Source organism: Dysgonomonas sp. UBA7710 (assembly GCF_002482385.1).
GTDB lineage: Bacteria > Bacteroidota > Bacteroidia > Bacteroidales > Dysgonomonadaceae > Dysgonomonas.
Map to the genome: position 1 here is coordinate 57,672 of NZ_DLFW01000041.1, position 45,909 is coordinate 103,580.

28 protein-coding genes (1 of these 28 cut by a window edge) are annotated in these 45,909 nt (G+C 38.4%); 7 read left to right on the forward strand and 21 right to left on the reverse strand.

From position 1 onward, the window contains the following. From B3317_RS12800 to B3317_RS12845, 10 genes are all read right to left on the reverse strand, one after another. Nucleotides 1–207: the 5' portion of an O-antigen ligase family protein gene (locus tag B3317_RS12800; RefSeq protein ID WP_291112178.1), read on the reverse strand. It extends 993 nt beyond the left edge of the window; the window shows 207 of its 1,200 coding nt (coding positions 1–207); it begins with the start codon at nucleotides 205–207; the stop codon falls past the left edge of the window. Further along, nucleotides 204–1,454 carry a glycosyltransferase family 4 protein gene (locus B3317_RS12805; RefSeq protein ID WP_291112180.1) on the reverse strand — a complete coding sequence of 417 codons (1,251 nt, stop codon included), beginning with the start codon at nucleotides 1,452–1,454 and terminating at the stop codon, nucleotides 204–206. Before B3317_RS12805 ends, B3317_RS12800 begins: the two co-directional genes overlap by 4 nt. Nucleotides 1,455–1,465: 11 nt before the next feature. Next, on the reverse strand, nucleotides 1,466–2,458 hold the full coding sequence (locus tag B3317_RS12810; protein WP_291112183.1) for a glycosyltransferase family 2 protein: 993 nt from the start codon (nucleotides 2,456–2,458) through the stop codon (nucleotides 1,466–1,468). Between the two features lie 18 nt (nucleotides 2,459–2,476). Beyond that, entirely contained in the window at nucleotides 2,477–3,370 is an 894-nt protein-coding gene (locus B3317_RS12815) for an alpha-1,2-fucosyltransferase (RefSeq protein ID WP_291112186.1), read from the reverse strand. After that, complete coding sequence (locus B3317_RS12820; protein WP_291112188.1) at nucleotides 3,355–4,887, reverse strand: lipopolysaccharide biosynthesis protein; 1,533 nt, start codon at nucleotides 4,885–4,887, stop codon at nucleotides 3,355–3,357. The genes B3317_RS12815 and B3317_RS12820 overlap by 16 nt, the downstream gene beginning before the upstream one ends. A 77-nt stretch (nucleotides 4,888–4,964) precedes the next feature. Then, the gene (locus B3317_RS12825; protein ID WP_291112191.1) at nucleotides 4,965–7,328 is read right to left on the reverse strand and encodes a GumC family protein; all 2,364 of its coding nucleotides are present in this window, start codon (nucleotides 7,326–7,328) and stop codon (nucleotides 4,965–4,967) included. A 40-nt stretch (nucleotides 7,329–7,368) separates the two neighbouring features. Beyond that, nucleotides 7,369–8,160 (reverse strand): polysaccharide biosynthesis/export family protein, encoded by a 792-nt coding sequence (locus B3317_RS12830; protein ID WP_291112194.1) that lies wholly within the window; start codon nucleotides 8,158–8,160, stop codon nucleotides 7,369–7,371. A gap of 64 nt (nucleotides 8,161–8,224) precedes the next feature. Further along, nucleotides 8,225–9,355, reverse strand: a complete 1,131-nt coding sequence (locus B3317_RS12835; protein ID WP_291112197.1) for an MraY family glycosyltransferase — start codon at nucleotides 9,353–9,355, stop codon at nucleotides 8,225–8,227. A 47-nt stretch (nucleotides 9,356–9,402) separates the two neighbouring features. Continuing rightward, nucleotides 9,403–9,951: a UpxY family transcription antiterminator gene (locus B3317_RS12840; RefSeq protein ID WP_291112201.1), complete on the reverse strand. Its 549-nt coding sequence runs from the start codon at nucleotides 9,949–9,951 to the stop codon at nucleotides 9,403–9,405. A gap of 1,064 nt (nucleotides 9,952–11,015) precedes the next feature. Beyond that, nucleotides 11,016–11,426: a Fur family transcriptional regulator gene (locus B3317_RS12845; RefSeq protein WP_291112204.1), complete on the reverse strand. Its 411-nt coding sequence runs from the start codon at nucleotides 11,424–11,426 to the stop codon at nucleotides 11,016–11,018. A gap of 300 nt (nucleotides 11,427–11,726) precedes the next feature. Between B3317_RS12845 and B3317_RS12850 the strand changes: the two genes are divergently transcribed. From B3317_RS12850 to B3317_RS12880, 7 genes are all read left to right on the forward strand, one after another. Then, nucleotides 11,727–12,596 carry a helix-turn-helix domain-containing protein gene (locus B3317_RS12850; protein WP_291112208.1) on the forward strand — a complete coding sequence of 290 codons (870 nt, stop codon included), beginning with the start codon at nucleotides 11,727–11,729 and terminating at the stop codon, nucleotides 12,594–12,596. A gap of 428 nt (nucleotides 12,597–13,024) precedes the next feature. Continuing rightward, nucleotides 13,025–13,630, forward strand: a complete 606-nt coding sequence (locus B3317_RS12855; protein ID WP_291112211.1) for a DUF3575 domain-containing protein — start codon at nucleotides 13,025–13,027, stop codon at nucleotides 13,628–13,630. A gap of 19 nt (nucleotides 13,631–13,649) precedes the next feature. Beyond that, nucleotides 13,650–15,077, forward strand: a complete 1,428-nt coding sequence (locus B3317_RS12860; protein ID WP_291112214.1) for a DUF3868 domain-containing protein — start codon at nucleotides 13,650–13,652, stop codon at nucleotides 15,075–15,077. Nucleotides 15,078–15,164: 87 nt separating this feature from the next. After that, nucleotides 15,165–16,283, forward strand: coding sequence for a hypothetical protein (locus B3317_RS12865; RefSeq protein ID WP_291112217.1), 1,119 nt, complete (start codon nucleotides 15,165–15,167; stop codon nucleotides 16,281–16,283). Between the two features lie 140 nt (nucleotides 16,284–16,423). After that, nucleotides 16,424–17,362 carry a FimB/Mfa2 family fimbrial subunit gene (locus tag B3317_RS12870; protein ID WP_291112219.1) on the forward strand — a complete coding sequence of 313 codons (939 nt, stop codon included), beginning with the start codon at nucleotides 16,424–16,426 and terminating at the stop codon, nucleotides 17,360–17,362. A 79-nt stretch (nucleotides 17,363–17,441) separates the two neighbouring features. Then, nucleotides 17,442–20,543, forward strand: coding sequence for a fimbrial protein (locus B3317_RS12875; RefSeq protein WP_291112222.1), 3,102 nt, complete (start codon nucleotides 17,442–17,444; stop codon nucleotides 20,541–20,543). Between the two features lie 58 nt (nucleotides 20,544–20,601). Beyond that, nucleotides 20,602–23,487, forward strand: coding sequence for a FimB/Mfa2 family fimbrial subunit (locus tag B3317_RS12880; protein ID WP_291112225.1), 2,886 nt, complete (start codon nucleotides 20,602–20,604; stop codon nucleotides 23,485–23,487). A gap of 390 nt (nucleotides 23,488–23,877) precedes the next feature. Here the strand turns inward: B3317_RS12880 and B3317_RS12885 are convergent, their stop codons facing one another. The 11 genes from B3317_RS12885 to B3317_RS12935 all read right to left on the reverse strand — a co-directional run bounded on the left by B3317_RS12885 (nucleotide 23,878) and on the right by B3317_RS12935 (nucleotide 45,704). After that, entirely contained in the window at nucleotides 23,878–25,476 is a 1,599-nt protein-coding gene (locus tag B3317_RS12885; RefSeq protein WP_291112227.1) for an ATP-binding cassette domain-containing protein, read from the reverse strand. Then, nucleotides 25,469–27,115: an ATP-binding cassette domain-containing protein gene (locus B3317_RS12890; RefSeq protein ID WP_291112230.1), complete on the reverse strand. Its 1,647-nt coding sequence runs from the start codon at nucleotides 27,113–27,115 to the stop codon at nucleotides 25,469–25,471. The genes B3317_RS12885 and B3317_RS12890 overlap by 8 nt, the downstream gene beginning before the upstream one ends. A 345-nt stretch (nucleotides 27,116–27,460) precedes the next feature. Beyond that, a complete protein-coding gene (locus B3317_RS12895) occupies nucleotides 27,461–32,236 on the reverse strand; it encodes an Ig-like domain-containing protein (protein ID WP_291112232.1) in 4,776 nt (1,591 codons plus the stop codon). A 121-nt stretch (nucleotides 32,237–32,357) separates the two neighbouring features. Then, the gene (locus tag B3317_RS12900; protein ID WP_291112235.1) at nucleotides 32,358–33,296 is read right to left on the reverse strand and encodes a fimbrial protein; all 939 of its coding nucleotides are present in this window, start codon (nucleotides 33,294–33,296) and stop codon (nucleotides 32,358–32,360) included. 12 nt (nucleotides 33,297–33,308) lie between these two features. Continuing rightward, nucleotides 33,309–34,610, reverse strand: a complete 1,302-nt coding sequence (locus tag B3317_RS12905; RefSeq protein ID WP_291112238.1) for a fimbrial protein — start codon at nucleotides 34,608–34,610, stop codon at nucleotides 33,309–33,311. Between the two features lie 35 nt (nucleotides 34,611–34,645). Beyond that, nucleotides 34,646–35,626 (reverse strand): FimB/Mfa2 family fimbrial subunit, encoded by a 981-nt coding sequence (locus B3317_RS12910; protein ID WP_291112240.1) that lies wholly within the window; start codon nucleotides 35,624–35,626, stop codon nucleotides 34,646–34,648. Between the two features lie 103 nt (nucleotides 35,627–35,729). Beyond that, complete coding sequence (locus B3317_RS12915) at nucleotides 35,730–37,313, reverse strand: Mfa1 family fimbria major subunit (protein WP_291112243.1); 1,584 nt, start codon at nucleotides 37,311–37,313, stop codon at nucleotides 35,730–35,732. 49 nt (nucleotides 37,314–37,362) lie between these two features. After that, nucleotides 37,363–38,832: a DUF3868 domain-containing protein gene (locus B3317_RS12920; protein ID WP_291112246.1), complete on the reverse strand. Its 1,470-nt coding sequence runs from the start codon at nucleotides 38,830–38,832 to the stop codon at nucleotides 37,363–37,365. 6 nt (nucleotides 38,833–38,838) lie between these two features. Next, a complete protein-coding gene (locus tag B3317_RS12925) occupies nucleotides 38,839–39,426 on the reverse strand; it encodes a DUF3575 domain-containing protein (protein WP_291112249.1) in 588 nt (195 codons plus the stop codon). A 1,482-nt stretch (nucleotides 39,427–40,908) separates the two neighbouring features. Next, nucleotides 40,909–41,928 (reverse strand): hypothetical protein, encoded by a 1,020-nt coding sequence (locus tag B3317_RS12930; protein WP_291112251.1) that lies wholly within the window; start codon nucleotides 41,926–41,928, stop codon nucleotides 40,909–40,911. An 899-nt stretch (nucleotides 41,929–42,827) separates the two neighbouring features. After that, nucleotides 42,828–45,704, reverse strand: a complete 2,877-nt coding sequence (locus B3317_RS12935) for a glycoside hydrolase family 3 C-terminal domain-containing protein (RefSeq protein ID WP_291112253.1) — start codon at nucleotides 45,702–45,704, stop codon at nucleotides 42,828–42,830. Nucleotides 45,705–45,909: the final 205 nt, after the last annotated feature.

Below are 45,909 nucleotides of genomic sequence, written 5' to 3' on the forward strand. Positions count from 1 at the left end.
AGAAAGAAAACAAATGTAAAAGAATAAGATTACCAACCAATTAATTTTATTATTTCGATTCATCAGCACAACTATGCCTAACATGGCAAACGCACCATAATATATTGCTACGGAAAGTGATGGCACAAATTTTATAATTCGCATCATTGGGAGCAATACACAAATCAGTGCAAATACCGATTCCTTATGAAAAAAATTGTTGTTCATTCGTGAAAATCGTCGATTTGTTTGAGGAACCTAGCTATTAAAAAATCTATATCATGGGAAATCTGTAACTTTTGCCGGAATCGCTGGCAGGCAAAAGTGTGTATCATTTCAGCTAATTGATGATAATTATGCTTCTGAAATACCCATTTGTCATATTCCGGTGATGACAGGTATTCTGTCGCACCCTGGCCTTCACAAATCATAAAAGGAACGCCACATGCATAGGCCTCAGTAAATACACATCCAAATCCCTCATAGACAGACGGCAATACGAACAAGTCAAGCGTGTTGTAATAGGTGCATAATTGAGAATGATCGACTTCTGAGTCGAATTGAATATACCTATTCAATCCTGCATCTGTCACATAATTTTTACATTTTTTCAATTCGGGACCACTCCCGATAAAAGATACTTTAATATCTGTAAGCCCATGGTTATTAATCAATTCTTCTGTCGCTTTAATCAAAGTAATCTGATCTTTCAATGTCTGGAAATTTGCAATACACCCTATTTTAAATAATCCCGTAGTTTGATTTTTCTTTAAAGGATAGAACTTATTTTTATCTACTCCATTATAAAGTACTATGGACCGGGCAATACGAGGAGACGACATACGCTTTATCCTTATCAATTTTTTAATATAGGGAACATAATCCTCCAACGGAGAAGCTGACGGAAACAGATGAAGATTATCATTTACAATCTTACTGATTGATATATGAATATCTATATTTTCAAATAACCGTACATTCATCATAGCCCGAAACCATAAGTTAGGGAGCCAGGCAGATAATTTTCCATTGAGTATCGTGAATGGGTCCCTGCTATGATGTTGTAGAAGAACCCTGATATGGGGGTATTGTTTTTTTAATGCTACCCCTAAAGCACCGAATGTAGATGTGTGACAATGCACATACTTAATTTGTTTACCCGGAATACCACATTTGTAAAAGGTTTTTAGAAACTTATGCGCATTGTAGGAGTTCAAAATCCCGTTGAAAAAATAAGACGGCATATTTCGCATGGGAAACAGATGAACTTTAATTCCTCCATATTCATATATCTCCTGTTTTTCATTACTCCGGCAGGGCGCAAACACAACAACTTTGTACTCACTATTCCGGGCGATAGCCTGTACCTGATCATATATATAAGGGCCCCGAAACGATTCTCCCGACGGGAAAAAAGGGGTGATTACAATGTAATATTTACCACTGTCTTGGGGAACGTCTGTAACCTTTTGCATAGAATAAACAACTACCGAATAAGTTTACGGGCTATATCTTTAGCATAATCAATCAAATGGCGGAATGTTAAAGTCCATGAAATACCGGGTTTGTCTGATGCCAGTAGCGACTTTATATCCCGTGTATATCCATCGTTAATAGTTTTAATATATAGTACTTCAGATTTTAATATGTCAAGTTGCCAGCTTTCGACTTTTTTTATTAACCCCGTTAAGTATATACAATACAATATATTACGACAAATATTGTAAGAAAATTCTTCGACACAGTTTTCAGAAATATATTTATTATATTTAATACGAAGTTGAATCATGTTTTCGATATAGTTCTGAATTTTAGCAATGAGAGAAGCTTGTTTTGAATGTGAAATTGAATTTTGTAATATACGATAACGGTAGATTTTTTCCGAACATCTCAAAACAGAACATGATTTCTCGCTAAATAAAGAAGTAAGGAAACAGATATCCTGCCCCAATTTTAAGTTTTCCTCAAACCTTATTGAGCCGATAAGATCCTTCTTGTATAATTTCCCCCATATTGAGCATAATGTATTATAAGTCAGTACATCTCTTAGCATTTGATCGCCGGAAGTTATTTTATCAGGGAAAACAGGCCGTTTATAGTTGTAATCTTTGCCATTCTCATGCATGCCTTGACATTCACCACAAACAAGCTCAGCTTCAGTAATAGCTAATTTGTCAAATAATATTCGTAATGCATCTGGTGTTAGCATATCGTCCGAATCTACAAAAAATATGTATTCTCCATTAGCCTTCTCCAAACCTATATTCCTCGCACGACATGCGCCCCGGTTTTCCGTCCTGACATATATAATACGGTTATCTGTATGGGCATAGCCCTGACATATATCACCGGAAGAGTCAGTGCTGCCGTCATTAACTAGAAATAATTCCCAGTTTGTATATGTTTGTTCCAGTATAGATTCTATACATTCGACAATATATTTTTCTACATTATATACTGGTACTATAATTGAAATCATAGGATTATACTATTCTGTTTAATTATCAAATCTTAACCAGTCACAAGGCACCACTTCGTCGCCCGGGTTTCCTATAAACCATTTTCTTGGAGATATAACTATTTTAGCGGGATTTTGGTTAAGCCATGCACCCCACCAGCTGAAACTACTGTTGGCTATAATATTGTGAGTGCAATGAGCCATCAAAATCAAATCTTTAAATGAATCTTCTCCTTGATTCCAATCCACATATTCACAATCGCATCCAATAAGGAGATTCTCCTTAACCCAAGGAATATCATCGGAAAATATTACAAATACAGGATTATGATATTTTATTTTAAAATAAGAGATTGCACGTTGATAATATTCTGTACCATGGAAAACATTATACAAAGGGAGACCGATGTAATCCCCTCTGCGAATATGCAAACTGATAGTCTCATATTTTTTTATTCGGGCAAGAAGTCCGTCATTATCCGCTCCCAAAGAAGCATATTGCATCAAGTTCTTTTGTAATTCTTCTTTTACCACAGAAGTAAACATGTCATTTTGAAAAAATCCGGCAAATATCATTTTTTGATTATTATCAATAATCTTTGCCATTTTATTGGGGGTAATTATAGCTGAATTATAAAAAGTCTTATACCCTAACAATTTATACCATGCTATTCTGGCTATCCGATGTGCCTTAGACTCTTTTTTATTATAAGACTTCCGATAATATTCAGCGGTATTGATTTTCTCCACAAAATCTGTGGAAAAAATTTTTTGAATCTCAATTCCATTATGAAAGTGATTGTAGCAATATTGACCAAAATCGGGAATAATTTTCACTTCGGGGAAATTTTTCTCTATATAGAGCATTGTTGCATATTGGAATAACTGATTACCCAGACCTCCCCTATATATAAATCTTATAGTTTTTTCCATGCTATTACTTTTTTAAATAACAAATTTTTAACTGCGAGTCTTTCTTTATATGTGAGGCCAATAGCTAATATTATAAATATTAAAACAGCCCATGACGATACGACAGACAATATTAAATTACCTAAAACCGAATAATGAAAATTACTTATTATAAGATAACTAATCCATAAGCTACTTACCAAAACAACCAAGGTCGTAAAACATTCATTTCTGATAAATGACACTACTTCAAAAACGATATTCTTTTTAAGAAAATATAAAGAATAACCTAATATTATAATCTGGGCGATAACCTTTGAAACCAGGATATATTCAAACGGCATTCCGATTTGGAGATATAACCAGGCAACGGGGATAGAAATTATCCATAAAACAGAAGTCACAATCTGATACCGTTGAATTGCACCATGTGCCATTACAGCAGTCGAGAGAGGACCGATTAAAGAATCGAGATAAACCGATACGATAGAGAACATACATAAAGTTCCTGTATTTACAGGAACATCTTTCAGCCATAATTTTAGTATGATATTCATTTCCAGGATAAGAGGAACGGCAAGAAAAAAAAGAAGATAGGAAGAAACTTTAGCACACATCCTGATTAATGATTGATAATCCTCTTTCTCGTTGCATGTTATTGCTTTTGTAATCTGTGGATTGAATGCTGTTTGTACATTTTGCATAAATCCGTATACATTTCCATTGACTTGGTTGGCAATTCCCATGGCAGCACTTGCTACAGTACCTCCATAAATATTTATAAGCATATTATTTCCTTGAGAGACACCCATTACTGCCCCCATTTTCAGAATGTTCCAACCGGTGAAAGATACCATTTCTTTAAATAAATCCCCGTTCCATTGAAAATTATAGCGGCAGGTTGAAAATCGGATACGGCAATAAATTCGGTCAATTACGAATTTAATAATGGCAACAACTGCAAGAAATGCCGCGTAAAAAATCAAACGTTCAGAATCGGTTACAACAAGAAGCCACGCCACACCAAGTTTGAGCATCGCGCTGATTACACTGGACCACGCAAAATACGACATCTTCTCATAAGCGATAATGGAGCCTGTATAGGGTACATTTAATATACCCAAAACGCATGAAAGCAATGCCAGCTGATAAACCCAATTGGCAGCATGCATTTTCGCCGCAGGTATATTAAGTTGGGTATTTAAGAACCATAGCCCTATAGTTTCGGCAAATATCAGAATCACAAATGAAATAATCATATGACAATTCATGCTCATAGAAAATACGTTCTTTGTTTCTATCATGTCATTCTTGCCTATAGAAACAGTCAGAAACCGCTGGGTGGAACCATTAAGAGCATTATTGAAGAAGCTAAACAATACAGCCAGTCCACCAACTACGCTAAATATGCCAAAATCTTCTATTCCAAGATTCTCGAGAATAACCCGGCTGGTATATAGAGAAACTCCCATCATGAGCGTCATCCGCATATACAAGTAAATCGAGTTTTTAGCTATTCTTCTTTTGTCAGATCCCATTGAAATAATTATCAGATACTATATTTACCCTGCAATATCCTTTCGCACTATTTTGAGCAATAGACCATTATGCAGTTTTATTCGTCGCCGTGAGCATACCCGTAGCGGATATATCCGTACCGCCCGTGCATATATTGCGTCCCATTAAGAAGTAAGACCATATTGTTGTATTGATCTTTCTGGTACATTTCTTCTATTTCTGGCAACATTCTTCGATCCAGTAAGCCTGCTCTGACCACGAATACCGTGATATCTGTCACTTTACCGACAATAGAAGCGTCTGTAACCATTTCTATGGGGGTACAGTCAAGGAAAATATAGTCGTATTTTTCTCTCAATTTATCAAGTAATTCCTGTAGTCTGTCATCTAATAAAAGTTCCACGGGATTAGGAGGAACCGTTCCTACCGGAATAATATCCAGGTTAGGATGGATTACACCTTTCCGTATTATTTGATCCGGATCGTCTATCATTTTTCCCAGATAGTTGGATATTCCGGACGAAGGAGTATTTATATAGGAACTTAAAGATGCTTTTCTCATATCGAGATCTATTACAGCAACTTTCTTCCCTTTTATCGCCATACTTATGGCCAGATTTATTGCTGTAAATGTTTTTCCCGAACCGATATTGAAAGATGTGAACATGATAACCTTTTGATGCTTCTCTCCGTTTGTATTCAATATAAAATCAAGATTAGTGCGTATAACCCTGAATACTTCATTCATGTAATCTTTCCTCCCTTCCCGGACAATTATATCATCCCTATCCTTCGATGATTTGTTTTTTAAAAATAGTTTCTTCCGACCGTTCATTATCTGAGGGATTTCACCTATAAAAGGCAAGGATAGCGAGGATAAATCTTTGCGCCCTCTGAGCGTTATACGCATATTTTCCAAAATAATTATAATAATAACCGGCAGTAAAAATCCGGTGGCAGCAGCAACCAGTAATATCGACGTTTTCCGGGGAGTTGTTGGAGACATATTACCGGATGGTGGTGTTATTATTTTTGTATTATAAACTGTAAAAGTCTGTGATAGCTGGTTTTCTTCCTGTTTTTGTAACAAGAAAAGATATAGAGCTTCTTTTACAGTTTGTTGCCTTTCTACCGAAAGAAGATATTTTGCCTGCTCGGGGCTGGAAGCTATACGCTCATTGATTTTTGTCTCAGACTTTTGTATATTTTTTATTTGTGTGTCTAAAGTAACGAGCAGATTATCAACAGACGATATAATGGCTTCACGCATAAAAAGAAGTGATTGTTTCATATCCAGCACCAACGGGTTATTGTCACTACTGTTTGCCTGCAAAGTATTTCGTTTAAGTAACAGTGTGTTATACTCGTTTATCTGTCCTTCGATGTTTGCACCCTCGATCCCCAGATTTGCCGGTAATAACATATCTTTTGTCCGTGAATCCTTCAGGCGGGAAAGAATATACTTAGCGATAGTATGTTGGGTATTAAGAGCCTGTATTTTAGCATCGTTTTCATTTGATCTTACCATATATAAGTTAGATGCCGCCTGGATATCCGGTATCAGGTTTTGACTCTTAAATCTCGATATACTGTCTTCTACCCCACCCAATTCCTTTTCGATGACATTTAAGCGTTCTTCTATGAAAGATGATGTATTGACTGCGATTTGGGTCCTATCCTGAATCCAGTTTTTGTTATATACCGTAATCAGGGTATCCAGAATGTCTTCGGCCCGTTGAGCAGAAACATCGTTTAAGGAAATGTCTATGATGGTAGCATCATCATTGCTCAACCCGACATTCAATGCATTTGTATAATGATTGACAATGCTCCGGAGATCGGATTTCGTAAATAATATCTGTTGATTATGATATTTCCCGGCATAAAAGGTGGTAGGATGTATCGTAATGTTGCCCAAAGGTGTATTCATCGGCTCCGATAAGTTAATTTCCTTGTCCGTAAAATCCAGCTCTTCCCCATTAAGGGTAAGATTGGATAACCTTGCCTTACTTTGAGGAAGCAGTTCGATTTGGAAAGAAAAAGATTCGTTTACATTTGCCGGGTCGGTAGAAACTATTACCGGAGAGTTTTTATATAAAGACCTGTTTCTGAAAAATCCCTTTACACTATAATCTTCATCCAGTTTCATACGCTGAACGACCTCCTGCATCAATAGCGGGGATTTGAATGTCAATATCTCATTATTGATGTTCGTATTGGATTTGAACAATCCCATATCAGAAAAGGTATTTATATTATCGGACAACATCCCTCCTTTGGAAGAATTATCTTTAATTAATACCGCTGCGGAACGTGTGTATACCGGAGGGGTTATTGCAATGTACAGGGATGCGGAAATCAGGCATACCGTTAAAGAAATGACGAACCAATGCCATTTCTCTACTGACATTTTCCATAAATCCTGTATCCGGATAAAATCTTCTTCTGTTTTTTTCTTCATTTTCAAAAAGCTTATTATGACAGGTAATCTACAGTTTATATTATTTAAATATTAAAACGGCTAAAGTGGTTACAAAAGAGGCTATTGACATCCATAAAGAAACAGATTTCACATTATTGTCGTTGATGGTAGACTGTCCTGAGCGGGTACTGTTAGGCTCTATATATATTACATCATTTTGCCGGAGATAATATGCCGGAGATGAAAATGTTTCGGACGAGCGTAAGTCCATTTTATATGTAATACGGTTTCCATCCTTCTCCCTGATAACGAAAACACCATTCCGTTTACCGTAAATAGTCAGATCGCCGGCCATACTTATGGCCTCGAGGAGTGTAATTTGATCTCTGTCTATACTATATTTACCGGGATTTTTTACTTCGCCTAATACGGATATTTTCAGATTCAGGAAATCGACCGTTACAACCGGATCATTTACCAGATTTTCATTTAAGAGTCTTTCCTTTATCATAGATGACAATTGCTTCCTGTTGAATCCCGCAACGTGAATAGTCCCCAATACAGGGAAATCTATGTTACCACCCGAGTCGACGGTATAACCCAGTATCTGAGTGCCCGCATTTTCATTTGAGGTTGTACTTCCTGCCTGATATGAAACTTTTGGCAGATTGAATAGAGTAGCAAGTTCGGGATTCTTGCTTGATACCACTATCGAAATCAAATCTTTGGGCATGACTTCTATATCAGAAGATTTAACAGTTGAAATATTTTGTCCTAAAGGAATATCCTGAAAATATGTAATATTTTTAGACGAATTACATGATGAAAAGAATAAAATACAAATAGATAAAAAAAGCAATAAAGATCTCATAAAATTTTATACTTAATAAATGTTCAACTATTATTTAATGAATATCACTGATATATGATATATTCTAAAAGTCACAGGTTTCGACTGTTTCTGTAAAGTGTTTTTTACGGATTTTCATTGTTATCACCATATGCATGACAGTCCATAATACAATATCAAAAATTAGCAAAAAATTGATATTTACATAAGGAGCTAACAGTATATTACCTGTTCCAAAAAATATAGAGATTAAAAGTATTATTGTCATTGTAGACTTCTGGGATAAGCCTAAATCCAGAAACTTATGATGAATATGGTTCTTATCCGGTTTAAAAGGATTGCGCCGGCAACGGAGCCGATGTATAATCACCCTTATCGCATCGAACATAGGGACGATAAGTAATGAGAATGCTATTACAATAGCATGCGGTATCTGTACTTGTATTATTTCCGGCTCGATGTAGCATAATTTTATCGTAAACACAGAAAGCAACATCGCTATAGTAAGAGAGCCCCCATCTCCCATAAAAATTTTTCGCCCCCTTTTCACGTTCCCAAATACATTATAATAAAAAAACGGGACGAGCATTCCAAATGCGATAAAAGCCTGTATGCAATAGAACCATAAGTGAAGGTACATAAATATGCAACCATAAAAAAGAAATGCAATCATACTCAATCCGGAAGCCAGACCATCAATTCCATCAATGAGATTTATGGCATTGAGAATAAAAATTATGATAAATACAGTAAGAGGTATACCATAATATAATGAAATATCATAAATACCAAGAATACCATATAAATTGTTTATCCATAAACCGGAGGCAATAAAAACAGAAGCGACAAAAACCTGCATGGCAAGCTTTTGCCGATATTGCAAACCGACTAAATCGTCTGCAATGCCGGTAAGGTACAATATTATGGTACAACATAATGTCAATATCCATTCTTTCACAGATTCAATGCCAATAAAAATATCCAGTGTGTCTCTGAAAATAATATAAGCATATAAAAATGAGGCAGATACAAGCATAAACGTTGGAAAGAATGCAACACCGCCCAGCCGGGGAACAATACCTATATGTACCTTCCTTTCATCTATGATATCAAATAGTTTTTTCTTAAGTGCTATAAATCGGATTTGAGGTATAAGAAACCACGATGAAAGCAAACTAATGGTAAAAGGCAAAAAACAATAAATACATAATTCCATATTTTTCTACATTTTTTGAAAGTATCCGGTTAAAATGTACACTTTAATTACTGGCCATCGATCTTTTCTAAAAGAGATGGATGGATATGCGCACTTACAACAGCAATCACGCCATCGATATTAACCATAATCCGCCTGTCACGTTTTATTCTGACGATAGTACCTTCCACCCCTTTAAAAATACCATTTATAACTCTCACCCGGGTACCATTTCTCAATACCGGAGCAATATGTGTTAAATAGAGTGTTTGTTCATTCTGAGTATTAGATATAGCAATAAAATGTTTCATTTGGTCATCAGGAACAATAATTGGCATTTTCCTTGCTTTATCAATTATGTACCGGATTGGAATACTACTCTCTAATTCCCTCTTTAAAATATCGAGAGTAGAACGGTTGGTATGAATGAAAATAAGATTACGGATTGCAGGTAATAGTTCTTTTTTAGTTTTCCCTTTCTTAATGATTTCCGTCAGTTTTAAAGGAACGAAACTTTCTGTTTTTATGGTATCCAAATATGCTTTCAATTTGATTTCTCTACCATAAGTAACTCTAATGGCGAACCATTCGTATGACTCTTTTTTTTTGACTGACATACTTAACAAAATAACATACCTTGGGGACACCCCGATATTGATATTATCGGATCAATTTGATTATGAGTAAATTAAAAATTGAATATATAGCAAATTTGCACTATCCAGTAACAAATTTCCTCTACGTGTATAATAAAAAGATTCCTTTGCTAATTCTTACCCCTTCCCAAAAATAAGGATGTTTAGCCGTTAAAAAATAATCATTTAGTTCATGACTTGAAGCCCTTATACAAATCTAAGAGACATTTTATTATACAAACAATTTTTTGTTAGGTAGATAAGGTTCTTTTATTGAATAGTATCAATAAATACCGCATTTATTTTACAAAAGTAAAAGATTATTCCTTATTTATATACATATTTTATTTAAAAAAAATCATAAAAAGAACATATCCGAATAACGGACTTTTGTCTATTGGGATTCATTATATAATCCGGACAAAAAGATGAGTCAATTTTGTAGATTTTTTGAAGTTTACTATATTACTTCTGTTATCTCTATATCGTTTTTATGAAAATATCCGAGGTACACACCACATATATTCATCAGTCAAATACACCAAGGTTTAAAAGCATTTAATCGATACGTTCGTAATTATGTAGTTATTCTCATATTTATATATATTAATTAAATTGAATCCAAAAATAATACAAGAAAGATTATATACCAACGGTTAATTATCACTGTTTTTTGTCTGGATTGTTTACTATAAGTTTGTAACTGTGCTTTAGGAAGCATTTAAAAGGCTACTATTATGCAAATTAAGATATTATTCCCGGAATTTGTTCTCTTATTTCCGCTCAATTCACGATTACGCAGGACACTTCATTGTTGATCGCAATGTGCTGCTATGGAGTCAGTAAAAAAGTATAATGTTGTAGTTGCTCTAAACAGGATTGTTCCTCCTGAAAATAAGATAAAAGGCTTCCAGTCGATAAATATGTCATTTTTGGGGGTGTAGCCGGCAAATAAACCGAAATCAAAAAGTTATGTCTGCATGGGCAAAATCTATTGAATAAGCGGCATTACAACCATATAAGTATTTTATTACCGGCTACCGGATTTATTTCTTTTGACAATCAGGACAAATACCTTCTAATAGTATTTGAACGGATTCAACTTGATATCCGGAAGGCAAATTTAGACTTCGATCTAATAAAGAAGAATCCAAGCATGTAACTTTGTCACAATAAATGCAATGAAAATGAGGATGTATCTTTGATAAAACCAATTGACTACTCAAAGCATATTTTACCGTAGTGTTATTCAGGACTATGCGATGTATAACTTTCGCCTCCTCTAATGTTTTAAGAGAACGATAGAAAGTTACACGATCAAATAAATCCAAAAATGCATCTTTTATTTCATTCTCTGTTAAAGCTGTATCATCACTCTGCATTAATTTGTCAATAATGCATTTTCGGCATACGGTTTTTTTGAGCTTATGTTCTTTTAATATTTCTTCGGCTGTCATGTTTTTTTTGACTTTCTACAAAAATAATAAAAAGCTTAAGATTATTATCCTCTATAAGTGGATAAATCAATTTGATTTAGAGCAGGATATTCCTATTCCATTATTTAATTATACTGTTTTCATGATAAGCTAACCATATAACAGGAAAATATAAAATATCGATATAAAATTATTCCTTACAAGTGAACATAAAAAAATGCTTATTGGTTGAAAGTTTATTAATAATTATTATTCATATGCCTGAGCTATTTTATTCAATATATCAGGCAAAATCTTAATCAATTTAATATCCTTATACCAATGAAAACTAAAATGCCGGATCTTTCAACTGAAACATACGTCAAAGGTGTTGATGAAGTTTCAGTATCTCTTGATGTATGGAATTTAAAAGAAGATCAGGATTTTGAATTTATAGCCAAAGAGAATAAAATTCTACTTGTAATAAATGGCAGTCTGAAATGCTCTCTACCCGGATATACTGACGAACATCTCTGTTCCGGTCAGATGATATTCATATCTATAGGTACGCGTTGCCTGATAAATACCACAGAAGGTGCATCTGTCATATGCCTGAAACCGGGTTTAATCCTAAGGCATTGCAACCTTTCAGTCCTCAACCAACCTGAATTACCAGAGAATAAGCTGACAATTCTGAAGTTTACCCCGATTATCTCAGCTTATGTCGAATCATTAAAATGGTTCCTTAATATGAACTTCAAGGATCATACTTTATATATCTGTATAAAGACCCGGGAACTTTTTTACCTGATGTCTATCTGCTATACTCATGGAGAAAGGAGTCTCTTCTTTAGGAATTTAGCTTCAAGGGACAAGGATTTTTCCGATTTCATATATCAGAATTACAGAAAGGTAAAATCTGTCAATGAGCTGGCCAGTCTGTCCTGCTATAGCCGTTCTGGTTTTGAAAAACGGTTCCGGAAAACATTTGGAGTGCCGGCATCTCACTGGATCACATTACGCAAGGCTGCAGATATCTACCATGAAATACGCCGGAGCCGGAAAAGTATTAAACAAATCTGTTTCGATCATGGCTTTTCGTCCCTGTCTCATTTTCATAAATTCTGTAAATCAAAATTCGGTTTACCTCCCGGATATATACGCAAACAGACACAAATAGATCAGGATGTGATAAAAAAGGTGAAAAAGTAACTAAAAAAGGAAAAAATGTATGATATTTCTTTATTATCTAAAACCTATTTTTGTAACGCGGAAATCACGAAGACAATATTTTAAGCTTGCTTATACATAGTAATAGAGTAATTCATCTTCATTCATACTAAGACAAAAAAATATTAAAAAAATCATTAATCAGGCAAATTTAGCAGAAAAGAATAAAAATTAGAAAAACATATTCTGCCACGTATAAAAACACATAGCTTGTTAGTAATCAATATACCCCTGAGAGAAGTATAAAGCTTGTGTTAACTCATCCTTTAAGAAAGTGTATATCCGGGAAACCGGAGATATACAAATAATGACTTTAGAATAACATAAGAAGACAATAGTACAGGTAACAAATACTGAAAGTCAAATTGATTTTTTATAAAATCAATAAAATAACTACTCAATAATATCCGATGACCAAAAGAATAATATTTCTCACACTACTTATCTGTGGGACTTTTTTGCAGGGCAATAGCCAAATTGTATCTCAAAAAAACGGATTACCCTCAGGTATGGAAGCAATACCCTTGCTGGGTATCAAATCCAATCTGGTTTATGACCTGACGACAACCATAAATGTGGGGGTTGAATATCGCTTATCGGAATATCTGAGCCTGGATTTATCATTCAACTACAATCCCTGGACATTTTCGAACAACAGAAAGTTCAAGCATATCCTTATACAGCCGGAATTACGCTACTGGATTTACGAACCGTTTAACTCCCATTTTATAGGCACCCACCTCCTTTACAGTCACTACAATGCAGGAAATCTGCCTTTCGGTTCTTTAAAGGACTACCGTTATCAGGGCGATGCTTACGGATTTGGCATATCTTATGGCTATCAGTGGATACTTTCTCCACGCTGGAATTTAGAAGCAACCCTTGGCATAGGCTATGCTTATTTCGATTATACACGCTATGAATGTGAGAAATGCGGACGGGAACTGGGAACGGGAAATAAAAGTTATTTCGGCCCTACCAAAGCTGGTATCTCGCTTATTTACATCCTTAAATAATACTATATCAAACAATATTATGAACCGGACAAAATATTATTCCATTCTGTTTGTAATCTTTTTACAATTTACGCCATTATATAATATCGGTCAAAACATCCATTTGGAAGGCCTTAAAATCAGAGCGATAAACGATAGTTTACAGTTGAGTTACCGGATAGAACCAGACAGGAGTTCCGTTGCCAGCGGACAGGCCATATATCTTAGACCCATATTAATGATGGAAGACAACCGCTATCCTTTACAGTCGGTAATCATTGCAGGAAAAAATAAACAACAGGTACTTCGGCGATGGGCAAACAACTATAAAAGGGAGTTGCCTTCCTATATTATTAATCCTGAATTGCAAAATGATTCTGCACTGTATTTCAATGTACGAATACCCTATCTGCAAAAAGTTGATTCCGCCCGCATGCTTGTAGAGCTGGAGTCTCTACACTACAGGGGTAAACATACACTTACATCTGATGTTACCGTAAGCCCTGTTATTCCAGCAAATCAGGAGACATATACTGTTTCACCCCGGGTTAGCTTTATTACTCCTGAAAAAGAAAATAAACTTCATTGTGTGCAGAAAAATAATTCTGTGTTGTTTAAAATAGGACATTCGGGCATACTTCCCGCATACAGGAACAACCATACAGGGATATCCGAAATGGAAGGGATATTGCGGGATATAATTAACAATAAAAATATTTCTCTGGAATCAATATACATACATGGCTATGCTTCTCCCGAAGGAAGATACGGTGTGAATGAAACTTTAGCCCTGAAAAGAGCATCAACTCTGAAAAATTATATCAAATCTATGTTTAACATTCCGGATAGTATATTGAAAACAGATACAACTCCGGAAGACTGGCCCGGACTGGCTACTCTTATTGAAGCTAAAGACCTGATTAGCAAGAATGAAATCCAGAATATCATATCTATAAAAAGGGATGATGAGCGTGAAGCTGCATTGAAACAACTAGATAAGGGAAAACCATACCGCATAATACAAAAAGAGTTATTTCCCCAACTAAGACGTGTAGAATATAAAATCTGTTATTCCATCAAAGATTATAGTCAGGATAAAATCAGGATACTGGAGAAAAGCAATCCGGAAAATCTATCCCAATCGGAGCTTTACAATCTGGCCGTCAGCTATGGGGAGAACAGTCCCGAATATAAGCGATTGCTGACAGAAACTATTCCTTTTTACTTTCCTGATGACATAGCTGCAATCAACAATGCTGCCGCGGTCATGATTAAAAACGGAGATTTGGATGCCGCACGACACCTTTTAAAAGAAGCTGCCGCAAGTAATCTGCTGTACAATAATATGGGTATAATCTATATGCTGGAAGGTAATCAGGAAGAAGCGATCCGTTGTTTCGACAAAGCCATTTCCTCCGGCAACGAAGAGGCTGTATATAATAAAAGAGAGTTACAGCGTAAAAAATAAATAAGCTTTACGGACATATTTAAAAGCAAATAATTCATTAATAAGTCAAGTCAATCACATTGAATTAATTTAAAAAACCAACAGTGTATGAAAAAAAAATTCAGCTATTTAACATTATCAGTTATAGTCCTCTTATTGGGCTTTAGCAGTTGCTCTAACGGTGAAGATTCAGAATCTGTAGATAACGCGAAACCCAAAAGTGTATTTCTGAAACTCGGCAAGAGCACCGCCACTACTCACTCGGTAAGTAGTCCTGTGGCTAATGGAGCCGACGTAGTCCTTCAGTCGGGAGATTTATATTTCGTAAATGCATCGGGTGCCATATTAAAACATTACACGATAACCTCTTCCACGACAAGCGCAACAAATATTAATATGACTGAAGCCCATAACGGAGCATCAATAACCAACCTGCCCGGAAATACAGAGATGGTCTATGTCATAGGTAATACTTCCGGTCTTCCTACTTCCGGTAATATTTCTGCAGTACAGGAAGTTGTATTGCAAGTGGAATCGCAGGATGATATTGAAGACGTAAACCTATATGGAAGCGGTCTACTTGTAGACCCTGTATCTCCTGCTACAGCCTACACCTGCGAGGTTGATCTTAAACCTACCGTGGCACGTATCGAACTGACCGACATTACTGCTGCCGGTGTTATTACAGACTTTAAAGTAGAGGGTATTTTCGTGGATAATTACTTTTCACAAGCTTTAGTTAATGGAAGTGTGACAAGTACCGATTTCGTTGAAAACGGAGCCGTAGCCGCAGCTTTTGATGATGAAACCAGTGAATATCCGGCCGGGCTGAAACCTGCTATCTATGATTTCTATGATCCGGCACTCTCTGCCTCTACAAATGTTGCTAAACCTGCAGGTACCGGAACGGTATGGGCATATAATTTATTTGCCTCTTCTACCGGTAGCACAGTCCCTCGTATAATCATCCGTCTGAGCGATATTGCAACAAATGATGGATCTACATACGCTGATCCGCAGTTTATCACGGTCAAAGGGTTCAAAGCCGTTTCCGGCGGAGCTTCTTTGACTAGTATTGAATCGGGGAAGATATACAAGATTGCAGCAGGAGCATTGACTTTCAATGAAACCGACCTGTCTCCGATACCAAATTTAAACCTGATCGATATAGAAGTAACAGTTAATCTGGCTACCTGGACAGTAGTAGGTGTAACACCTGAACTATAATTGATACAGCATTCTTCGGGGAAAGCCAGCCATACCTTCCCCGAAGGATCACTTTGCAAATCCGCCAGCACAGTGAGCGGCTGTAAAAACAGTCATATCACAAAGTAATGCGGTTTAGTAAAAATCTAAAGTTTTGATATATGAGATTGTTCCATTTGTTTTTCGCATTGTTTGTCGTCGTGATATTCAGCAAGTGTATCGATGATAGTTCCGGTGAATGTCCGATCGATATCGAAAATAATTTTATACTGAAGTTCCGTTATGTAAGCGATGGCCCCGAAGAACTTTTTATTGAAAAGATAAAAAGAGTGGATGTATTTGTCTTTAAGGAAGACGGACAGTATGTAATGACCCGGAGTGCAGACCTCGCAGCATTAACCTCTTTTGCCGGAATCACCCTGGATCTTGATCCGGGTAGTTACCGGATTGTCTGCTGGGGAAACGCTTCCGAAAAGACATTTATCAGTCCACTAAGTACAAATAGCATGATGAAAGATGCTTTTGTATCTTATACTGCCCTCAGGAACGGAACTGTTGCAACAAATGGCGACACATTATATTATGCTTTGGACCATACTGTATTATCCCCGTCGTTAAAAGCCACAACCGTATCCGAGACTGTGATAGAGCGGATACTGGATTTTCATAATGCATTCGTAAAAGTACAGGTTTATATAAAGGGACTTGTAGATAAAGACCCTCTGGGGAACCTACTTGCACCTGTAATAGAAATGACCGGAGTTACCAGTGGATATAATTTCGAGATGCAGACTTTCGGCAATGCAGTCCGCTATCTTAATACATCCGCATTTGAAAACATATCAGGAGAAAAAATCGCTGCTATAACATTTTACACTCTCCGTTTCAAAGATGACAATCCAATAGAGATCCGGATAAAGAAAAGTTCCGACGGCAGCACTCTTACAACGATTAATCTCAAAGATTTTATGAAAGAGAATAATATAACAGTAGAAGGTATAGAGGAGGCTTTAGTACCTATACTGGTTGAATATAAAGAAGCATCTGTCGAAATAAGTATCCCCGAATGGGGACAAATACCAGTAGACCCGGAATTATAAAAATATCAGGCTGGTGAATTACCCGGTTCCTTTCCGGTCTGTATACATCACAGCGCAAAACACAGAAACAAAATAGAGTATGAAAATCATAAATATGCATACCGGACAAAAAATCATCATTACTTTATGCATTTTATCGGGGGTACTATTAAATTCCTGTCAGGATAATGACGAGGTGCCATCTCCCGGTTCAGAGACAAAAGAAGTGACCTTTTCCGTAAAAGTTCCGGGAGCATCGGCACCTAAAACCAAAACTCTGACAGAAAGTAACGAAAATGAAGTCAGAAGTATCGAAGTCCTGTTATTCGATAACAATGGGGAATATACTTATCAACCGGTGTACAGCAATGTTATCAACACTGATCCTGATGACAGTAATATCAAGACCTTCACTATAAAGGTACCCGAAGGTACATATAATATGGTGATACTCGCTAATACGCGGCAAGCAGTATCAGGAATTGTGAACAGTATCCATGAGGGAGATTCCAAAGCATCGGTACTCGACAAACTGGTTATCACCAACAGTAATAAATGGAATACCGATCCGGCATCCACAGGATATATCCCGATCCCGATGTTTGGCGAGATACCTTCTATTTCCGTAAATGCAGCATTACCTTCCAATACTTCTGTAAACTTGGTTCGTATGGTATCTAAAATCGATGTTGCACTAACTAATACAGATGCCACTAATAATTTCACCTTGGAAAGTATACGGTTGTACAATTATAATAATAAAGGATACATAGCACCTCTTTCGGGTAATTGGGATCAGGCACAAAATGTTGTCACCGGAGCCAGTGTTCCTACCGGATCTATTCTCACACAAGGCCCTTTATTATACGACGGCACGGCTATTACGACAGCGCATACGGCATCATCGGGAGAAATATATACATTTGAGGCAGTCGGGGCTAATCCGTCATTGATGGGAAATGCCACATGTCTGGTGATAGGTGGCACATATACAGGTGACAGTCAACCAACATATTACCGTGTCGATTTTGCCCGCACTTCATCATCGGTTACCACTTACCTACCCCTCCTCAGAAACCACTATTACAAAGTAAACATAACAAAAGTTAGCGGCCGTGGATTACCTACACCTGCCGATGCATTCAGCTCCCGCCCGGTAAATATAGAAGCAAATGTAATTATGTGGGATAATGCAAAAATAGGTGATATCGTCTTCGACGGACAATATATGCTGGGAGTATCACAAAGAGAAATTACCTTCACCCGCGATGCCCGTACTATCGCCAGTACAGATAATACGTTTTGTGTAACAACCGATTATCCTCCGGGATGGAAGATTGAGAAAATAACCGATGCCGCAGGAAATACTATAAGCTGGCTCAATGTGGTATCTACCACAGGAAGTAATGTATCGGCAGGTATTTCCGGCAGTATAACCGATCTCAAACTCAATATGCCCGAAAACACTAGCGGATCAGACCGTACAGCTTTCATTCACCTCAGCGCCGGACGCCTTACCCATACAGTACAGGTACTTCAGAAGACTGAACTGAATTTGAGTTTAATGGTTACCGACCTATCCGGAAAAGCGATTTCCGAGCTGGTATTTGCATCATCTGCTGATGTTCAACCCGCAGCGCAACAGTTCAAACTTAAATGGAATCCTGTTGTGTTCAGTATTACAGCCAGCCGCAGCGATATTTATGACATGGGTTTTTCGTTCGACGGATCATCAGATCAGCCCGGATCGGGAATATTGGCATTAATCAATGATCCTTCAGGTGAAAAAACCTTTACTGTACGTCCTACAGCTATTACTGCGGCTGAGATTGCAGCAAACCCTTTCAAGGAGAAAGTCTCTGTCGTCGATTTCAGAATAGGCGACCCGTACACTTTTTTAACCACAAGTATATTCCTCAGGCAAGTCAGATATAATATCTCGACGGAAAAAGACGTATACTACTTAATGGACGGTACTCAGAAATATTTCACTGTCAAATCCAATACAAACTTCACGGTTGAAGTAAAAAGCAACCCGGATAATGTGGTCCAATCCTTAGTGACCACTTCCGGAGGAGCCAATACAAGCGGAACCAGAGTATATTTCAATATAATCAATGATACATCCAATCCTGCACTTTATTACAGAGACATTGTATTTACGATCAAAAGTCCGCAAGGCCGTTTTGCCGATACAGATATTACATTGCCATGCTATGCCGGCATTATCCAGTCTAAATCGAACTCCTATATTGTGAATCCGGGTGGCACAGGAATACTTATCCCTGTCAGCCGTGCAAACGATTCTGGGATAGGTACTCAACTGGGCGTATCCGAGAGTTTCACAGCCAGACTCCTCTGGACAGACAATTCCAACAGGATAGCGTCCAATTCAAATATAAGCCAGATTCATATTATTGGAACTGGATCATCAGCTTATCTTCTTGTTAAACAGGGAAGTGCGTCAGGAAATGCGGTTGTAGAGATCAAGAACGCATCTAATACAACTCTCTGGTCTTGGCATATATGGGTGACCGATTATACACCAGTAGCTTTAGGTACAGGTAAATTTATGGACCGTAACCTCGGAGCCATAGGCAACACACCGGGTGTGGCTGCAACAAAAGGCTTGTTGTACCAATGGGGACGCAAAGACCCGTTTCCGGGTTCGTCTACGTTGACAGGAACCGATGAACCGACATTATACACTGCCTCAGGGACAATATCTGTTACCAAGACACAAGTAGCTGTCGCAAATAACCTTAGCAATAGCATAGCTAATCCATTTACATTCTATTATTTAGCTACAGACCCTCGCGACTGGTACAGCAATAGTGGAATCAGGAGCGATGCCCTTTGGGGACCTGCATCCAAAACAGTTTACGACCCATGCCCTATAGGCTGGCGTGTACCTCAGCAGGGAATATGGCTCCTCACTAATTTTACAATGGGACAAAATGGCGCCGTATGGGGCAGCAATGGAATGACCTGGACAGGTTATGGAGGATGGTACCCGGCAGCAGGTTATCGCGTAGATTCGAACGGAAATCTGACAAATATTGGCAGTACCGGAATATATTGGACGGCAACAAATTCAGGCACGAGTGCAAATTATCTCAGCTTTACCAATAGCACTGTGGCCGTGCAATACCCAACCTATCGCGCCGGAGGTTTCTCTGTACGATGTGTTGCCGAGCAGTAGCAGTAATCTGAAAAATTGAAATGAAAAGAATTATACAATGCATTATAAGCGATAAAATATGAGAGTAACTATCAAATCAATTATATACCGGACTATGCCCGTTTGGGTTATATTTCTGATCTTCTTTTCTTCCGCTTGCCGCGATACGGAAGATGTACCGGTTGGAAATATCAATGATATGGAAATGCTATTCTCTGTCATAGTTCCTGGTTCATCCGGACTTAAGTCTTCCATGGACGAAGAAGATGAAGACGATGTGCAAAGTATAGAAATTTTATTGTTCGATACAGATGGGAAATATACCTATCAACCTTTGTATAGCAATGTTATAAATACAAACCCGACAGACAGTAAGATCAAGACCTTCACGGTAAAGATTCCGGAAGGAACCTACAATATAGTGATTCTGGCCAATGCCCGTCAAAACCTGGCTAATGCTTTAAGTAGTATCAGTGAAGGGGAAGCGAAATCTTCGGTCTTGGAAAAGTTGTTGCTGGCGAACTCAGGAAAATGGAACACCGACCCTGCATCCACAGGATACGTTCCCATACCGATGTGGGGAGAAATAACATCGCTCACGGTCAATAGCAGCACTCCTGCAAATAATCCGGTCAATCTGGTTCGTATGGTCTCCAAGATAGATGTAGCACTTACTCATACTGATGCCACAAGCAAATTTACACTGGAAAGTATACGTCTTTATAACTATAATGACAAAGGCAGAATTGCTCCTGCTGCATCAAACTGGAATGCATTGCAAAGCAAGGTAACAGCAGCGTCAATCCCGGCTTCAGCACAAAAACCGGCTAATCCGTCACAAAATCCGCTGCTATATGACGGAGTTGCCATCACAACACCGGGAGTTTCGAGTATAGGAGAGATTTATACCTTCGAGGCATCAGCCGGAAGTTCGTCTTCTCTACAAGACAATACCTGTCTGGTTATTGGTGGAACTTACACAGGCGATAGTCAACCGACATATTACAGGATCGATTTTGCCCAGACGTCTTCAGGCACTACCACCTACTTAGCGTTACTACGAAATCACCACTATAAAGTAAATATTTCCGAAATAAGCGGTTCCGGACTGGCTACGCCGACAGATGCCTTCAATTCCCGTCCGGTAAATATAAAAGCGGAAGTTATTGAATGGAACGATGCCCAACTCTCCGATGTTGTCTTTGACGGACAGTATATGCTAGGGGTATCCCAGGGCGAATTTACTTTACCTCGCGATATCCATATAGCTTCCAGCGAAGGCAACAGTCTTGCTGTTACAACAGACAATCCTTCCGGCTGGAATGTTGATAAAATAGTAGATACCGAAGGGAATAACATTAGCTGGCTGGGATTGTTATCCACATCCGGAAGTGTGATTTCATCAGGTGGCTCAGGCGTTACTACGAATGTAAAACTTAGCCTGACTGAAAATATAAGCGGTACAGCCCGTATTGGTTTTATACATCTGAAGGCCGGACGCCTTACTTATATAGTCAAAGTGACACAAAATATCAACGCGGCACTTGCTTTGAGCATAAAGAATGTGGCCGGGACCAACAGTATTAACGAATTGATATTTATTGCACCAATAAATGCACTGCCTACAACCCAGCAATTCAAAATGAAATGGAGTCCGGCAACCTCTTCCGTTACCGCAACTAACTATGTCATAGGCAATGCTGGTCTCTCATTAGACGGGTCTTCAGGATTACCTTCCTCCGGCTTACAATCGGGTATAAGTGATCCTTCCGGCGAAAAAGTCTTCACTGTCCAGCCCACCGCTATTACAGATGCCGAGCTTTTAACAGACCCGTTTCTGGTAAAAGTATCAAAAATAGACTTTACGGTGTCCAATGGGATCAATAATATGACCGAAAGTATCTTCTTGCGGCAATCAGTATACAATCTTGTATTCAGCAACATCAACTCTTCGTACTGGACTAACGGAAATACTTACACCTTTAATGTGAGAAGCAATGCCGACTGGCGGATCAAATCCATCACAGAGAATATAACAACAGGAAGCGGCTCACTTTTGAATCTGCAAACGTCAGATAATTTAAGAGTAGGAACAGTTGGTAGTATCAATACGGGAACAGGCACTCCGGTTAGCTTCAGCGTTGTGAGCAATATCGTAAGTATGGCCGGACAAATAAGTGTTGTTTTTGAAAGCCCCGATTCTCCGAAAAAATTCAATGATGTAACCCTTGTATTGAATATAATCAATGAATATTATCCTAAAGCTCATCAGGGATGGGCCGGAAGCAATATTTATTACGATTCTGCTTCAGGACATTTGACCTTTGATGATGTAGGGGTTACTACTCACAAAACTTATCAGGGAGTGTATTTTCAGGCAGGAAGCTTGTATGGAATTTCACCTGTCGGTGTCTTTTCTTTAGCAACAGTTCTATTTCCTCCTGCAGGCGGGACAACATTAAATATTGCATGGTCTGCGATCCCTTACGCAACCGCCAGTGTAAGTAGCAGCCCTCCTTCTGGAAAAACAAATCTCGACCGCGCATATTTATACGAAATAACGAATGAGGCGACCGGTGTCGGTGACATTTGCCGGTATCTGACGCAAAAAGGCTGGGCACCTCAGGGTAAAAAATGGCGTATGCCTACTTCCAACGAATTTAATGATGTATCCAGTTATACAATTGTTGGACCGTTTGTAAGCTACACCTCTGCAGAACCTTTTGGTATTCAGATTTTTGACCGGGGATATAATAAGTCAGGTATAGGGTCACCATTTTTACCGGCTTCCGGATACCGGGACCCGACTCTGGTGCAAATCGGTACAAATGGGATGTACTGGTCTTCGTCCGCGGATGGGACAGATAGCTATGGTATGACCTTTGCCAATAACAATTTTATAACACCAAATTATAAACTCCTACGCCAACTCGGCTTTTCTGTACGCTGTGTCGTAGATGAGTAACAAACAGGCATGCAATCATATATAAGTTAGGTCGTCGAGATCTATTGCGTAGTTTTGTAGAATTCGTGCTTATGGAATCACGCGGGTTGGGATAATCCGCGGATTCCATTTTTTAGTCAACTCAGATACACGATTAATATAAAAAAACGATCTACATCAACAAAGAATATTGTTCTGAAGGTAAATAATCAATATGCATCTACAAGAGAGACAATTTTTAATTGTTTCTTAATAACTGCCAATTTTCGTGCGGTTGGCCTAATGAAGAAGTATTAAATCATTATTGACGTATTGCCAACTGAAAAATGCGCCATTAATTTCTATTGATTACTTATGTATATTACCCTTTAATAAAAACAGCAGAACTTATTACAGGCAGAAAATATCCTATCAAATCCTTACGACTTTATCTGCCACGCACTCAAAATCCAGCAGATGAGTAGCCATCAGAATAGTAATACCGGGATATTGATCCCTGATATTTCGAAAGATGGCAATTGCGTTTTCAGAGCTTATACCAGCCGTGGGTTCATCCACAACCAACAGTTGAGGTTTTTTAAGCAGTGCTTGTGCCAGCAAGAGCTTTTTCCGTTGTCCGCCACTTAAAGTTTCACCATTTTCACCTAACCAGCTTGCCAAACCATCAGGAAGCGACAAACGCCAACTTGCCAAATCCACCGTATTCAGCACTTGCTCAATAGCTTCGTCTGAATATCCTTCAAAGTTTTCACGCAAGGTTCCGGTTAATAAATAAGCTTTCTGGGTAACGTAAATACATTCCGGTACAGGTAAATGAGATAATTCTGCATCACCATTCCATCTCAACAAGCCACTGCGGCGGTATTCAGGATAGAAAAGGCTGTTCAACAAAGTGGTTTTTCCTTTTCCGGTTTCTCCGAAAAGTGCAATCCACTCCCCCCTTTTTATCTCTAGCGACACTTCTGTTGTATATACCGATGTTTCCGGTATTTTTGCACTCACCTTCTCTAAACTTAAATTTTCGAGTATGGAATTGACTTCCACTGTTGCAACAGGCTGTTCCCCTTGCCTGATAATCGAGTCAATATCTCTTATCTGGTGTGCAACTGAACTTTTTTCCGATTTTCCGGAGAAAAGCATTTCAGCCAATTCGGCCTGTGCCATGATACCGAAGAAAATCCCGATCGCCATTGGGACATCGATACCATAATCGCGTGAACTCCAAAGCAAAAATGCTGCAATATAGCTAAACCCAAGACCGGCAATCAACTGTAGCCAAAATGAATTGGTCTGCAACTGATCTTCCAATTGTTCGAGCCGCAGTAATCTTTGTTCATATTGCCCAATAGCTTTCTCTTCCATGTTATATTTCGAAATTTCAATCCGGCCTCTGAAACTTTGAATAAGGGCCTGATTATTCTCCTCCCGATGCACTTTCAATTCTCCGTAAAGTTTTCTGTTTTTTCGAAAAATTAATTGAGGTATAATAAACAGAAGGATGGCAGATGAAATCAAAAATTCTATAGCTATCACCTGTGAGAATACAATAAGGAAGAAGAAGTAAATGCTCAGTGAAAGAATCAGCGCAGAGAATGGTAATATCCATAAAAGAATATGATTCAATATCTGGTCGATGCCGTGCGTGCTGTTTTCGAGTAAAGTCGAGTTATTATTGAACTGCTTCTTGAAATAGGGAAATTTAGCAACAGACCGGAATATTTTCAGCTGCAGGCTTTGTTGAGCATCTAATGTGGTTTTGTGATTTTCCAACCGTTCGAAATACCTCAGGACTGTGCGTACGAGAGCCATTAAACGGATAATGGCAGACGGGACCAGATAAGAGAATGTAGTACTTGCTGTAACAAACACAACGCTACATATTGCCAAAAACCATCCTGAAATAGCAGGAAGAGCAATAAATGCCACCGTCCAGAGTGATAGCAGGAAAATACCTCTCAACCATCTGCCCGTTAAAGGCTGCAATATGTATTGTATGATAAATTTATTCATAGTTCATCTGTTCCCCCCAATTTAAGTTTATAATTACATCTGCAACAGTGTCAAACATTCTTTCGTGCGATGCGACTATAACCAGTCTATTTTTTGCCAATTCCATTATCTGCGGAAGAATGATTTCGACAGTACCAGTATCCAGGTTAGCCGTAGGTTCATCCAGAATAGCTATCGGCTTCGGATGCAACATCATCCGGGCAAGCGTAACTAATTGTTTTTCACCACCCGAAAGTTGTTTTCCATTATGGCTCAACCCAGTTTGCCAACCCTCTTCTTTTTTAGTCAGGATTTTATCTAAAAACTCTGGGTATTGGCTATATTTATCAGCCTCTTTCTCGAGAAAAACATTGTATCGAAGTGTTCCGTCGAAGATAAAAGGAAATTGGTTCATATACGACGAATTTGCTTTTAACCATTGCTGCGACCACTTATTCTCTCTCCCGTTTACTGAAACCAAGCCATCCAGAGAAGAAAGGCTTCCGGCACAAATCTTCAGGAGGGTAGATTTTCCTGATCCTGAAATACCTTTTACCAATACCAGTCCTTTTGCTGGTAATTTCAAACTGATGTTATGAAGAACTTTTACCGGCGAATCGGGATAAGCAAAGCTAAGACCATTGATTTCAAAAGTATTAAGTGCTTCACCCGTTTCGGTCAAAGGTATATCAATATCCTCATTCAAGATAGGCAACAGTAGCTTTGCCGACGCCAAGGCTTTGTTCCGGTCGTGATAGGCACTCACAAATTTCCTCAAATAAAAGAAAAAATAAGGCGAAAGAGTAAGCAGGAACAATGCAGTACGAAAATCATAACCTTTCCCGTAATTGGGGCCTGTCATAATTCCAAGTAAACTCATTCCCAAATAAATAGCAATAATAGCAATACAGATCGTAACAAAAAGCTCCAGCACTGCCGACGAGAGAATGGCAACACGCATCACGTTGGTAGTTGCTTTGTTTAATTCCTTGCTTTTTTTCGATAGAAACAGGTATTGCGGCTTGAAGTTATCTAAATTAACGATTTCTGCGATAGTCTGAAGGCGATTGTAAAAGACAGCTGAATATTTAAGGAAAAGATTGATGTGTTTTTTATGAAGAGCTTCTGCACCCACACCTATAATAATCATCTGCATAGGAATGACTACCAACGAAACCAAGAGCGCAGTACCAACCCACTTTTCCATCCAAAAGCAAATAACCAAAAGCATGCCGCTGACTATGAGCGAAGCCATCAGATATGGAATAAAAAAAGCATAAAAGGGTTTCAGATCATCGCTTATTCTCGTAACAAACAGAGTGCTCGAGATAGAATCCAGCTTATTGTTGTTTAACAATATCGGGTATAGCCTTTTTTTGATTTTGGAAACAATTATATTTCCTGCTTTATAATTGAATAGCGATGCGTAATGGGCAAAAATATACCTACCCATGAGAAACACTGAGGCATACAGCAGGGCATTGGGTAAAAACTGTCCGTCATTGAGCCACGACGCTGCAAATCCTGACAAGTACCAGCAAAAAATAATAAAACATCCCGCGCTTAAAACAGTAAGTATCGAAGCTGAAATATATGCACTTTTTGCTTCAACAATCTTCTTACCCAGCCACCGGGAAGCATTTTCCTGATTTGAACTCATTGATTGTCTCCGATTTTGATTTCCATCACATGGAAATGAGTGGATATTAAATGAACTAAGTGGTTTTACTCTATTACGAACAAAGATAGTTATTTATTCCAACTATATAATTAATTGGTATTCTATTTACTTATATATTGCCTCGATTTTTCAGCCACGGTAACTTTTTTATATCCAAATATTCGAACACAGTGTAAGCCAGTTCCGATATGTAGCATGCATATAAGATAAAGACTAAAACCCACGAATCCTCCCGACTCATGGGTTTTATAAAAATCTTTACAAAACTATACCACAACCAGCTTTGAGTGGCCGTGTTTTATTTACGTCGCGAACCTGAAGAATTTATTTTAACAAAACCCTTTCAGATTTGCTGATAGATTTATCATCACTTATTATTTTTACGATATATACACCCTTGTTGATTAGTTGATTTCCTGTAAAATATTCGCTGGAATTCTTGATAACTCTTTTCTCGTCAAGTAACCGGCCTAAAATATCGTAAACCGTAGCTACACAACCACTATCAGACTGATTATCAACTACAATACGATTATCTCTGATATAAATATTCACAAGAGAAGATTCTTGTCCGGTTCCGGTTAACGGAGAAGGGCTTTCTGTAATTTTAAATCTACCCTTAGCTATGTTATTTGCTCCTTGAATAATGTATTCTACGTTATTTTCAATCGGATAGCTGCGGCCCGTATATATGTCGTATAAATATAACTTACGTGTTTCTACATCAGAGGTTACGGAAAGCACTATCGAAAAGTTCTCATCTTTCACGGTATTCACTCCAAAAGTAGTTCCTGTAAATTCAGGGACTGTAGCTATCTGATACTTAGACTCTGCATTATCTGATACATATATCTGAGTCAGTCCTTCTTCCTGTAGTTTATATGCATCCCATCCATTATCAAAACCTGCAGTAGTACCTGAATTTTCAAATAACCATACACGATCGGCTGATGTATTACTGATAACATCCATAACAATATAAGGGTATTGTGGCATACTGTTTTCAGTATAGGCCGATTTCCACGGGTTTGTAGTCGATGTATTCAACTCATTCTTTATCAGTTCGCCATACTTCAATGTTATATTACCGGGAGTTTTTACATCCAACATGAATGTATGCATAGACAATATCCTGTCCGGTATCCCAGCTTGCCCTGCCAGATTAAACGGTACGGCCTGATATTGCCCGCCGGCAACTCCATTAACTGTTCCACCATTCATTTTTCGCCATTGGTCTCGTGTTCCCGTATTGAACAGGTAAACTGTGTTTTCGGTTAATTCGACACTTCCAAGTTCAAGAGCTGCGGATGTAATTGGTATAGCTGCAGTAAATGAATTGCCTACAAGGTTCATTCCCGAATAGTTGACATTAGATGTTCTGGTAAGCGGGACAATAGCATTACCGACATTTAGAGTTCCAGAGAAGCTATAAATATGGGTAGGCAAAGTATTACTACTGTTAGTCATTTCGTAACCTTTGAATGCTTTTAAACCTGTATCGGGCGCATATGGCGCCGGTTGCCATTTATTACCATTAAATGTTTCTACCCATTGGTTTACTGTTTCTACCCTAGGTGTAAGGTATGGAAAATCGGATGCCTGAACCGGAATGCCAAAATATTGCCATTGTTTTTTATAAAATCCGCAGGTTGAGCATTCATATGCTTTGTTATAGAATTCTACCGAAGCATTTACATTCCGGTTATCATCAGGATTGGCAAAGAGCAATGTTCCTGTCGGTTTATCAGTTGATGTCTTCACAACAATAGTCCCTTTGTCCGGGTTATCATCTCTTACCACACCGTTGATTGTAAGCTGGTTTTCAGTGGTTACCAGTAAATCTACATCCGAATTATTAATCAGGTCCCCGATTACACGATCGGTATCAAGATACAAGTCTCTCACAGCCGGGCTTCCGTTATTGTTGGCATTAGTGGCAAATTCAATATTCTCTCCGGGCTGAGGTACATGATCTGCAGTCCAGTTACCAGTTTTAGCCCAATCGTTATCAATCGTACCATGCCAGTAGTTCTTTGAGGATTTCGTTATTATGATATATACAGTTGCTTTGTCACAAAAAGATTCAGGAATACCGTCATCACACACTTCATAGATAAAGCTATCAGTACCTGTAAATCCATTATTCGGAGTATAAGTAAAAGTACCATCTGCATTCAAGACTACCGAGCCATAAACCGGATCTCTCATAGGAACTGTATTTACGATCTGCTCGTCCCCTTCCGGATCAAAATCATTATCCAATACATTTCCGCTAACGGGTTCGTTTTCTTTCGTGTAATACACATCGTCATTTGCATATGTAATGTTTATATTGCTTTTAGGTAATACAGTGATTGTCACTATTGCCCTGTCACAGGTAACGGGCTGGCCATCATCGCATACTTCATATTCAAATGTATCTGTCCCGTTAAATCCGGGATCAGGCGTGTAGGTATAAGTACCATCTGGCAGGATTGTAACCGATCCATGTGACGGAGGCGTTACAGGGGTGGTGTTTAAAATAAGATTATCTCCATCCGGATCAAAGTCATTGCTTAAAATATTACCCGATACCGGTTTATCCTGCTCTGTAATACCCGTATCATCGTTTGCAACAACATTGTTGTTTACTGAAGGATTCCGCTCCGGAACAACAGTGATAGTGACTGTCGCTGTAGCACAAGCTTTAAGCGGTGCAGGAACATCATCACAGACCGTGTAAGAAAAACGGTCTGTACCTGTAAAATTCTCTTTGGGTGTATAGACATATGTACCGTCAGTGTTGATCTGTACATTTCCTCCTTCGGCAGTCGTTATCGAACCTGCTGAAGTTACGGTCTGGATATGGCCTTCCAAATCATAGTCGTTGGTTAATACATTGCCGTTGACAGGGGTATTCTCAAATGTTATATTGATATCATTTACCGCATTGGTGCTATTGGTAGGATTTACGACAACAGTTGACGAATTATTGCCATGATTCGAGTCCGAAGACCTTACTTCCGGATACCCTTCGGCCGTATTGTTGTATATTCCGGATTTAAGCACTTTGGCCGTAATAGTCAATACCCTTTTATTTTTGCTTAAATCATCTGTATCATAAGGGACGTCATGCACCGTCCATATTCCTGTAAGGGGATCGTATGTTGTTTGCGTATTTTCCCATGTTTCCGGATCATTACTGCCTATAGGCGCAGGAGTAACAGTTGATCCCATAGGAGCTGTATGACTCACATACTCATATCCGGAAGGCAACAGATCGTCTACTGTTATATCCTGAGCATACATCAGGCCTTTGTTCGTTGCCGTAATTGTAAATGTAACTTCACTGCCTATGGCCGGAGTGGGATTACTAACTGTTTTGAGAATTTCCACATCCGATTTATCCCAGTTAAAAGTGAAGTTCAACTCTAGGGTTTCCATCCATGAACCGGCATAAACATTGAACGTATTATTATTTCCTATGCCGTTATCTCCGCTTGCCCACCATATATTGCCGGGGCTGTCCGCTCCCGTAGTGTTGATAGCAGGTGATTGTACGTTATAATCAGCATAAGTTGTTGAATTGTCATTTCTTGGTACCGTACCCCATTGATTAGCTCCCAGAGGGTTATTATTGGTAACCCTCGTACCCGGTACTCCGGTATAAATTTTGCTGTGGTCCCAGAATAATTTCACCGTTGCACTCTCCATATCTACCGGCCTTATATTTTTCATTGTTATTCCAAGGCTTTGTTCCATATCGTAGACAGGAAAATGTACAGGGAAAAAGTTTGCAGATGTAAGCAATTTTATTTGAGTACCTGCCGGAACAACGTTACCGTTCCCATCTTTACCATCCCAGTATACATCATATGCTCCCGGAACATCAAAATACCTGAATATCTGGACATCTCCGGTTGAGTAATCACCGGAATTGTCCAGGTCTACCAGGATATCCAAAGATCCGGGAGTATCCACTTCTACCATGAAATACGCTTCTCCGCCGGTAGCATCAGCTTTTCTTCTGAACCTCACGTCTGTACTGGCAATAGGAGCAATTGAAGTCTTCCAGATCGATTCGTCGGGTTCCTCTACAAATAACGGATACTGATAACGATTGGATGTACCTTTAACAGACTTGCGGTTTTCTTCAATGTCGGGATCCCCATTCGGTAAAAAATTGTTTAACGGACCGGAATCGTTCGCAAAAAATACCGCATAGCCTGCGTTAGATCTTCCAAAATTGACATACTTGATATAATAATCATCTGTCTGATCGGTATAAGTATTGTCTACCGGAACATAGAATCCGAAATTATCGTGGTAAGCTGAAGTATTCGGTTGCCCGTTTGTTCCGGAAGGCAGACCGTTATATATGCTCCAATATTTACAATACACCCGGCCCGGGCGCTTAGTAGTACCTGAAGCAACGGTTACATCCCATTCCGATATTTCAAAACCATTATTACCCGGAGAAGCTATTTCGACCCAAAAAGCCCGGTCTTGACCGGTATTATTCGTAAACTGGCCTCCCGGATTAGAACTGGAACTACTTGCTGTCCCACTGGTAGTATAACCTCCCGATGTTAAAGCAGACGGTCCGGCAACAGCTTGTGCTTGAATCAAATTTGTATTAATACTTGTCCTGCCCTGTAAGTTACTGTTTGCTGTTGTAACTTCTGTCCTTCCGGAGCCTGATATCCCCGAAGGAAAAAATGTATTGTATCCGGCTGTTGTATTATCACAATACCAGGTAAGGTTACTGCTGGTACTGCTCCTGAAGCTAAAGTAAACTGTTTCGCCCGCTTTGACATAGACGTAAAAGCGATGATTAGGATCATAATTGGAAGCGGCACTCGGTCTCATCATGCTCCCACGGGTATTATAACCTGAATTTCCCGTATTATTCCCCGGAACCCACAATGAACTTTGGCGACCTGTCTGAGTACCTTTCCATTTACCCGAACCTTCAGCCTGGATATTTGCCCATGGTACTGCAATAAGCAACAGACTCAGAAGTAGCAAATAGAGGCTTGTTTTTTTACGACAAGTGAAAAGGTATTTCTCTGCCTTTAAACCCAGATCCGGGAAAACCGGAGTATGATATTTTTTCTTCATATATCAAATCATTAAAAGATTTACTGATCCGCCTATCTGAAAATTTCAATTCAGCGATCTATCAATATATCATTAATATTTTCTTTCAATTTGGATTGTAGAGTTTAGCCCAACTTTAATATTATATCTCCATATCATATATGTACCAATGATTACGCTCTATCTTAGCCGGCAATAGCAACTTATAGGTTTCATTACCGAATTCAGGCGGAGGCAATGGTCCTGCTCCCTGATAAGGAATACTTATTTCTATCGCACTTCCGGCATTATCACGCTCATTAATATAAGTGCTAACGATCAACTCCGTAACTTTCCCGTTCTCCAGATTATATGCTGATACAGTTCCGCTAGCCTGCCATGCGACCCAATCTGAAGAACTTGCTAAATTATCGGTTTTGGATATTTGTTTTAACACATATGTATTCTTATCGAAATCAATGAATCGATAGTTATACTGGGCAATACTGTTCACCACGGGAGTACTCTGATGTTCTGCCGAGAGTTTTACATTAAGCTGTACTTTTGCAACAGTACGTGTTAACGGGACATTATTCAGTTGAAAATTAGAATTAAAATCATGGGTTTTATTACCCGACATTAATACAGGTGTAGTTATATTATCCGACCAGGGTTGGGACGTTTCCTTTAGTACCGATTGTAGCCCTGTTAATGAGGCCACAGCATCAAGATCTGATTTGATAGAAGAACAGTTGGCTATGATATAAACCTGTCTGTTACCGGCTTCTGCCTGAGTCAGGTTTAACGATATCTTGCCATTGCTACTGTTCCATGAGCCTCCTGTAAAAGTTGAAGTATTGACATAATACTTTTTCAAGGTTTGTGAACCTGTCGTAGGAAACAGGAACAAGTATAAATCGTCTATACGTTGTTCTTCCACTGTTCCGGCATCAACTGCCTTAGTCTGTTTTGTGACGTAATTATCTATGCTGAAGAATAACTCAATCCTGTTATTCTCCAAGAGAGCATCTGTTGTTTCCCCATTCGAGCAGGCCACAAAGAACAAGCTTAAAAACAATGATATATATACTATTCTTTTCATACTTCTTTTCTCTTATTTCATAAAGGTTTTAACAAGGTTATCATTGTACCATACCTCGAGGTATGATTGGCCTGCGGTAGGCACAGTCCCCAACTGATAGTCTTGTGACGCTACAGTGTCCAAACTATCAAAGTCCTTTTCATCCGTACCGTCAGAAAACTTAAAAGGAGTTATGGTTTTTAATTTGACAGCATGAGGCGTACATGCTTCTACCGTATTACTGATGGTAACCTTCCCATTCTCGTCCACAGTAACATTATATCCGTATCCCATATAGGCAGAACTTTGCTTAACCTGCCACGGATCGAGGCTATAGATAATTTCTATGGCACGCAGTTTGTTTATAATATAGGAATAATGGCGGTTACGATAAATATTATAATCCGGCTTATCTGCCTGCTGGCCTGTGGCAAAAGATAAATAATCAGTATCGGTTATAGTACGGTTATCCGTTATGATTGGTATTTCATAGAAAGTACCATCGAGAGTTTCAATCAGAAAGTAATTAATCGGTTTGTGATCTGCCAAAACCGACCAATCGGGAGCCGTCATCAAAGCTTCAGGCATATAATAGATATATGTATTTCCTACTTTTTTCAAAAGTTTATCTTCATAATAAACCGGAGTAACAGGAGTAGCCGGTGATATAAGGCTAAATTTCCTGTTTGCATTTTTGTAATATATATTTTTCACGCCGGAACCGATTTCAGAGCCTTCGATCTGTACTTCCAGCTTTGCAACTACACGAATAAGTTTTACCCTTTCTTCCCCATCCGGATAAAAAGGTTTCGGGGAATAAATATTGCCTCCCTCAGTAATAGCCTGATTCATATACACCCTCGACATAGGAAACCCTTTCGACTCTTCCGCGTTCAGGTATAAACCGGCATCAAGGTCGCTAAATGTATTCATATAAGCGTCCATTGCTGATTTTGTAGTAATACTTTTCAGGTCATCCATTGGCATATTGGCAACAAAGTAAAAATCACGCTGCCCCGTTGTCATCTGAACCGTGAAAGTTTTTTCTTTATCAGCAAACGGTATCCCTTCATCAAAGAATTCACAGACTTTTACGCCGGTTGATGAGTCGAAAACCAACATGGCCAGATCATGTACCCGGTCCTCATAGTCCACATCATCGGCATTAAATGATTCTACCCCTGCTGCCTGCGCTTTGGTTATCGACAGGTAAACCTGAGGTTCTTTATCTGTTCCATCATCTATACCCTGATGATTATCGTAGATCTGTGATTCGCAAGCTGAAAAAGAAACCAGCATACCAATAAGTGCTACATATAATAAATTCAATCTCATAATCATATTGATTATTTAAGCCCGACAGCTTAGATTTACAATTCTGTACTATAGCTGTGTACAAGCCAGTTATTTACATAAATAGCACAGCTAAAATGTGTCCAGCATTCTGAACAATAGTCCTTTATCACGAATTTGACATTAAAATCGTTTTCACAGTTTAAGTTGATTCCACCCTCTACAGTTCTCAACAAAATACTGGCAATCAGGTCTCCGTCAAAAACAAGTTCTTCTTTATCGTTACCTGTATAAGTTATCTTTAGTTTATTATTGTATCCGGTTACAAGATCAAGCATCGAATAATTCCATGTACCTGAGTTTCCGACAAATTTAGTTTCCAGTGCCGGATATGTTAATGCCTCTGTATTAAGTGGCATGGTACCATCTACACGTACTGTTCCATTAGCAGAAGAAACAGCTACCTGTAGCTTTTGCGGATCGTAACCCTTCATTGTAGCCTCATCGAACTCCACAACAATATTTACCCTGTTGGTCAGCTCACGCAGATTAATAGCAGTGTGCTTATATAATGAACCATATTCTTCGGGCTCAGGAAGAAAAACAATTGGGCTTTCCCCGTGCCAGATACGTTCGGTGACAGCTAAACGGGTTGCTATACTATTTGTGGAATTGATAGCTAACATCACATCCTTCTTGGTTGTTACATTTGGAGTGAAGGTGCCCCTTCTGAATTTTTCATTGACACCGGCCCATGCTATAAATGAATAGTTACCATTGGAAACCGGCATAAGAACTTCAAAATCACGGTTGAGTTTGACATTTTGCTGACTCACCGAAGTTACCAGTTTTCCTTCTTCATCGAATGCAAACACTGTAAGCGATGACACATCACCAATGAAAGCAGAGTCTGTCGCACATGGAGTCATGGAATAGAATTTTACATAAACACCCTGGGGACAATCCGCCAGATCATTGTAGATAAGGGAATCGCAACTCCACAAAACTGTTCCCAGCGTGAACAATGTCATCATAATCCTGATTCGCAAATTCTTCATCCGTTGCATTTTTAAATAATTGAAATTGATGTTTGTTTTAATAACCGGAGGAAGCATAACTACCTCCCCCGGTAGTATTTTACATATCTGAAAACTCTATTTCTTAAATTCCCAGATCTACTTTATAAGAATGTAGTTTCCAAGGAAGAACAGTAACATCTACGCTCATCCATGTTTCAGGAGAAGTCAGCGGATCAGTCGGATCAATCGGATTTTCCGGTTCGGTTACGCCTGGTACATTTGGTTTTGGATCAGGATTTGTAGGAGTAGGACTGTTAGGATCTTCCGGATAAAGTGGGTTCCAGTTCGTTCCTAAATTTTTAAAGCCTGTAATATGAACATGATAAACATTGTTTCTTACAACCGGTGAATTATACCAATTTGGTATATTATCCGGATTCACCCATGCATAGTATAGTATTTTACCACCAACATATTTAGCTACTGTTTGTCCGACAACCCCGCCTTTAGCCGGATCTACAGCATTATCCGAAGATATGTAGAATCTTCCGTTTGCACCTACATAGAAGTCGTCTCCAGCAGTATAAGAACCGCCATCAATAAACACACTAGGTGTAAATTTAGCTCTTACAAGGACATAAGCTGTATTTCCTTTCTTGTATTTTGATTCGTCTGCACCACCAATCGTATGTGTATTCGGTAATATGAACTTACCTGAAAGCTGAGCATCCAGATCAGCAGTTACAGCACCTTTAGGATCGGTATTATAATCAGCCATTGTCGGTACTGCCGTTCCTCCAAACTGGGTTGCCGGATCGTATGCTTCGAACAAGCCTGAGTAATCATATTTACTACCTGCATCACTTATATATGCCGCATCTGTAGCAGGCGACCATCCGAAATTAGGTGTAGCAAAATCTGCTTTGCGCTGAACGAACAAAGAGTTCTCTCCCTGAGCCAGTACCCATGTTATATCAGAAACTGTACCCAAAGTAGTTGCTCCCGATTTTATATCATAAGTGTTATTTTCAGTAGTTACCATTACACGGGCAACAGCTCTTTCCACATTCACACTCGCACGGTTCTGGCCTCCTGAAATTGTCTGAACTTCAGTTATATTAGGCGCAACATTGATTGTAATTTCGGCAGTATTAGTCATAACAATCGTTTCATCAACAATACCGTTTTTCTTAGCCAGTTTTTCAGCTGATGTACTTACTGCAAGGTCTGTACCTGAATTGGCAAGACTTAAAGCCAGTGTTTTATAGGCATTTTCGAATACATCGGCAGGAGTCGCAGCCAAAGCTGTCTCAACATCCGATGTTCCGTTTACCAGTACATAAACTTTTTTAATACCTGCGGATGTTTTAATAGCAGCAGATGTCTGTGGTGTTAAAATAACCTGATTTCCACTCTTGGTCAATAAATAATCAGTACCTACAGTGAAAGGCTTCATAGTCACCGTAGTTCCATCTACAAGATAAATTGCTATTTTCTCAATTTTATCTTTTCCTGCCCATTCATCAAGATAGTTATAATCCTCCGGTAAACCAGCCGCCTTTGTTGAATTTTGATTTCCGTTCACAGACATACTCAATGCAACACTCACGTTTGTGTTCGCTTCCTTTTCCCCGGTCGATGATGTAAGGTCATCGTCACCGCTACATGCTGTAAATCCTAGAGCCAAGGCTACAGCACCAATCATAAATAATTTACTAATCGTCATTTTTTATTCATTTTAAAGAATTATTTTCGTAAGGTTTATTATGCACTTTTTATTTTGTGTCAATTGATTTCTCTATTATCTCCAAATTTGCTTTTCCATTCGGGTCTTTATGGTCTGCTGATTTTCTAAAATAATCCATAGCTTTCTCCGTGTCACCTTTGAGAATATATGCAACTCCAAGATTATTCCACGATTGTGGTTTATCTTCTATTTTTTTCAGTCGTTCGATAGCTGCATCCAGATTTTTACTTTCAATGTCCGCTGCAGCCGAATTCATAATGGCTATTTCACTTTCCGGGTACAGTCTGACAGCTATATCGAATACTTCCCTGAACTCTTTGCTATTAGATGAATAACTCTCCGCCACAAGATACATTTCATTCAGACTAAGCAGCTTAGGATTCTTTTTGATTATCTGCCTGGCTTCCTCCACATTAAATGCACGTACTATATATGCAATAGAATATTCGGTCCGGCGCAATGCAGGATAATAATTATTGAGCAATGTACGGTAGGTATCACCTCCCGAAAGGGTTAAAAGTTCCTTGTCGCGTGCATCCGGATTTGAAACTTTGTCAATAATATCCAGTACAGCTTGCTTATCTGCCAAAGAGGATGCAACTACAGCTTTCCGCAATCCGGACCAGTCCTCTCCCATCCCATCAACGGTAAACTTATTACGCGATATACCAAACTTAGTAACTAAATAGTCTGCAAATGAGTTAGCCCTGTTTTCCGCCAGTTTTCGGTTATGCTCAAATCCTCCTTCCGGTGAAGCATATCCGGCTATGCTAAACTCTGTAATTTCCAAGTCTTTGTTATCTCTTATTTCGCCGATCACACTATCTACCTGAGCAAATTCCCGCGAGTTATTCTTGTAGTCGCGTAACAGCTCATAGCGGTCAACGATATAATTAAAAGTGGCTGTATGGCGATCACTGCGAGCTTTAACAGGCTCTACCTCAGGCACGATAAATGTAAGTTTATACAACTCCGGATCTTTCTTCGGCAATATATTCTGTACAATCAGTTGGTTGTCTGTGGGTTCGGAACAGTTTGCACACCCCGACACATTCGTTTCAATGGCAAGTGATGCGTCATCCATCCAGGATTTATAAGGAACGCTTACACCATAATTAATTGATTGTTCGGTTTTATTTTTTCTCTTAAGGATTGTTTCCGGTTGCGTATCAAAAGGCAAATCTCCTCCAAGTTTATTCTTGCGGTTTATAATCTTATTCCGTAAACCTCCTGTTATAGCTACAGGTGGAAGATTTAGATAATCCATATTATTTTCATTGGATTTCAGAACAGGTGTAAGGATAACCATGTCATTCCTTTTAACATCCATTTCGTCAGGTATAACTATATCCATAGAGACCAAAACCTGATTTCCCTGCCTGACGAAACGTTCTGCCGACGCTTGTATTTTCCCTGTCCGGGTCTGCGAAAAAGCAGGTATAAAGAATATTGTTAATAATATGCACAGGGATGACTTTAATATAATTTTCTTCTTCATTGCTTCCTATTTTAAGAAATAAATAAAAGAAAGGCCCACTTTGGTTATACCCCAATAATTGTAATTGCCTTCATCTAATTTGGTTCCACAATTTTTACATGGATACTCATCATAATGAATACGAGCATAACCCGCACCTATGTTAAACTCGAAATTCCAGCGGTTAGACAAGACCCACTGATAACCATAGCTTATGCCTCCACCATAAAGATATCCTTCGTAGCGTTTATCTTTAAAGACATCCAGCCGGCCGACAGGGATATCCCAACCTCCGGCATTGAATTGCGCACCATGTGCATGCAACCCCAAAAAGTGACCATTAAAGGTCTCGCAAAACCACCATCGATATTCGGGTTGGATAAGCCAGTGCTTAAAACTCTTGTTATCAGAAAACTCAAAGACGTTTAAACCCCCGGCAATTTCCAGTGTACTCTTCTTACCCAACCCAAACTCCAGGCCTAAGTTGGGAGTAGTAGTGCCCCAATAAGCCAGATTGGTTTTTACGCCTATTTCCTGCGATCTGATTACAGAATAAAAGCTCGTAAAAATCAAAACAACCAGACAGATTTTTCTTAATGTTTGACTATTATTCATTTTCTTGTATTATATAATAATTATCAGGTTATTACTCCTTACTCTATGAAAAGAAGCTCTACATTCTTATTTATATATTTGTTTTACAACACTACGTTTTATATTCATTTTTCATTTCACAATAAAGAAACTTACAACAGGAATGAGCCGGAATAATAATACATATGGAAACAATAGCTACATTATTATATGCAACTTTTGCAAAAAATCTCCACATATCAATATTGATAATATCTATTTCTTAACAGATTATATACATTATACAATTAAAGAGATCATCATATTACTCTTTTGTTATATATTTATAATCAATTAATAAGGCAATGTCTCCATATTGTATTTCTTTCTACAAATATCCATCTATATGGTCTTATTTGTGGTACATTTTTATAGTATTTTAAGGTGGTAATTTTCTATTTTTAAATCTTAATACGGGATAATTATTATTGACACAATTTCACACTCACACATTCCCGTTATACGTTTTTTAACTTACACAAAACATACAATAATGAATTTAACAAATGTATAATGCAGAAATAGAGGTTTACACTTTAAAATCTTTTAGGACATTATAAATCAAGTACTTATAAATTAAGTTTATCAGATATAGATATCATATATATGATTTATTGTTAAAAGATTGGATTGTCAAATATAAAAATCACGTTATAATTTTTCACCAGAAAGTAGAAGATAAAAACTTTCCAGTTAGCCACAGCTTAAAATAAATTTCGACAAGAAATAACTATCAGATACTTATCTTTTTTACAATATGTCCGTCAATAAGTTCAGAAAAAAAACCTCCGAATCATCCCGACTCACAGGTTTTGGAAGACAATAAGTATATACGAATGTATATACATAAAAACAAATCTTACGGTCATCACGACCACTAAATTCTCCACGTCATAAACTATATAATAGATTTATATTTCGCATACCCGGATAACCAACGATCTGCATACCCTCATGGGCTGATAGATCCTTATTTATTAATTCAGCAAAGTATATTTCGGCTATTTTTCATTTCAAACATTTGGTATCTTCAGGTAAAACCTTGTCAAATAAATTTCAAATCTATAAAGTCGCAGGATGTAAAAAAGATATGTGACCAAAGGCTTTTCCCTTTCTATAAATGCACAATAAATATCTTATTTTATTTATCAATTGAAAATCCGCGAACCATCCCGACCCACGGATTCCACCTTAACACAAACTTTACAAAACTACACAGTAGCTAATATAAACTAGCTATTTTTTCCTTATAAACTTTTATTCTATTCTTCTTTTACTTATGTGTTACAAAAATATACAATCCACTATTCATAAAAGGTACAAAATGTGAGCAAGGGCATCGAATCTATTTTCTATTTTAATATCCGCAAGAAACTTGCATACAGATATTGCATTTACCGTTCAAACATTCCATTATTTTGCATTTTCGTAATTGTGGTATTAAAATAATCGGGTATAAATTATTCAAGTCGTAGATAATTTGGAGTTAATCAATTTTCGCTGCTCTTGAAAAAACTTGTGTCTTTGAATCTCTCCGCCAAATGTTATAAGTGTAGAATATCGCTTCAGAGATTCAATCCATAATGCATGACTTTTACAAATACTCGGATCAAGGGAATTGATTCCACCTATACCATACAGTGCAATATGCGAACGTGAAGAGTTGTTACTCTCAAGAAGTAAATAAGTTGCATCAATATCTATATTACATAAGTATACAGCAATATTCGAATCGGTATTATTATAAATCCCGGAAATAGATATGTTTTCTATTTCTGATATCACTTCATTTAATTCAGCTTTGATAAGCTCCATATCTTCTGCATCGAGAAGATTCAGATCATAGAAATAATTCAGCTCCCTTATTACGGAGGCAAACATATCGTGATTAATTATTATTTGAGAATTCTTCACTTTCCGGATTTCAGATACAAATGCACGGTGAGCATTCGTCAATTCTTTTTCTATCGTAAAATCCTTATAAGGCAATGATTGGATTCTCATAATCTGATAAGACCATTTAAACAAGCGAAATTTGGCCAAGCTATCATAGTGAAGAAAAAATATAAAAGGCAGGCTGTTAAATGCACATTTGAATGTTGAATTTTCTAATGCTCCAAACCTGGAAGCTAATGATACATATTCCTCTATTCTTTTGGCATAGTTTATATTTATATGAGTCATATCTACAAGATTCAACTCAAATATCGCTTTCTTATCAACTTGCGAACCTATGATATTATCCACAGAAAAGCCCAATACCTGTGATATCTGGGCCACCTCTTCAAACGAAAACCTTACTTCTCCCCGGAGTCTTCGATAAACTGATTCTTTCCCCAAACATAAGATATCACCTAATACGGAAGCTACTTTTTCTTTCTCCGATTTTGTCAAATTTTCTTTTTCTGTAATTGCAGTCCGTATCGTCCTTATTAACCGATCATGCGCACTTGTCTCTTTCATCGAATTTATTCCTACATTCATGATTTAATTTCCTTTTAATCTGTTTATAAATAAACTATAGAAAAGACTATTTACTTAGCAAAACCCTCATTTACACAATCTTTAAACCCTGTAAAGTCATTATAATATAGCAAGATTAATTTTGTCGCAAAATTATAGATACAGATACTTTCGAAGCGTACATTTTGTGATTATTATCAAAGTATAATTTTCTTTTATAGCATTTAGCATATTATATATTTCATTTATGACATTTAACAACTTTAAGATGTCAGTAAATGAATTCAAAAGACAAATAATGCAAATAACGAGCCTCACATATCATATTTTTGCTTTTTTTGACATTACAAAGCAATTAAAATCAATTATTAATCTTTTTTTCTTAAATCATCTGGTCTAAAATGATCGTTCGGCATACTCAGACAAGGCTATTGGCAAATATTGATTAATACTACTTTCTTTTTTGGCAAGATATATAATATTTTAAATATCAATAAGTCTTTATCTTTCTGCATGGTTAAATCAATTGTTATTTTATGCTAAAAAGCATAGTATAATTATACGTCATGTTAAGGCTCGTACTTTCTTCTGCTTACATCATAAATTACTCATGATAATATACTTGCGGGTATGTCATCCCTCTTTTCGCGAACAGGGGTAAAATAAAGGTAGGGCAACCATGGTATGTAGATGACGGATATGATTCCAAGAATCGGGGTTACAATGTAAATATTGTAGAACTATCAAGGCGATAGATATGAGGAAAATCTGCGACTATGCAAAAAGAAAGGGAATCTATATTCATGTCTTTTCACACTGGATGCTATTATGTGTACTTATTCCCAATTAAGTATGATAAAGAACTACAAGTACTATCCCTGTAGTTCTTTATTTCCATATTATGAACCAGTTGGCGACCGTTATTTATTCGTATAAATTACGCTTTTGTATTTCGAGGTAAATTGTAATGTCTTGAAATCACTCTGTGATATCTCAAACTGGAATTGCTTTTCTTCTCCGGGTTCCAAATCATAATGACGTGTATCCCCGACTTTCTTCCCATCAATATACATCATCAGTTTTCCGGTATCAGTCAGATTTCCTGTATTGGTAACCAGCACATTCACTGTTTTTGCGTCCTTTCCGGGGAGGTTCTCAACACTTACGACCGTTATCGCAAAATCTGCATTAAAGTCCAGAGGATAATCTATCTCCCCGTTGATACCATCCTTAGTTTCGATGAAACCGACACTGTCTTTTATACGGTCTTTAGCAATGTAAGACGGGCTCTTACCTCCGACCATTATCTTGAACACTCCTTTTTCTACTACCCTGTCCATCTCATCATTAAGTAAAGACAATTGGTAAGGGGTGAGAACAAAAGACACTTTCTTCGACTCCCCCGGGTTCAGATGAATCCGGTCGAAGTCTTTCAATTCCATTACACGTGTTTTTACACTGGCGTACATATCGGTTATATATAGCTGCGCAACTTCGCCTCCGGCTATCTTCCCTGTATTTGTCACCGTAGCATTCACAGACACATTCCCATTCTTTTCTAATGATATGTTCAGATCCGAGTAGTTGAATGATGTGTAACTTAATCCATAACCGAATTGATATAAAGGATAATATGGCATATCTACATAATCATAGACCCGTCCCGATGTTTTGAAATTGTAATACAACGGTAGCTGGGCTGCATCCCTTGGGAATGTCATTGGCAAGCGTCCGGCCGGATTGTAATTACCGAAAAGGACATCTGCGGTCGCATAGCCTCCTTCCTGGCCCGGCAGCCAGTTTACCAGTATTGCCTGGCAATTTTCCGCGGCATATGACAAGTTATAAGGGCGGCCGGCCTGTAATATTAACACGACCGGCTTTCCTGTTTTGCACACAGCTTCCAGCAATTTTTGCTGTTCTCCCGGCAATATCAATGTAGCAAGATCGTGGTTTTCTCCCGAAGTATTGGTTATTCCTTTCAGGGCCTCACTTGTAGAACAATCACCCAGTATAAGTACTGCCACATCGGCGCTTTCAGCTGCTTTCACAGCCTTAGCTATATCAGCCCCCTCTGTGCCGATAAAACGGCATCCTTCCTCATACACCACCTTTGTACTGCTATTCACTGCGGCTTTAATGCCTGTAAGGACAGACTTTAACTGACCCGGCCGGGGCTTGGAAGTATAGTCTCCCGGTTGTAGATTATCTGCTCCCGGGCCGATTACGGCAATCGTTTTAAGAGACTTAGATAATGGAAGGATATTTCCTTTATTTTCGAGCAGCACAATAGATTCCTGAGCCGTTTTGCGGGCCAGTGCCTGATGCACGGGAGAATTCCATCCGGGATATATTTTATTCCAGTCGAGAGGTTTACATGGATTATTCTCGAACAACCCGTTTCTGAATAATGTGCGCAGGAGTGTTTTACATGTGTAATCCAAATCGTCCATATTCAATTCGCCTCTTTTAGCTGCCGCTATAACGTCAGGGTCGTTATAGGTATCACCGCAATTGGTGGCAATACCTGCCGCAAGAGCCTGTTTTGCAGCTTCCACCTTGTCCTTCGCGGTATAATGTTTGCGGGCTGTAAGATTACCCAAAGCCCCGCAATCGCTGACAATAAACCCGTCAAAACCCCATTCGTCGCGTAATATTCCTTTCAGAAGCTCTTTACTTTTTGCAACAGGAACCCCCTGATAATCGGAGTATGACATCATTATCGATTGATACCTGTATTTCTTAAAAATATTCCGGAAAGGTACAAGGTGTATTTCACGCATTTCCCGCTCGGAAAGTCCTATATCGTGAGAATCTCTCCCGCCTAAAGGCGCCCCGTGCGCCGCGAAATGCTTCGGTGTCGTCATTAAGCCTTTCGACTGGTAGCCTTTTATCCATGCTCCGCCGATTTCCGTTACCAGCACCGGATCTTCTCCGTAAGTTTCTTCACATCTCCCCCACCGGGCATCCTGTGCGACATCCAGTACCGGCGACCAGGCCTGTACCGCATTAGCACTTACGGTTTCGTCTCCGATAGCCATAGCTACTGTTTCTATGAGTCCTTTATTCCATGTTGCGCCCATACCTATCGATTGCGGAAATATAGTTGCGCCGCTGCCATAAGAAAAACCATGTATCGCTTCCACTTTTTGTATAGCGGGAATCCCCAAGTGTGGTATACCGGGTATTCCCCACCCTTCGCGAAGCAGTTCCATTTTATCTTCTGCGGTCATCACGGATAGCAGATTTTCCACACGGGACTCCAGTGGCAGATCAGGATTCATATAAGCTCTGTCCTTTAATGGTATGTTTTCTATTTCCGCTTTTTTATCGAGGATAGATACTGATACCTCTCTAATTAATAAGTCTTTCTTTAATATCCCTTCCTTAAACACAAAACGGACATGTGCTCCATATTTCGATGTAAATGACAGTACAAATGCCCTATCTTTTGCCGACACCGTATAATTCACCTTAGTACCCAGATTCATAGGATCGTATGTAATGTACACAGATAATAGTCTTTGCAATTCCTGAGGAGTTATTCCCTCACAGTCTACGGTGATTGCATTAACATCTCCCGCTTTTTGTAACGAAAACATCAGCCATTCCGCTTTTTGTAAGTCTTTCGGAGCCAGTTTCCAATTCGTTTTCGGGTTGTTATCAGCAACGCTATTGACTGTCTTTTCATTGACCGATGTAGAGATTCCCGCTATGTTATTATTCTGTGCCACTGTTATTGTGGAGAAAAACAAAACACACAACAGGCTAATAAATGCTCTTGTTTCTTTTTTCATTATACTCTTAGTTTTTTATGATATTATATTCATGTATATTTTTCATATAGCACAAAGAAAACAGTATGGCATTAATAAATAGTCCGATGTGAGATTAACAGGCACATAAAAATTCGCTTAATGACGAGTATCAACAGGGATATTAAAGGAAAAAGTAACAGAAGTAACAGAAAACTAATGTGCTAATTAGCCAATATGCCGATGT

What these genes read in the sequence shown, in the direction of transcription:
- B3317_RS12805 (WP_291112180.1), bottom strand. Translation starts at nt 1,454, where the DNA reads ATGCAAAAGGTTACAGACGTTCCCCAAGACAGTGGTAAATATTACATT.
- B3317_RS12810 (WP_291112183.1), bottom strand. Translation starts at nt 2,458, where the DNA reads ATGATTTCAATTATAGTACCAGTATATAATGTAGAAAAATATATTGTC.
- B3317_RS12815 (WP_291112186.1), bottom strand. Translation starts at nt 3,370, where the DNA reads ATGGAAAAAACTATAAGATTTATATATAGGGGAGGTCTGGGTAATCAG.
- B3317_RS12820 (WP_291112188.1), bottom strand. Translation starts at nt 4,887, where the DNA reads ATGGGATCTGACAAAAGAAGAATAGCTAAAAACTCGATTTACTTGTAT.
- B3317_RS12825 (WP_291112191.1), bottom strand. Translation starts at nt 7,328, where the DNA reads ATGAAGAAAAAAACAGAAGAAGATTTTATCCGGATACAGGATTTATGG.
- B3317_RS12830 (WP_291112194.1), bottom strand. Translation starts at nt 8,160, where the DNA reads ATGAGATCTTTATTGCTTTTTTTATCTATTTGTATTTTATTCTTTTCA.
- B3317_RS12835 (WP_291112197.1), bottom strand. Translation starts at nt 9,355, where the DNA reads ATGGAATTATGTATTTATTGTTTTTTGCCTTTTACCATTAGTTTGCTT.
- B3317_RS12840 (WP_291112201.1), bottom strand. Translation starts at nt 9,951, where the DNA reads ATGTCAGTCAAAAAAAAAGAGTCATACGAATGGTTCGCCATTAGAGTT.
- B3317_RS12845 (WP_291112204.1), bottom strand. Translation starts at nt 11,426, where the DNA reads ATGACAGCCGAAGAAATATTAAAAGAACATAAGCTCAAAAAAACCGTA.
- B3317_RS12850 (WP_291112208.1), top strand. Translation starts at nt 11,727, where the DNA reads ATGAAAACTAAAATGCCGGATCTTTCAACTGAAACATACGTCAAAGGT.
- B3317_RS12855 (WP_291112211.1), top strand. Translation starts at nt 13,025, where the DNA reads ATGACCAAAAGAATAATATTTCTCACACTACTTATCTGTGGGACTTTT.
- B3317_RS12860 (WP_291112214.1), top strand. Translation starts at nt 13,650, where the DNA reads ATGAACCGGACAAAATATTATTCCATTCTGTTTGTAATCTTTTTACAA.
- B3317_RS12865 (WP_291112217.1), top strand. Translation starts at nt 15,165, where the DNA reads ATGAAAAAAAAATTCAGCTATTTAACATTATCAGTTATAGTCCTCTTA.
- B3317_RS12870 (WP_291112219.1), top strand. Translation starts at nt 16,424, where the DNA reads ATGAGATTGTTCCATTTGTTTTTCGCATTGTTTGTCGTCGTGATATTC.
- B3317_RS12875 (WP_291112222.1), top strand. Translation starts at nt 17,442, where the DNA reads ATGAAAATCATAAATATGCATACCGGACAAAAAATCATCATTACTTTA.
- B3317_RS12880 (WP_291112225.1), top strand. Translation starts at nt 20,602, where the DNA reads ATGAGAGTAACTATCAAATCAATTATATACCGGACTATGCCCGTTTGG.
- B3317_RS12885 (WP_291112227.1), bottom strand. Translation starts at nt 25,476, where the DNA reads ATGAATAAATTTATCATACAATACATATTGCAGCCTTTAACGGGCAGA.
- B3317_RS12890 (WP_291112230.1), bottom strand. Translation starts at nt 27,115, where the DNA reads ATGAGTTCAAATCAGGAAAATGCTTCCCGGTGGCTGGGTAAGAAGATT.
- B3317_RS12895 (WP_291112232.1), bottom strand. Translation starts at nt 32,236, where the DNA reads ATGAAGAAAAAATATCATACTCCGGTTTTCCCGGATCTGGGTTTAAAG.
- B3317_RS12900 (WP_291112235.1), bottom strand. Translation starts at nt 33,296, where the DNA reads ATGAAAAGAATAGTATATATATCATTGTTTTTAAGCTTGTTCTTTGTG.
- B3317_RS12905 (WP_291112238.1), bottom strand. Translation starts at nt 34,610, where the DNA reads ATGAGATTGAATTTATTATATGTAGCACTTATTGGTATGCTGGTTTCT.
- B3317_RS12910 (WP_291112240.1), bottom strand. Translation starts at nt 35,626, where the DNA reads ATGAAGAATTTGCGAATCAGGATTATGATGACATTGTTCACGCTGGGA.
- B3317_RS12915 (WP_291112243.1), bottom strand. Translation starts at nt 37,313, where the DNA reads ATGACGATTAGTAAATTATTTATGATTGGTGCTGTAGCCTTGGCTCTA.
- B3317_RS12920 (WP_291112246.1), bottom strand. Translation starts at nt 38,832, where the DNA reads ATGAAGAAGAAAATTATATTAAAGTCATCCCTGTGCATATTATTAACA.
- B3317_RS12925 (WP_291112249.1), bottom strand. Translation starts at nt 39,426, where the DNA reads ATGAATAATAGTCAAACATTAAGAAAAATCTGTCTGGTTGTTTTGATT.
- B3317_RS12930 (WP_291112251.1), bottom strand. Translation starts at nt 41,928, where the DNA reads ATGAATGTAGGAATAAATTCGATGAAAGAGACAAGTGCGCATGATCGG.
- B3317_RS12935 (WP_291112253.1), bottom strand. Translation starts at nt 45,704, where the DNA reads ATGAAAAAAGAAACAAGAGCATTTATTAGCCTGTTGTGTGTTTTGTTT.